The sequence below is a fragment of the Mycobacterium sp. G7A2 genome, from assembly GCF_041902445.1.
GTDB lineage: Bacteria > Actinomycetota > Actinomycetes > Mycobacteriales > Mycobacteriaceae > Mycobacterium.
Genome location: NZ_CP169251.1, coordinates 1,874,117 through 1,931,787, shown reverse-complemented (window position 1 = coordinate 1,931,787; position 57,671 = coordinate 1,874,117). Strand labels below are relative to the sequence as shown.

Below are 57,671 nucleotides of genomic sequence, written 5' to 3'. Positions count from 1 at the left end.
CGAGTTCCGCCACCTCGTCGACACATTGCACCAGGCCGGGATCGGCGTGCTCGTCGACTGGGTGCCGGCGCACTTCCCCAAGGACGCGTGGGCGCTGGGCCGCTTCGACGGCACGCCGCTCTACGAGCACGCCGACCCGCGCCGCGGCGAGCAACTCGACTGGGGTACCTATGTGTTCGACTTCGGCCGCACCGAGGTCCGCAACTTCCTGGTCGCCAACGCGCTGTACTGGCTACAGGAGTTCCACGTCGACGGCCTGCGTGTGGACGCGGTGGCGTCGATGCTCTACCTGGACTACTCGCGTCCGGAAGGCGGCTGGACACCGAACCAGTACGGGGGGCGGGAGAACCTCGAGGCGGTCCAGTTCCTGCAGGAGATGAATGCGACCGTGCACAAGGTCAGCCCCGGCATCGTCACGATCGCCGAGGAGTCCACGTCCTGGCCGGGCGTGACCCGCCCGACGAACCTCGGCGGGCTGGGCTTCTCGATGAAGTGGAACATGGGCTGGATGAACGACACGCTGGAGTTCATCAAGCGTGACCCGATCTACCGGACCTACCACCATCACGAGATGACGTTCTCGATGCTCTATGCGTTCAGCGAGAACTATGTCCTGCCGATCAGCCACGACGAGGTGGTGCACGGAAAGGGCACGTTGTGGGGCCGCATGCCCGGCAACGACCACATGAAGGCGGCCGGGATCCGTGGTTTCCTGGCCTACCAGTGGGCGCATCCGGGCAAGCAGCTGCTGTTCATGGGGCAGGAATTCGGACAGCGCGCCGAATGGTCCGAGGAGCGTGGCGTGGACTGGTTCCAGCTCGACGAGCACGGGTTCTCCGACGGCATCCTGCGGCTGCTGACCGACGCCAACGAGATCTACCGCACCCGCCGGGCGCTGTGGTCCCGGGACACGCAGCCCGAGGGCTACTCCTGGATCGACGCGAACGACTCGGCCAACAACGTGCTGAGCTTCCTGCGCTTCGGCGACGACGGTTCGTCGATGGCGTGCGTGTTCAACTTCTCCGGCTCTGAGCACGCCCGCTACCGGCTGGGGCTGCCGCACGCCGGGAGGTGGCGCGAGGTGCTCAACACCGACTCGGACACCTATCACGGCTCCGGAATCGGGAACTACGGTGCCGTCGAGGCCAGCGACGAACCGTGGCACGGCCGGCCGGCTTCGGCGGTGATGACGCTGCCGCCGCTGTCGGCGTTGTGGTTCGAACCCGAGTCAGCCCCGTAGGAGACGCGCAGACTGGTCCGGCAGGTCGCGCTTTCTGCAGTTCAGTACAGCGCGCTGGCCAGGTTGCGCCTCCCGGCGATCACCGCGGGGTCCGCGGGATCGAACAGATCGAACAGTTCGATCAGCCGGGTGCGCACCGCGGTTCGGTCGTCTCCCGTCGTGCGCTTGACCAGACCGGTCAGCCGGGCGAACGCTGCCTCGACGTGCTGTTCGAGGATCTCGACGTCGGCGGCGGCGAACGCCGCGTCGATGTCCTCGGGGGCCGCGTCGGCCACGGCGACGGCGTCGCGCCGATGGGCGGTGGCGCGCTGCAGGAAGGCGATCTGGCGGACCGCGCCCTTGGCTTCGGCATGGTTCGGGTTGACGTCCAGGATCTGCTGATACGCGCTTCGGGCGGCATCGAAGTCACCGCTGTCGAGGAACGTCCGCGCCTGTTCGACCTCGGGGTCGACCTGTTCGGGGGCCTCGGCGTCACCGGTGCCGCTGAGCTTGCCCGCGGTGGCCTCGAGCAGTGAATCGACCCAGCGGCGCAGCTGCTCGGGCGGTTGCATCCCCTGGAAGCTGGACAGCGGCTGTCCGGCGGCCAGCGCCACGACGGTCGGGATCGCCTGCACGCCGAACATCTGGGCGACCCGGGGCACCGTGTCGACATTGACGGTCGTCAACGCCCACTTCGGCCCGTCCTGAGCGGACAGGCCGGCCAGCACGTCGCCGAGCTGGACACTGGCGTCGCTGCGCGGGGACCACAGCACCACGACGACCGGGACCTCGTTGGAGCGGACCAGCACCTCGGCTTCCAGGTTGGCCTCGGTGATCTCCACTCCGCCGGGGCCCGCGGGCGGACCGGATGAGGCGCCCTCGGTCGTCGCCGCCCGCTGTTTGAGTGCCGACAGATCCACTGCGCCCGCCATGGCAGGCGAGATTCGGGGTCCAGGACGAGTCACGGGTTCAAGTGTGTCACGTCGTTTCGGGGACCGTCCGACCCGGCTGCGCGACACCCGCCGCCGCCGTCGGAGCTCCGATCCGACCGGTCCGATCAGCCCATATGAGGAAGATCACACTGCCCAATGGCACGATGCTGCCCAGCAACGCCAGCAACCATGTCACCGCGGTCCAGCGGTGCGAGATCCCGACGACCGCGGCGGCCACCAGGAACGCCACGAAGACACCCCCGTGGACGGGCCCGAACACCTTCACCCCGATCTCCGTCTGCGGTGAGCCGAGGTATTTGAAGTACATCCCGATCAGCAGGCCGATCCAGCTGGCCGCCTCCGCCAACGCGATCAACCGGAACCACCCCGCCGCACTGCGGATGTCGTAAGCGCTTGATTGGTTCGCCATGGCCGCCATTGTGCCCGACGCCGCCGCCAGCTACTACATTGCGTCGTTGGCCATGCGCCCTGTTCAGGGCCTGCGGAGCACCAGCGCGTCGCCCTGGCCGCCGGCGCCGCACAGCGCGGCGACGGCATAGCCGGAGCCCTTCCGCGCCAGCTCCAGCGCGGCGTGCAGCGTGATCCGTGCTCCCGACATCCCGATCGGATGCCCGATCGCGATGGCTCCACCGTCGGTGTTGACCTTCGCCTCGACCGTGGCCTCGTCGAGGCCCAATTCCTTGGTCGAGGCCAGCGCGACCGCGGCGAACGCCTCGTTGATCTCGATGACGTCGAGATCGTCGACCGAGATGCCTTCCTTGGCGATCGCCTTCTTGATCGCGTTGGCGGGCTGGCTCTGCAGCGTGGAATCCGGACCAGCGACGACCCCGTGGGCGCCGATCTCGCACAGCCACTGCAGGCCCATCTCCTCGGCCTTGGCCTTGTTCATCACCACGACCGCACAGGCGCCGTCGGAGATCTGGGATGCCGAGCCCGCGGTGATGGTGCCGTCCTTGCGGAACGCCGGGCGCAGGCCGGACAGCGATTCCGCGGTGGTGTCGGCGCGAACCCCCTCGTCCTCGGTGAACTCCACCGGGTCGCCCTTGCGCTGCGGGATCTTCACCGGCACCACCTCATCGGCGAACACCCCGTCCTTCCGCGCGCGGGCGGCCTTCTGGTGCGACGAGGCGGCGAACTCGTCCTGCTGGGCACGGGTGAACCGGTCGGTGTCGTTGCGTTGTTCGGTCAGCGCGCCCATCGGCTGATCGGTGAAGACGTCGTGCAGACCGTCGTAGGCCATGTGGTCCAGCGCGGTCACATCGCCGTACTTGTAGCCGGAGCGGCTGTTCATCAACAGGTGTGGGGCCTGGGTCATGGACTCCTGACCGCCGGCGACCACGACGTCGAACTCACCCGCGCGGATCAGCTGATCGGCCAGTGCGATCGCGTCGATGCCCGACAGACACATCTTGTTGATCGTCAGCGAGGCCACATCCCAGCCGATGCCGGCGGCCACCGCGGCCTGGCGCGCGGGCATCTGCCCGGCACCGGCGGTCAACACCTGGCCCATGATCACGTACTCCACCGCCGAGGCGGGAACCTGCGCCTTGTCCAACGCCCCGGCGATGGCCACCGCACCCAGGTCGCTGCCGGAGAAGTCCTTCAGTGACCCCATCAGCTTGCCTACCGGCGTCCGGGCTCCAGCAACGATCACCGACGTCGTCATGACTACCTCCAACTGCGTTTCACGGACCGCCTGACAGGCTATCCACTGCACCCGAGCTATTCGAAACCGATCTGATTAGGTTACCTTTGCGTTATGACCGCCGAGCAGACTGACGCCCGTCCTGTGCTGGCCACCGCGCTGGTCACCGCCATCGATCACGTCGGCATCGCCGTGCCTGACCTGGACGTGGCCATCAAGTGGTATCACGATCATCTGGGCATGATCGTGCTGCACGAAGAGATCAACGAGGAGCAGGGCGTCCGCGAGGCGATGCTGTCCGTACGCGGCGCTCCGATGGGCAGCGCGCAGGTGCAGCTGATGTCGCCGATCGACGAGTCCTCGACGATCGCGAAGTTCATCGACAAGCGCGGGCCGGGTCTGCAGCAGCTGGCTTACCGGGTCAGCGACATCGATGCGCTCACCGAGAGATTGCGCGAGCAGGGTGTGCGGCTGCTGTACGACGCACCGCGTCGCGGCACCGCGAATTCCCGCATCAACTTCGTCCATCCCAAGGATGCCGGCGGGGTGCTGATCGAACTGGTCGAACCCGCCGCCGACGATCACTGAGTCCACCGAGGACTCGCGCCCCGACCTGTCAACACCGAGGTCTCACGACCACTTCCTGGTCGGACCGCGGGTGGCGCGGTTGGCCCAACACGACGTGTGCCAGTGCCGACGGTCCTCGACGCCGGCCGCGTCCGTCGCCGGCCACACCACGACGTGCGCGGTGGCCGGCCTGATCTCGTGGTCACAGCCCGGACACCGGTAGACCTTCGCCGCACGCGCCGCAGCGACCGAGCGCACCTCGTAGTCGTGGCCGTCGGCGCCCTGTTCGACACGACGCGACGACGGGAACCGAACCTGCCCGGGTGTTGGCTGTCCGCCACCGCGCCTCGTACCGCCCGCCCGCCGTCGCCGGGCCATCAGAACAACCGGTACTCGTCGCTGTCCATGCCGCGCATCTGGTCGTAGTCCAGCGTCAGGCAACGAATTCCGCGGTCCGTGGCCAGCGTGCGTGCCTGCGGCTTGATCTGCTGGGCCGCGAACACCCCGGCCACCGGCGCCAACACGGTGTCGCGGTTGAGCAGCTCGAGATAGCGGGTCAGTTGTTCGACGCCGTCGATCTCACCGCGGCGCTTGATCTCCACCGCCACCGACCGGCCCTGCTCGTCGCGGCACAGCAGGTCCACCGGTCCGATCGGGGTCATGTACTCGCGGCGCACCAGCGTGTACCCGGCGCCGAGAAGTTCGACGTGTTCGGCCAGCAGCGCCTGCAGATGCGCCTCCACCCCGTCCTTGACCAGCCCCGGATCGACCCCGAGCTCGTGGCTGGAATCGTGCTCGATCTCCTCGACGGTGATGCGCAACTGTTCGCCGGCCTTGTTCTCCACGACCCAGACCGGCGATTCACCGTCAGGATCCTCGACCACCCAGCAGGGTGGGCTCATCCAGTTCAAGGGCTTGTAGGCGCGGTCGTCGGCATGCACGCTCACCGACCCGTCGGCTTTGAACAGCAGCAGGCGCCGCGCCGAGGGCAGGTGCGCGGTGAGCCGGCCGACGTAGTCCACGGTGCACTGGGCGATCACGAGACGCACCGATCCACCTTAAACGCCACGGGTGGTGGTTAGGCTGACGCCACCATGACGGGCAACAAGACAGCGGCGCAGCGTCTCGGCCGCGTGTTGGAACGTGTGACCAACCAGAGCCCGCGAGTGGGGTCGACCCCCGAGTACGGGTCGTGGATTCTGGGCCGGGTCTCGGAGAGCCAGCGCCGGCGACGGGTGCGGATCCAGATCATCCTGACCACCTTCGTGGTCGTGGCGAATCTGATCGGGATGGGTGTCGCCACGCTGGTGATCACCGTGGCGTTCCCGATCCCCAACGTGTTCGCCCCTGATGTCGCCTGGATCTCGTTCATCGTCGTGCCGGTGTACCTGGCGACCGCGTTGGTGGTCGGGGTGTTCTGGGCCACCCGCCGGGTGATGAACAACGTGCGCTGGGCGGTCGAGGAACGCACCCCCACCGCCGAGGACCAGTACAACACCTTCCTGGCCCCGTGGCGGCTGACCCGTGTGCTGCTGGTCCTGTGGGGCCTCGGCACCGTGGTGCTCACCGCGCTGTACGGCTGGCACGACACCGACTACATCCCCAAATGGCTTCTGGGAGTCAGCTTTCCGGGCATCGTCGTCTCGGCCAGCTGTTACCTTTTCACCGAGTTCGCGTTGCGTCCCGTGGCCGCCCAGGCGCTCGAGGCGGGCCGCCCTCCCCGGCGGTTCGCCGAAGGGCTGATGGGCCGCACGATGCTGGTCTGGGCGCTGGGCTCCGGCGTGCCGGTGCTCGGCATCTTCCTGGCAGCGCTGATCACGCTCATCCAACGCAATCTGACGCCGACGCAGTTCACCGTCGCGGTGATGATCCTCGCCGCGTTCGCGCTCGTGTTCGGCGCGATCCTGATGTGGATCCTGGCCTGGTTGACGGTCACACCCGTCCGAGTGGTCCGATCGGGGATGAACCAGGTCGAGCGTGGTGATCTGGAGACCAACGTCGTCGTCTTCGACGGCACCGAACTCGGCCAGCTGCAGCGGGGTTTCAACTCGATGGCGGCCGGCCTACGAGAGCGCGAACGGGTTCGCGACCTGTTCGGTCGACACGTCGGCCGCGAGGTCGCCGCACTGGCGGAGAAGGAGCGACCCGAACTGGGCGGTGAGGACCGCTACGCGGCAGTCGTTTTCGTCGACATCATCGGCTCGACGAAGCTGGTGACCAGTCGGCCCGCCGGCGAGGTCGTCGAATTGCTGAACAGGTTCTTCGCCGTGATCGTCGAGGAAGTGGATCGCCACCACGGGCTGGTCAACAAGTTCGAGGGCGACGCGGTGCTCGCCGTGTTCGGCGCTCCGGTGTCGCTGGAGCACCCCGAGGACGAATCACTGGCCGCGGCCAGACAGATCAGCCGCAGATTGCGTGAGGAAGTCCCGGAATGCGAGGCCGGGATCGGCGTCGCGGCCGGCACGGTGCTGGCCGGCAACGTCGGCGCCCAGGAACGTTTCGAGTACACCGTGATCGGCGAGCCGGTCAACGAAGCGGCCCGGCTGTGCGAACTGGCCAAGGACTACCCGCAGCGGCTGGTCGCCTCCGCCGAGACAGTCGCCAACGCGACCGAAGCAGAACGCTCGCGCTGGTGTGAGGGCGAGACGGTGACGCTGCGTGGCTACCGCGAGCCGACCGAGCTGGCCGTCCCGGCCGAACCGTGACAGGCGCGCCGGCCCGACACTTCTCATGTCGCAGCGGGAAACCCGCCGATGTCGGGATCGGTGATGGACACCTGCAGCGCGACCACCGAGCATAGGAGGCCGGGCCAGAGAGGCGGTTTGACACATGACGATCACTGCGGCCGAGCGGGCGGACCTGCGTGCGGCGGTCAATGAGCTGCTGGCCCAACGGTGCACCGAAGACGACGTGCGGCGGGTCATCGCCACCGGCGACGGATTCGACCGCGACCTCTGGGCCCAGTTGGCGGACCAGGGCGTGCCGGGCATGCTCGTGGCCGATCGGTACGGGGGAATGGGGTTCGGCGCGCTCGAACTGGAGGCGGTCGCCGAGGAAACCGGGAAGGCGCTACTGCCTGCCCCGTTCATCTCCAGCGCCGTGCTCACCGTGACGCTGCTCGCCGCGGCCGGCTCCGAGGACGACCGTCAGCGGCTGCTGCCCGCGCTCGCCGACGGCACCGCCATCGGGACGGTCGCCGTGACCGGAGAATCCGGTTCCTGGGTCCCCGCCGGAATCGGGGTGCGTGCCGACGCCGACGGCACGCTCACCGGCAGCGCGCACTACGTGACCTGGGGGCAGATCGCCGACGTGATACTCGTCGTCGCGCGCACCGCCGAGGGCATCGGGGTGTTCGAGGTGGCCCCGGAGGCCGCTGGGTTCCACCGCACCGCGGCAACAGTTTTCGACCCCACCACACCTGTGTCGACCTTCACGTTCTCCGCGACACCTGCGCGCCGGATCGGCACCGCCGGATGGGAGGCCGTGCAGACAGCGCTGGACCACGCCGTCCTCGCCGCCGCTGCCGAGCAGGTCGGCGGTGCTCGGCGGATCTTCGACATGACCGTCGAGTACCTGAAGACCCGAATCCAGTTCGGCCGCCCGATCGGCAGTTTCCAGGCGCTCAAACACATGGCCGCCGATCTGCTCCTGGAGGTCGAGTCGGCGACCTCGGCCGCACAGCATGCGGCCCGCGCCGTGTCCACGGACATCCGGACAGCCGAGGGCCCCATAGCGCTGGCCGGGTTCGTCTGCGCGGAGGCGTACGACAACGTCGCGATGCAGGCCATCCAGATGCACGGCGGGATCGGCTTCACCTGGGAGCACCCCGCCCATCTGTTCCTGCGCCGGGCGAGGACCGGACTGCAGCTGTTCGGCGGTCCCCGCCTGCACCGCGAGCGCTACCTCATCTCGAAAGGTGCCTGACGTGTCCGACGCTTCCCTGCCCGCGTTACCCACCGCCGACCAGTTGCGCTCTGAAGTCCGGAACTGGTTACGCGACAACTGGACTTCGCTGCCCCGCAGCGTCGACCCGTGGACGTCCTCCCCCGAACGGATCGCCTGGCTGGAAAAGGTGCTCGACGCCGGATTCGCCGTACCGACCTACCCTTCCGACTGGTTCGGCCGCGGCTACCCCGCCGACCTGGCCAACGTCATCGCGCAGGAGTTCGCCGCCGCCAAGGCGCCGGGTTCGCGCCAGGACAAGTACAACATCGCCGCCAACACGACGTTCGCTCTCGGCACCGCCGCGCTCAAGGACGACCTGCTGCGCGACTTCCTCGTCGAGCGGTCGCGCACCTGTCTGCTCTACTCCGAGCCCGGCGCGGGTTCGGACCTGGCCGCTGTGCGAACAACCGCGGTGCGGCACGCCGACCACTGGGTCGTCAACGGCCAGAAGGTGTGGACATCGGGCGCGCAGACCGCCGACTACGCGCTGCTGCTGGCCCGCACCGACTGGGATGTGCCCAAACACAAGGGCTTGAGCCTGTTCATCCTGCCGATGAAACAGGCCGGCATCGAGGTGCGGCCGCTGGTGCAGATCACCGGTGAAGCACATTTCAACGAAGTGTTCCTCAGCGACGCCATCGTGCCCGACGCCTATCTGCTCGGCGGGGAGGGCAACGGCTGGCGTGCGCTGCAGACCGCGCTGGCATACGAGCGCTCCATCATGGGCGACACCGGGCGGGGATCCCGAAACAGCCAGGCCGACAGTCTGCTCGAACTCGCCCGCGAACAGGGCAAGCTCGACGACCCGGTGATGCGCCATCAGCTCGCCTCGGTCCTGGCCATGCGCGAACTGAACAAGCTCACCAACGCCCGCGCCAAAGCCGCTGCCACCCAGGGCACGTCGAGTTCGCTGATGTCACTGGGCAAGCTCGCCATGTCGAAGATCCTGCACACCGAAGCCGCGGTGAAGACTCAGCTGATCGGCGCCCGGGCACTGCTGGCCGGTCCGGAGAACCCGGTGGCCGACGACGTCAACTTCCTGACCCTCAACGCGTTCTTCACCTCCATCGGCGGGGGTACCGACCAGATCCAGCGAAACATCATCGGTGAGCGTGTGCTCGGGCTGCCCAGGGAACCGGAGGTCGACCGCGACATCCCGTTCCGTCAGGCACGCCGGAGTTGAGTGTGATGCAAGCGGCCGCCGCACGCGGCGCCTACGACCCGCCCCTGGCGGGTGTCCGGATCCTCGATGCCTGTTCGGGTCCGATGACGGCCGTCGGTCGTCTGCTCGCCGATCTGGGCGCCGAGGTCACTGTCGTGCGGTTGCGCGGTGTCACCGCCGACGAACCGGTCGGGCCGCACGTCGATTCGGTGCCCGTGGCCACGGCGATCAACCGGCACGGCATGGCCGGCGTCGAGATCGACCCCTCGACCTCGACCGGCGCGGTGCAGTTCACCGATCTGCTGGCCGGCGCCGACATCTTCATCGAGAACACCCGGCCCGGGTCCCCGGCCGAGGCGATGCTGTCGGTTCGCGACATCCGGTCCCGGTATCCCGGTCTGGTGATCCTGTCGATCAGCGATTTCGGCCGGGACACCGACCAGCGAGCCTGGCAGGCCACCGGACCCGTGCTGCACGCCCTGACCAGCGAGCTGTCCCGCTCGGGCATCCCCGGCCGAGAGCCCTTGATTCCGCCCGCCGACCTGCCCTACCAGGTGGCCGCCGCGCAAGCCGCGGTCACGACGCTCAGCGTGTTCGCAGACCGGCTGCGCAGCGGGGAGGGGGATCTCATCGACTTCTCGGTGCTCGACGGCGCGATGCAGGCCCTCGACCCGCCGTTCGGCACCGCGGGAAGTGCGTCGGCGGGCGTGGCGATCACCAGCCAGCTCCGTGACTGGAACGCCGAACGACAGCGCTACCCCATCGTCGCCTGCCAGGACGGCCACGTCCGCATCTGCATCCTGTCGAAACGGCAGTGGCGCGGCATGTTCTCGCTGATGGGCAGCCCCGAGGAGTTCGCCGATCCCTCGTTCGACAAGTTGGGCAAGCGATTCCACTCGCCGCAGCTGCTCGAGGCCATCGAGCGGTTCTGCGCCGACAAGACCCGCGCCGAGCTGGAAGCGCGCGGGCAGGCCCACGGCGTCCCCACCGCCGCGGTGCTGACGCTGTCCGAAGCGCTCAACGCCGAGCATTTCCGCGCCCGCGGCTTCTTCGTCCACGCCGAGCTCGCGCCCGGTGTGAGGGCACCCGTTCCGGCGGGGGTCGGCGAGATCGACGGGCACCGCGCGAGTGCCGTGAACGTCGGGCCGTCGCGCCACGGTGTGACTGAACGCCTCACCGCAGCGCCGATACTGGCGGGTCGGCCACGGCGCGGCGAGGGACGCCCGCTGGAGGGGGTCCGCGTCCTCGACCTGGGGGTCATCGTGGTCGGCGCCGACACCGGCCGGTTGTTCGGGGACCTGGGTGCCGACGTGGTCAAGATCGAGCACTCCTCGCACCCCGACGGTCTGCGCGTCGGCCGGCTGAACTCGATGACCCAGCCGTACGCCGCAGGCCACCGCAACAAACGGTCGATCGGCATCGACCTGTCCGATCCCGAGGGCCGGGAGCTGGCCCACCGGCTCGCACGCACCTGCGACGTGGTCCTGACCAACTTCAAGCCCGGGGTTGCCGAAGCGCTCGGCATGGACCACGCGACACTGCACGCGATCAACCCGGGGCTGGTGGTGGTCGACAGCTCGGCGTTCGGCCCCACAGGTCCGTGGGCCAAGCGCCTGGGCTACGGACCGTTGGTGCGTGCCGCGGCGGGATTCACCAACCTCTGGGTGTATCCCGGTGAGCCGGAGACGTTCTGTGACACCGTGACGGTCTACCCCGACCACGTCTCGGCGCGCATCGGGGCACTGTCCGCAATCGCGCTGCTGCTGCGTCGGGAACGCACCTGCACCGGTGGCGCCGCGAGCATCTCGCAGGCCGAGGTCATGCTCAGCCATCTGGCTGCCGACATCGCCGCCGACGCGTTGCACCGTGCCGGCCACACCCGCACCGAGCCGGGCCGCCGTGGCCCGTGGGGTCTGTTTCCCGCGCAGGGCGACGACCAGTGGATCGCCGTCACCGTGCGCGACGACTCGGATCTGTGCGCGCTGCGCGAGGTGATCGGGTTCACCGGGGACGACGACTCGATCGAGGAGGCGCTGCGCGCCTGGACCGCGCAGCGCTGCCGGATGGCGGCCATGGACCGGCTGCAGGCCGCCGGCGTGCCGGCAGGGGCCGTTCTGCGCCCACCGGAAGTGCCCGAGTGGGATCACTACGTCCAGCGACGCGCGTTCCGCGAGGAACTGCACCCGCACGCCGAAGCACCGTTCACGCTGGAGAACGTGCAGATCCACTCCGACCACGTGGCCGATCCGCCGCTGGGACAGGCCCCGCTGCTCGGTGAGCACACCGCCGAGATCGCCGCCGAGCTCCTCGGTCTCGACGACAGGCGCATCGCCGAGCTGCACGCCCGGGGCGTGCTGGAGACGGCGCAACCGCCCGCCCCGACGTGACGCCGGCCGCTGGGCAGCGGTGATCTCGTAGCATTTCCGTACAGGCGCCGGTGGCCCCGGCCACCGGCGTTCGAGATGCGGCAGGAATGGACATCGACTTCACCAGGCTCAGATATTTCGTCGCTGTCGCCGAGGAACTCCACTTCAAGCGGGCTGCCGAGAAGTTGATGATCACGCCGCCCCCGCTGAGCAAGCAGATCAAACTCCTCGAAAAGGAGCTCGGCGGCCCGCTGTTCGAACGCGGCTACCACGAGGTCCGTCTCACCCCGCTGGGCCAACGACTGCTGGGACCGGCGCGCGACGTGCTGGCGCAGGTCGAGGAGTTCAAGGCGGTCGCGGCGCAGGGCCGCCGGGGGCCGGCGCCGGTCCGGGTCAGCGCCACTGCCTACGCACCGTCGGATCTGCTCGCCGAGCTCGAGGCGGCCGTCACCGACTTGGCGCCGGTGGAGTTCACGGTGCCCGGATCGGCGGCCGAGGTCACCGCGAAGCTCATCGCCGGGCACGCCGAGTTGGGTCTGATCCATCTCCCCGCCCCCGACCCGCGGCTGCGCCACCGGGTGGTCGCCCGGTACCAGGGCGCGATCGCGGTGCGCTTCGACGACCCGCTGGCGCAACGAGAGGCGGTCTCGATCGAGGAGCTGCGCGAACGTGAGGTGGCGATCGACTTCGCCCGGCCCAACCCGGTGGTGCTGGCGGGGTTGACCCGCGGGCTCAACCGCAGGGGGGTGCACCGCATCGTGCGCACCACCAACCAGCGTGGCGGCGAGGTCGAGATGGCGAGCCAGGTGTTCAACCGGCATCTGGTGGCGGTGGTCAGCTACGCGCCGGATTCGTTCATCGGCAAGATCTTCTCTCCGCCGGAGTTCAGACTGATCCCGGTGGATGAAAGCACCTGGGCGCCTGCCGAAATCGCGCTGGCGTGGGCGCCGGAACGGGTAGCGGCACGGCTGGCCGAACTCGAATCGATGGTCGATCAGATCGCCCGCCGGTTGCAACCGGTGCGTCGAGGAACCTGAATTCATCAGCCGCGTCGTGCAGTGTCCAACCACAGACGCGCGGCGTCGACAGCGTCGGCCACGGACGCGAAGCGACTGGCGTCGAGTTCGGAGTCGGCGCGGATCACCGATCGGTCGGGGTCGACGACGAACCCGGCCTTGCCGTCTGAGCGCAGCTCTTCGGCCATCCCGGAGAGCAGCGCGCGGGCGGCGTCGTCGATGTCGTCGATCCGGGTGACGTCGAGGATGACGACCTCAAACGCGTCGCGTTCGCGGTCGGCGACTCGTATGACCTGTTCTGCGCCGCTGAACAGCAGATCGCCGTGTGCCTCGTAGACCCGGATACCGGGCTCTGGGTCGTACACCGCGCGCAGCGTGGCCCGCGAATCCCTCGCCACCGTCAGGAAATGCAGCCCGAGCTGTTCGGACAGGCTGCGACACACCCGCACGCCGCGCACGCTGTTGCCTTTGGCGTCCAGGCGCGGCGAGTACACGCCGATACCGAGTTGTCCGGGCAATACTGCGACGATTCCCCCGCCGACGCCGCTCTTGGCCGGCATACCGACGGCACTGACCCAGTCACCGGCCCCGTCATACATCCCGCAGGTGACCATGACGGCCAGGGTGCGTTTGACCACCGCCGCATCGCTGACCCGGCGGCCGGTCTGCGGATTGACCCCGCCGCGCGCCAGGGTGGCGCCCATCTTGGCCAGATCGGTGGCGGTGACGCGCAGCGAGCACTGGCGGTAGTACACGTCGAGCACCGCGTCGGGGTCGTCGTCGAGCACTCCGAAGCTCTGCAGCATGTAGCCGATGGCCCGGTTGCGGCTGCCGGTGGCCTTTTCCGAGGCGTAGACCTGCTCGTCCAGCTCGAGCTGCCGGCCGGCGAATGCCGAATACCAGTCGCGCAGCAGCGCGAAGCGCTCTTCGGGTGAGGATGCCGGGATCAGCGAGACGGCGGCGATCGCGCCGGCGTTGATCATCGGGTTCTTCGGCGTCTTGGACTCAGGGTCGACGCTGATCTCGTTGAATGGCTCCCCGGACGGCTCGACGCCGATCGAGGCGTCGACGACCTCGGGGCCGACCATCTCGAGCGCGAGTGCATAGGTGAACGGCTTGGAGATCGACTGGATGGTGAACTGCACCGCTGCATCGCCGGTTTCGTAGATGAACCCGTCCGACGACGACAGCGCCAGGCCGAATCCGTCCGGATCGACATCGGCCAGTTCGGGGATGTAGTCGGCCAGCTGTCCGTCGTCACAGCCCGCGTGCTCGCGCCAGATGCGGTCGAGGTAGCGCTGCACCAGTCCCGCCACAGCTTGCAGTGTAGGTCGCCGCGTTGGACACCCGAGGCGGAGCCGAGCAGACATCACCCAGGCGGAGCCGAGCAGACATCACCCAGGCGGAGCCGAGCAGACAGCACCCGAGGCGGAGCCGAGCAGTCCTGTCCAGGGCTTTCGACACAGAAAATTGAGGAACTCTTGACTCGTCCGTACCGGAAATCATGCCCCCGGGCGTATTAGACTCGGCGTCGTTCCAGGGAGTTTCAGACCAGGAGGTTCCCCATGCGCGTTGCCGCTCGCTGGTGGGCTCGCCTCGCCGCGATTGCCGCCATCGCCGCGCTGACCGGCGGTTGCGCTCAAGACGTCGCCTCTCCGTCCGAGGATGCCCTGGGTCCGGATGCGGTGCGGATCGGCGCGTTCCGGACGACCATGCCGGCCTGGAACACCACGTTGGACGACTTCGCCGGCCAGCCAGGCTGGCCCGGAGCGCAGGGTGTCTACGGCGCCTTCGGCACCATCGAGGACGTCCTGCAGCATGGCGAAGACGTCGACGTCCTCCATATCTCCGACGCCTGGAACATGACGGATCTCGTCCGGGACGAGTTCGTGCCCGCCGATTGGAACAACGGCCGAACCGGAGGCGTACCGGTCGTGTCGATCGTGACGATGGTGGTGCGCGCCGGCAACCCCCGCAACATCCACGACTGGGCGGACCTGATGCAGCCCGGATTGGAGGTCGTGACGCCCAACCCGGCCACCGAGGGGTCCGGACGGCTGGCTCTGCTGGCAGCGTATGCAGCCGGGAGCAACGGTGGCGCCGACCCCGAAGCGGGGCGAAACTACGTGCGGCGGCTGATCCTGGAGCACATCGCCCTGGGACCGACCTCGGTGTGGGAGGCCCGCGAGAACTTCCTCGAAGGGCGCGGCGATGTCCTGCTCCTGTCCGAAGCCGCCGCGAGGACACTCCAGCGGGACGGATACCCCGTGCAGACCGTGGTGCCTCGTCAGACATTGCGCATGGACTTCCCGGTCGCGCTGACCTACGCCGGACTCGAGAAGCCGACCGCACGAGCACTCGTGGCGTACATGTATTCGGCTCGCGGACAGCAGGTCTGGGCCGACAACGGCTTCCGCCCCACCACCAAGGTCGCCGGTGTGGCCGACCCGCGCTTTCCCGAACCGGACCGGGTGTGGACCGTCGAGGATCTGGGCGGATGGGATGTTGTGGGTCCGAGATTCTTCCACCCGGAGAACGGCGTCTACTCCAAATTGTTTCGCACCGCCACCGGCACCTGACGCCGCTGCCCCGCCACGGTGGGCCAACCGACACGGTTTCGCCGGCGGTGTCGCGGGTAGCCGCCCGGAATGGCTGAAACCAAGAAACTCGCGCTTGTGACCGGCGCGTCCAGCGGCATCGGATTCGAGCTGGCCAAGCGCTTCGCCGACGACGGCTACGACCTGGTCATCGCCGCCGAGGACGACGGGATCACCACGGCGGCGGGCAAGCTTTCGCACAACGGTGCCCACGTGCGGCCGGTGAAGGTCGATCTGCGCAGCCCCGAGGGCGTCACGGAACTCTATGAGCGGGCGACCGAGGGGCGCCACGCCCTCGATGCGGCGGCGATCAACGCCGGCGTCGGCACCAGCGGAAAGTTTGTCGACAGCGATCTCGAGCACGATCTGTCGGTGATCGACCTGAATGTGCGTTCGACCACCCACCTGACCAAACTGGTGCTTCGCGACATGGTCGAGCGGGGCAGCGGAAAGGTCCTGCTCACGTCGTCGGTCGCGTCGATGATGCCGGGCTCCTATCAGAACGTGTACAACGCCACGAAGTCCTACGTGCAGTCCCTGGCCGAGGCGATCCACGACGAACTGCACGGCAGCGATGTCACGGTGACCGCGCTGATGCCCGGTCCCACCGGGACGAACTTCTTCCACCGCGCCGGCCTGGACAACACCCCGGTGGGGAAAGCACCCAAGGACGACCCGGCGCGGGTCGCCGACGAGGGTTATCGGGCGATGCGGCGCGGCGATCAGAAGGTGATGGCCGGCTCGCTGGTGAGTAAGGCGATGGGTACGCTGAACCGGGTCCTACCCGACCGCGTGAAGGCGCTCGGAAGCCGGGTGATCTCGGTGCCGCTGAACCGGTCCTGACGCCGGGCCGAGGCTACCCAGAGCCCTGACATCGCAGGACAGCTCCATGTCGTTTTTCCGCTAGTGCTTGCGGCGCCGTCGTGCCATTGTCGGTGACATGCACACCGACTTCGACCGCTGCTACCGGGCCGTGCAGGCCAAGGACGCGCGGTTCGACGGGTGGTTCGTCATCGCGGTGCTCTCTACCGGTATCTACTGCCGCCCCAGCTGTCCGGTGCGGCCGCCGCTGGCCCGCAACATGCGCTTCTACCCCACGGCGGCGGCTGCGCAGCGGGGCGGCTTCCGCGCGTGCAAGAGGTGCCGACCCGACGCCTCGCCCGGATCTCCGGAGTGGAATGTGCGTGGCGATGTCGTCGCGCGGACCATGCGGTTGATCGCCGACGGCGTCGTCGACCGCGAAGGTGTCGCCGGACTGGCCGCCCGGCTCGGATACACCGCACGCCAGCTCGAGCGCCTCACGCAGGCCGAGCTGGGAGCCACTCCGCTCGCGCTGGCCCGAGCGCAACGCACGCAGATCGCACGGGTTCTCATCGAGACGACCGAGATGCCCATCAGCGATGTGGCATTCGCGGCCGGCTTCTCCAGCATCCGCCAATTCAATGACACGGTGCGCACGGTGTGCGACATGTCCCCGACCATGCTGCGTCGGCGCGCCCGCGCCCGCGACGGTGGCGACGCCCTCGCAGGCGCCGGAGCAATGTCGCTGCGGCTGCCGGTGCGGACACCGTTCGCCTACGAAGGGTTGTTCGGGCATCTGGCCGCCACCGCGGTGCCCGGGGTCGAAGAGGTCCGGGACGGCACCTATCGCCGGACGATGCGGCTTCCGCACGGAAGCGCTGTCGTTGGCTTCACCCCTCACCTGGATCACGTGCGGTGCCGGCTGGTCGTCGACGAGTTTCGCGACGTGTCGGCCGCCATCGCCCGCTGCCGGCGGCTGCTCGACCTCGACGCCGATCCGGAGGCGGTCGTCGAAGCCCTCGGCGCCGACGATCACCTGGCGCCTCTTGTGACCAAGGCACCCGGGCAGCGCATCCCGCGCACTGTCGACGAGCACGAACTCGCCGTGCGGGTGGTGCTCGGCCAGCAAGTGTCCACCGCCGCCGCACGCACCCACGCCGCGAGACTCGTCACCGCGTATGGCGACTCGATCAGCGACCCGGGCGGCGGACTGACGCACCTGTTCCCCTCAGTGGCCCAGCTTTCCGACATCGACACTCGCCACCTGGCGTTCCCGGCCTCGCGGCAGCGCACTCTGACAGGGTTGATCGCCGCGTTGAGCACCGCAGAGGTGGTGCTCGACTCGGGATGCGACTGGCAGGCCGCGCGGCAGCAGCTGTTGGCCCTGCCCGGCGTCGGCCCGTGGACCTCAGAGATGATCGCCATGCGGGGACTGGGCGACCCGGACGCTTTCCCGGCCACCGATCTGGGCGTGGCCGCCGCCGCTGGGCACATTGGCCTACCGTCGGCGCCCAAACCGCTGAGCGAACACGCCAGGGCCTGGCGCCCCTGGCGATCCTATGCGACACAACATCTTTGGACAGCCCTCGATCATTCGGTCAATCAGTGGCCGCCGAAGGAGAAACGATGAGCGACGACGTGCGGTATCGGACCATGGACAGCCCGGTCGGGACGCTGACGCTGGCAGGACGCGACGGCCGTCTGCGTCACTTGCGGATGACCGATCAGACCTACGAACCGGACCGGTCGAACTGGCTGCGCGACGACGAGGCCTTCGGCGACGCGGTGGCACAACTCGAGGAGTACTTCCGCGGCGAACGACAGGACTTCGACCTCGGCCTGGACCTGGTCGGTACGGCATTTCAACGCCGGGTCTGGGAGGCGCTGTTGACCATTCCCTACGGTGAAACCCGTTCCTACGGAGAGATCGCCCGGCAGATCGAGGCGCCCGGGGCGTTCCGTGCGGTCGGCTTGGCCAACGGGCACAACCCGATCGGCATCATCGTGCCCTGCCACCGGGTCATCGGGGCCAACGGCAGCCTCACCGGGTACGGCGGGGGCATGGAGCGGAAGAAGACGTTGCTCGGCCTGGAGCGCAGTCACGCCTCGGCGCTGCCTACGTTGTTCGACTGAACACCGGCCCGTACCGCGTCGTTCGACCAACGCCGGCTCTCAGGTTCGGTACTCGGACTGGGCGACCACAAGCCCCATCATCCGTTCACATGAGCGATGCAAACGACGGGTCACTCGGCAACGGGAACGGCTGTGGCGGTGGCGCTTTGGCCCGTGGGCGTCGGCGTGTGGGGATGCAGAAATGCCGGTGCCCCCCAACTGTGTTGGGGGGCACCGGTTTTAAGGTGTGTTCGGCGGTGTCCTACTTTTCCACCCGGGTGGGTAGTATCATCGGCGCTGGCAGGCTTAGCTTCCGGGTTCGGGATGGGTCCGGGCGTTTCCCTGCCGCTATGGACCGCCGTAACTGTATTCACTCGTTTTTGAGTGCCCCCCTTTTTTTGGTGGGGGGAGGTGTGTGGGCCCCGTGTTTTGGTGGTGGGGTGTGGTCGTTGTTGTTTGACCGTGTGGTGTGGTTGCGAGGTTTTGTTGTTGTTGTAAGTTTTCGGCCGGTTAGTGCCAGTTCCCTGCGCCTATTGCTAGGTGTGTAGGTCTGGTCTATCGATCCCGTGGTCTGCGGGGGGCCTTATCCCTCTAAAAGGGTGAGAAGCCTGGTCTTGGAGGGGGTTTCCCGCTTAGATGCTTTCAGCGGTTATCCTGTCCGAACGTGGCTATCCAGCGGTGCCCCTGGTGGGACAACTGGTGTACCAGAGGTTCGTCCGTCCCGGTCCTCTCGTACTAGGGACAGGTTTCCTCAAGCTTCTGACGCGCGCGGCGGATAGAGACCGAACTGTCTCACGACGTTCTAAACCCAGCTCGCGTGCCGCTTTAATGGGCGAACAGCCCAACCCTTGGGACCTGCTCCAGCCCCAGGATGCGACGAGCCGACATCGAGGTGCCAAACCATCCCGTCGATATGGACTCTTGGGGAAGATCAGCCTGTTATCCCCGGGGTACCTTTTATCCGTTGAGCGACACCCCTTCCACTCGGGGGTGCCGGATCACTAGTCCCGACTTTCGTCCCTGCTTGACATGTCCGTCTCGCAGTCAAGCTCCCTTGTGCACTTACACTCAACACCTGATTGCCGTCCAGGTTGAGGGAACCTTTGGGCGCCTCCGTTACATTTTAGGAGGCAACCGCCCCAGTTAAACTACCCACCAGGCACTGTCCCTGAACCGGTTTCACGGTCCGAGGTTAGAGGCCCAATACGACCAGAGTGGTATTTCAACAACGACTCCACAACCACTGGCGTGGCTGCTTCACAGTCTCCCACCTATCCTACACAAACCGTATCGAGCACCAATACCAAGTTGTAGTGAAGGTCCCGGGGTCTTTTCGTCCTGCCGCGCGTAACGAGCATCTTTACTCGTAATGCAATTTCGCCGAGTCTATGGTTGAGACAGCTGAGAAGTCGTTACGCCATTCGTGCAGGTCGGAACTTACCCGACAAGGAATTTCGCTACCTTAGGATGGTTATAGTTACCACCGCCGTTTACTGGGGCTTAAATTCTCCGCTTCACCCCGAAGGGTTAACGGGTCCTCTTAACCTTCCAGCACCGGGCAGGCGTCAGTCCGTATACCTCGTCTTGCGACTTCGCACGGACCTGTGTTTTTAGTAAACAGTCGCTTCTCACTGGTTTGTGCCACCCACTTGTGCTTGGGCCGCAAGGGCTTACACACCATGTGGGTCCCCCTTCTCCCGAAGTTACGGGGGCATTTTGCCGAGTTCCTTAACCATAGTTCACTCGTACGCCTTGGTATTCTCTACCTGACCACCTGTGTTGGTTTGGGGTACGGGCCGTGTGTGCGCTCGCTAGAGGCTTTTCTCGACAGCATAGGATCACCGAATTCGCCTCACTCGGCTATGCATCACCTCTCAGGATATATGAGACACGGATTTGCCTATGTCTCTCCCTACCGGCTTGCCCCAGTATTACCACTGACTGGTACGGCTACCTTCCTGCGTCACCCCATCGCTTGACTACTACCCGTCCGGGTCCCGCGCAGCCGGCACATCCCATTGACCCGAAGGTGGTGACATGCCATTTGGGCGGTTAGCAGAACGGATTCATCAGGGACGCTCACACACGGGTACGGGAATATCAACCCGTTGTCCATCGACTACGCCTGTCGGCCTCGCCTTAGGTCCCGACTCACCCTGGGCGGACTGGCCTGGCCCAGGAACCCTTGGTCTTTCGGCGGGCAAGGTTCTCACTTGCCTCATCGCTACTCATGCCTGCATTCTCACTCCCACACCCTCCACAACTAGCTCACGCTGCTGCTTCACCGGATGCAGGACGCTCCCCTACCCAGCGTATGAATACGCTGCCGCGGCTTCGGCGGTGTGCTTGAGCCCCGCTACATTATCGGCGCACAATCACTTGACCAGTGAGCTATTACGCACTCTTTCAAGGGTGGCTGCTTCTAAGCCAACCTCCTGGTTGTCTTCGCGACTGCACATCCTTTTCCACTTAGCACACGCTTAGGGGCCTTAGCCGGCGATCTGGGCTGTTTCCCTCTCGACGCACGGAGCTTATCCCCCGCCGTCTCACTGCCGCATTACACCGTGTCGGCATTCGGAGTTTGGCTGACGTCAGTAACCTTGTGAGGCCCATCGGCCATCCAGTAGCTCTACCTCCAACACGAACACTGCGACGCTGCACCTAAATGCATTTCGGGGAGAACCAGCTATCACGGAGTTTGATTGGCCTTTCACCCCTACCCACAGCTCATCCCCTCAGTCTTCAACCTAAGTGGGTTCGGGCCTCCACGCGGTCTTACCCGCGCTTCACCCTGGCCATGGGTAGATCACTCCGCTTCGGGTCCAGAACACACCACTACACCACACACTGTTGTGTGGATACGCCCTATTCAGACTCGCTTTCGCTACGGCTACCCCACCCGGGTTAACCTCGCGACATGTCCCTGACTCGCAGGCTCATTCTTCAAAAGGCACGCCATCACCCCACGCAAAGCGAGGGCTCTGACGGATTGTAAGCGCACGGTTTCAGGTACTCTTTCACTCCCCTCCCGGGGTACTTTTCACCATTCCCTCACGGTACTAATCCGCTATCGGTCACTGAGAAGTATTCAGGCTTACCGGGTGGTCCCGGCAGATTCACAGCAGATTCCACGGGCCCGCTGCTACTCGGGGAACATTCCACAGGAGCTGACAGATTTTCGCTTACGGGGCTCTCACCCACTACGGCAGACCATCCCAGGCCACTTCAACTAACCCATCAGTTTCTGACTCCTGCCCTCATCGGCGGATGAGAGAAGAAACGCCCCACAACACCGCACACACAACCCCCGCCGGGTATCACATGCACACGGTTTAGCCATCCTCCGCGTTCGCTCGCCACTACTAACGGAATCACTATTTGTTTTCTCTTCCTACGGGTACTGAGATGTTTCACTTCCCCGCGTTCCCCCCCGACACCTATGTATTCAGTGCCGGGTGACACGACATCACTCGTGCCGGGTTTCCCCATTCGGACATCCTCGGATCCACGCTCGGTTGACAGCTCCCCGAGGCATAACGCAGCCTCCCACGTCCTTCATCGGCTCCCAGTGCCAAGGCATCCACCATGCGCCCTTAAACACTTACAACACAAAACCAAAAAATGAGTCACCCACACACACCCCCACCAAAAGCAGGACTGCATGCGGATATCAGAAAAATTTGCATTACATGAGACGACAACCCACACAAAGACACCCACCCCCACAAAAGAAGGCAGGCCCTTCACACAAGCCATCATCTCGATGCTCGCAACCACTATCCACAAATCAAACACCACACCCCACCACCAAAGCGGGGCAACAACAAGAACCCCCAACCCCCACAAACTCGAGGAGGCCAAGAGCCGGCATCTGCCACCAACGCAGCAGACCCGCGGGCTTGTTGTCTCAAAGCCCAATAGTGTGTCTGGCAAGTCTTTTCGCGCGCCGGCTTTCCCCACCGACACGACATGTTCGTTGTGCACCAAACCCCGCCCACTACAGGCAAAGGGTTCCTCACGGCATCAGGTATGGCCCACTGCCACACCTATTCTCGTGGTGCTCCTTAGAAAGGAGGTGATCCAGCCGCACCTTCCGGTACGGCTACCTTGTTACGACTTCGTCCCAATCGCCGATCCCACCTTCGACGGCTCCCTCCACAAGGGTTAGGCCACCGGCTTCGGGTGTTACCGACTTTCATGACGTGACGGGCGGTGTGTACAAGGCCCGGGAACGTATTCACCGCAGCGTTGCTGATCTGCGATTACTAGCGACTCCGACTTCACGGGGTCGAGTTGCAGACCCCGATCCGAACTGAGACCGGCTTTGAAAGGATTCGCTCCACCTCACGGCATCGCAGCCCTTTGTACCGGCCATTGTAGCATGTGTGAAGCCCTGGACATAAGGGGCATGATGACTTGACGTCATCCCCACCTTCCTCCGAGTTGACCCCGGCAGTCTCTCACGAGTCCCCACCATAACGTGCTGGCAACATGAGACAAGGGTTGCGCTCGTTGCGGGACTTAACCCAACATCTCACGACACGAGCTGACGACAGCCATGCACCACCTGCACACAGGCCACAAGGGAACCGACATCTCTGCCGGCGTCCTGTGCATGTCAAACCCAGGTAAGGTTCTTCGCGTTGCATCGAATTAATCCACATGCTCCGCCGCTTGTGCGGGCCCCCGTCAATTCCTTTGAGTTTTAGCCTTGCGGCCGTACTCCCCAGGCGGGGTACTTAATGCGTTAGCTACGGCACGGATCCCAAGGAAGGAAACCCACACCTAGTACCCACCGTTTACGGCGTGGACTACCAGGGTATCTAATCCTGTTCGCTCCCCACGCTTTCGCTCCTCAGCGTCAGTTACTGCCCAGAGACCCGCCTTCGCCACCGGTGTTCCTCCTGATATCTGCGCATTCCACCGCTACACCAGGAATTCCAGTCTCCCCTGCAGTACTCCAGTCTGCCCGTATCGCCCGCACGCCCACAGTTAAGCTGTGAGTTTTCACGAACAACGCGACAAACCACCTACGAGCTCTTTACGCCCAGTAATTCCGGACAACGCTCGCACCCTACGTATTACCGCGGCTGCTGGCACGTAGTTGGCCGGTGCTTCTTCTCCAGGTACCGTCACTTGCGCTTCGTCCCTGGCGAAAGAGGTTTACAACCCGAAGGCCGTCATCCCTCACGCGGCGTCGCTGCATCAGGCTTGCGCCCATTGTGCAATATTCCCCACTGCTGCCTCCCGTAGGAGTCTGGGCCGTATCTCAGTCCCAGTGTGGCCGGACACCCTCTCAGGCCGGCTACCCGTCGTCGCCTTGGTAGGCCATTACCCCACCAACAAGCTGATAGGCCGCGGGCCCATCCCACACCGCAAAAGCTTTCCACCACCGACCATGAAGCCGATGATCATATTCGGTATTAGACCCAGTTTCCCAGGCTTATCCCAAAGTGCAGGGCAGATCACCCACGTGTTACTCACCCGTTCGCCACTCGAGTACCCCCGAAAGGGCCTTTCCGTTCGACTTGCATGTGTTAAGCACGCCGCCAGCGTTCGTCCTGAGCCAGGATCAAACTCTCCAAACAAAAACCCCCGGACAAACCGGGCAGAATCCGAATCAGAAAAATCTGACCAAGCAACCAGAAAAATCTGGCATCAAAAAAACATCCACCCCTAAACGGGAAAAAGAGGTGAACAAAAACAACAAACAAAAACCACCAAACACACTATTGAGTTCTCAAACAACATGTCCCTGTTTCGGGCAACCCTGCCAGCTTAGATCACTCTGGCTAGGAAGGTCAAGCCCCGTCCTGTTTGTCCGCTCGTTTCCGTTCGGACCCGGCCGGTTGGCTTCTGGCGGAAATACTACGCGCTGTCGCGCAAACGCCCAAATGGCCAGCGTACAGACTGTTTCGGTGCCGCGCAGCGTTATACGACGCGTTCGATCTCGGCACCGAGACTCACCAGGTTCTCGACGAACCGGGGGTAACCGCGATCGATGTGGAAGACGTCGTGAACCTCCGTGTCGCCGTCGGCGACCAACCCCGCCAGCACCAGCCCGGCGCCGGCCCGGATGTCCGACGACCACACCGGAGCACTCGACAGCTGCGGAATCCCCCGCACCACCGCGTGATGACCGTCGGTGCGCGCATCGGCGCCGAGTCGGATCATCTCCTCGACGAACCGGAACCGGGCCTCGAACACGTTCTCCGTGATCATCGACGTCCCGTCGGCGATCGCGGCCAGGCCGATCGCCATCGGTTGCAGGTCGGTCGGGAAGCCGGGGAACGGGAGCGTCGCGACGTTGACCGCTTTCGGGCGGTCGTACTGAACCACCCGGAATCCGTTGTCGTTCTGGGTGACGGTGGCACCGGCGTCGTGCAGTTTGTGCAGAACCAGCTGAAGGTGAGCCGGGTCGACGCCGGTGACAGAGATGTCGCCCCGGGTCATCGCGGCCGCGATACCCCACGTCGCCGCCACGATGCGGTCACCGATGACCCGGTGTTCGGTTGGATAGAGCCGGTCGACGCCGGTGATCGTCAACGTCGACGAACCAGCGCCCGCGATCTGCGCCCCCATCTGATTGAGCATCGTGCACAGATCGACCACGTCCGGTTCTCGTGCCGCGTTGTGAATCGTCGTCACCCCGTCGGCCAGCACCGCGGCCATCAGGATGTTCTCGGTCGCACCCACCGACGGGAACTCCAACTGGATCTCCGCGCCATGCAGGTGGTCGGCCTCGGCGACGACGCAGCCGTGTTCGATGTTGCACCGCGCCCCGAGCTGCCGCAGACCCGACTGGTGCATGTCCAACGGTCGGGAGCCGATCGCGTCGCCGCCGGGCAAGGCGACCTTGGCCCGCTTACACCGGCCCACCAGTGGTCCGAGCACACACACCGACGCCCGGAACTGACGCACCGCGGCGAAGTCCGCGTCGTATTTGGGCTCGTCGGGCGAGGTGATGCGCACGACGTCGCCGTCGAGTTCGACGTTGGCGCCCAACCCCCGCAGGACCTCGGCCATCAGAGGAACGTCGAGAATGTCGGGGCAATTAGTGATCGTGCTGGTGCCGTCGGCGAGCAGCGCAGCCGCCATCAGCTTCAGGACGCTGTTCTTGGCGCCCCCGACGGCGACTTCGCCCGATAACCGGCTGCCACCGGTCACCACGAAATGCTCGCTCACGCCGGTTAGTGTAAACAGCCCGCCGGGCCATGTCAGGCAGCCGAGCCGCAGGCCGTCACGCCGGTCGGCAGGGCGTGCCGTAGCGTTTCAGTATGGCTGTGCACCTCACCCGGATCTACACCCGTACCGGCGACGATGGGACCACCGGCCTCAGCGATTTCAGCCGGGTGTCGAAAAGCGATCTGCGCCTCTCGGCGTACGCGGACTGTGACGAGGTCAACGCGGCAATCGGGGTCGCGATCGCGCTCGGCTCTCCTGACGGGCGCGTGCGCGAGGTGCTTCTGCAGATCCAGAACGACCTGTTCGACGCCGGCGCGGATCTGTCGACACCCGTCGTGGCGGAACCCGAATATCCGCCGCTGCGCATCGAACAGCGCTACATCGACCGCTTGGAGTCGTGGTGCGACGAGTTCAACGAGGATCTGCCCGCGCTGAACTCGTTCATCCTGCCCGGCGGCACACCGTTGTCCGCGCTGCTGCAGGTCGCGCGCACCGTGGCGCGTCGTGCCGAGCGGTCGGCGTGGCAGGCGGTCGACGCCCACGGCGAATCGGTCAGCGTGTTGCCCGCGAAGTACCTGAACAGGCTCTCGGACCTGCTGTTCATCTTGTCCCGCGCGGCCAACCCGGACGGAGATGTGCTCTGGCAGCCAGGCGGACAGCGCGACGTCGACGACGCCGAGGGCTGACCGGCAGGGTCAGAAGCTCCGCCGCCGGGTCCGCGGCGACGGTCGGGACTCCAACCACGACGTGAACGCGGTCAATGCCCCGCGATCGAGTGCGATCTCATAACACCGCCCGCGTTCGGGCCCGGTGTCGCACAACTCCAGGATGATGATCTCGTTGGTCATGATGTCGAATTCGTCCCCGCGCGGCGAGCGGCGGGAGACGACTTCCAGCCCTCGCCGGGTCAATGTCCGATCCGGCCACCAACGGATGCTGGACAATCGGTAGAAACCGGCCTCGCCTCCCCGGTAGCGCATGACGCCGTGCCGCCAACCGTGTCCACCGATGGCCGGAACGTCCCGAAGGATCGCCGCCGTTCCTCCGACCTGCCTCAACTTCCAGAGGCGGTAGAACAACGCCGCGACGAGCAGCGCGAGCACACACACCAGCGCGACCATGAACAGCATGGACGCGCTCACCGGGCCGCTTCCTAGTCGATCTGCCCCAGGGCGCGCAGACGTGCGCGCCCCCAGGCGGCCGTCCTGGGATCGTCGGACTCCGAATCCTGTTTGGCCTCGTCGGCGTTGATCTCGGATTCGAACTGCGCGTTCTCGACCAGGATCCGGACCGCCTCTTCGGTGACGGACAGGAATCCGCCATCGACGGCGATCCTCAGGTCGTCCTCGCCCTCCCGCTCGACCCGGACCATCGCGTCGTCGACGAGCTGCGCGACGAGCGGGATGTGGTTGGGCAGGATGCCGATCTCACCGGCGGTGGTGCGGGTGAACAGGAACGTCGCCTCCCCGGCCCACAACTCGCGTTCCACGGCAACGATCTCGAGATTGAGAACCGCCACGTCACACCACCTTTCGGAGCTCGATGCTCGCCGAGCTCATCACACTCGTCCGTTCTTCGCGCGAGCGCTCATCACAACTTGGCGCCGAGGCTCTCGGCCTTCTTGGCCAGGTCGTCGAGGCCGCCGATGAGGAAGAACGCCTGCTCGGGCAGGTGGTCGAAGTCGCCCTTGGCCAGCTTGTCGAACGCCTCGATGGTCTCCTTCAGAGGCACCGTCGAGCCCGGCTGGCCGGTGAACTGCTCGGCCGCCATCATGTTCTGGCTCAGGAAGCGCTCGATGCGGCGCGCACGCTGGACCAGCTGCTTGTCCTCCTCGGCCAGCTCGTCGATACCGAGGATCGCGATGATGTCCTGCAAATCCTTGTAGCGCTGCAGGATTCGGATGACTTCCTGGGCGACGCGATAGTGCTCGTCGCCGACCACCGCCGGGTCCAGGATTGTCGAGGACGACGCCAGCGGGTCCACCGCCGGGAAGATGCCCTTCGAGAACACTGTGCGGGAGAGCTCGGTGGTGGCGTCGAGGTGCGCGAACGTGGTCGCCGGCGCCGGGTCGGTGTAGTCGTCGGCGGGCACGTACACGGCCTGCATCGAGGTGATCGACTTTCCACGGGTCGAGGTGATGCGCTCCTGGAGCTCGCCCATCTCGTCGGCCAGCGTGGGCTGGTAACCCACCGCGGACGGCATACGGCCGAGCAGCGTCGACACCTCGGATCCGGCCTGGGTGAACCGGAAGATGTTGTCGATGAACAGCAGCACGTCCTGGCCCTGCTCGTCACGGAAGAACTCGGCCATCGTCAGCGCCGACAGCGCCACGCGCATACGCGTGCCCGGCGGCTCGTCCATCTGACCGAACACCAGCGCGGTGTCCTTGAGCACGTTCGCGTCTTCGAGCTCGACCCAGAGGTCGTTGCCCTCGCGGGTGCGCTCACCCACGCCGGCGAACACCGAAGTACCACCGAAGTTGCGGGCGATGCGGTTGATCATCTCCTGGATGAGCACCGTCTTGCCCACGCCGGCACCGCCGAACAGCGCGATCTTGCCACCGCGCACGTACGGGGTCAGCAGGTCGACGACCTTCAGACCGGTCTCCAGCATCTCGGTGCGGGGTTCCAGCTCGGAGAAGGCGGGCGGCTTGCGGTGGATCGACCAGTGATCGAAGTCCTTGCCGTAGCCCGGCTCGTCGAGGCAGTCGCCGAGAGCGTTGAACACGTGGCCCTTGACGCCGTCACCGACGGGCACCGAGATGGAGGCCCCCGTGTCGGTCACCTCGACCCCACGGACCAGTCCGTCGGTCGGCTGCATCGAGATGGTGCGCACCAGGTTGTCGCCCAGGTGCTGGGCGACCTCCAGGGTCAGCGTCTTGGACAGCTCCTTGTAGGAGATGTCGGCGTGCAGCGCGTTGAACAGCTCGGGTACGGCGCCGCGCGGGAACTCGACGTCGACGACCGGGCCGGTGATGCGAACCACGCGACCCGTGGTCTCTTTGGCTTCTGCGGTTGCAGTCATTTTCTCTTCGCTTCCTTACGGGCCGTACTACTGAAGGTCATTTGGCGTCGGCCAGCGCGTTGGCGCCGCCGACGATCTCGCTGATTTCCTGGGTGATCTGAGCCTGACGTTCGCGGTTGGCGGCCAGCGTCAGGGCCTTGATCAGATCGTCGGCGTTGTCGGTCGCCGACTTCATCGCGCGGCGTCGCGACGCCGACTCCGAGGCCGCCGCCTCCAGCAGGGCCGCATAGACCCGGGTGGCCACGTATCGCGGCAGCAGCGCGTCGAACAGCGTCTCCGGATCGGGCTCGAACGAGAACAGCGTGCGGGGCCCTTCTTCGGGCTGCTCGTCCTCGATGTACTCGACCACCATCGGCGCGATCCGCCGGGCCACCGCGCTCTGCGACAACATCGACTTGAACTCGGTGAACACGATGTGCAGCTCGTCCACGCCGAGGATGCCGTCGTCGCCCGGCTCGTCACCGTCGTCGTCGGCCCCGGACATGAACGCGGTCACGAGCGTGTCGGCGATGTCGCGGGCGTGCTCGTAGTCGGGCCGCTCGGAAAACCCGGTCCAGGAATCGGTCACGGTGCGCTGACGGAAATTGAAGTATCCCAACGCTTTGCGACCCACGACGTACAGCACCGGGTTCTTGCCCTCTTCCCGCAGCAGCGAGAAGAGCTCTTCGGCCTGGCGCAGCACGTTGGCGTTGTAGGCACCGCAGAGCCCGCGGTCCGAGGACACCACCAGCACACCGGCCCGCTTGGCCTCTTCACGAGGAACCAGCAGCGGATGATCCAGCGCGCTCGCGCTGGCCAGCTCGGTGAGCATGTTGGTGATCTCGGTGCTGTACGGCCGAGCCGCCTCGACTCGGGCTTGCGCCTTGCCGATCCGCGAGGTGGCGATCAGTTCCTGTGCCTTGGTGATCTTCTTGATCGACCCGGCGGAACGGATACGCCCGCGGAGCTCACGCAGTGTTGCAGCCATCTAGCTCTCCAGACCCTTCAGCGCTCGGTCCTACTTCCCGGCCTGCTTACGGACCTTGACCGACTCCTTCTGGACATCTTCTTCGTCCATGGCCTCGGTCTCGGCCTCGTTGACCACCGAGCTTCCGTCCGAGGCGGAGAAGCCCTTCTTGAACTCGTTGATCACGTCGGACAGCTTCTCCTGAGCTTCCTCGGAGAGCTTCTTGGTCTCCCGGATCTCGTCGATGATGCCTTCGTGGGAGGCCTTGACGTGCTCGAGCAGCTCGGTTTCGAAGCGCGCGACGTCTTCCACCGGAACGGAGTCGAGGTGCCCACCGGTACCCAGGAAGATCGACACGACCTGATCCTCGACGGCGTACGGCGTGTACTGGGGCTGCTTGAGCAGCTCCACCAGCCGCGCACCGCGGTCCAGCTGGGCCTTTGACGCGGCGTCCAGGTCGGAGGCGAAGGCGGCGAACGACTCCAGCTCACGGAACTGTGACAGCTCCAGACGCAGCGACCCGGCCACCTCCTTCATCGCCTTGATCTGCGCGGCGCCGCCGACGCGCGACACCGACACACCGACGTTGATGGCCGGTCGCACGCCCTGGTTGAACAGGTCGCTCTCCAGGAAGCACTGGCCGTCGGTGATCGAGATGACGTTGGTCGGGATGAAGGCCGAGATGTCGTTGGCCTTGGTCTCGATGATCGGCAGGCCGGTCAGCGAGCCACCGCCCAGCTCGTCGGACAGCTTGGCGCAGCGCTCGAGCAGCCGGGAGTGGAGGTAGAACACGTCGCCGGGGAACGCCTCGCGGCCCGGCGGGCGGCGCAGCAGCAGCGAGATCGCGCGGTAGGCGTCGGCCTGCTTGGTCAGGTCGTCGAACACGATCAGCACGTGCTTGCCGTCGTACATCCAGTGCTGACCGATGGTCGAGCCGGTGTAGGGGGCAAGCCATTTGAAGCCGGCGGAGTCCGACGCGGGTGCGGCGACGATGGTCGTGTACTCCATCGCGCCACCCTCTTCGAGGGCCCGCTTCACCGAGGCGATCGTGGTGCCCTTCTGGCCGATCGCGACGTAGACGCAGCGCACCTGCTGCTTGGGATCGCCGGTCTCCCAGTTCTTGCGCTGGTTGAGGATGGTGTCGACGCAGACGGCAGTCTTGCCGGTCTTGCGGTCACCGATGATCAGCTGGCGCTGACCGCGGCCGATCGGGGTCATCGAGTCGATGGCCTTGATACCGGTCTGCAGCGGCTCGCTGACGCTCTGTCGCTGCACCACGGAGGGGGCCTGCAGCTCCAGCGCGCGGCGCTCGCTGGACTCGATGTCACCCTGCCCGTCGATCGGCTCACCGAGGGGGTTGATGACGCGGCCGAGGAATGCGTCGCCGACAGGCACCGACAGCACCTCCCCGGTGCGCTTGACCTGCTGGCCCTCCTCGATCTTGCCGAACTCACCGAGGATCACGGCGCCGACGCTGTGCTCGTCGAGGTTCAACGCGACGCCGAGGACGCCGCCGGGGAACTCGAGCAGCTCCTGGGTCATCACCGAGGGCAGACCCTCGACGTGGGCGATGCCGTCACCGGCGTCGATGACGGTGCCGACCTCTTCGCGATCGGAATCCGCGGAGAAGGAGGAGACGTAGTCCTCGATCGCTCCTTGGATGTCAGCAGCCGAGATAGTCAACTCTGCCATGGCTTTTCGCTTCCTGCCTTTTGGTGTTCTAGAGGGTCTGTGAGTTCGGGTCAGTCGGGCAGCCGGGTCTCGGCCGACGCCAGCCGCGAGGACAGCGAGCCGTCGATGACCTCGTCGCCGACGGTCACGGTGAGACCGCCGAGCAGGGAGGGGTCGACGTGCAGCTGCACCGACACCGGATGGCTGTAGATGCGGGTGAGCACCTCGGTGAGGCGGGTGCGCTGGGCGTCGCTGAGCTCGGCGGCGGCGGTGATGTGTGCGACCACCTCGCCGCGGCGTGAGACCGCCAGCTCGGCAAGGTCTCGCACCGCCTCGTCGGCCCGCTCGCCGTGCAGCAGCTCGACGGTCTGGGCCAGCAATGCCTTCGTGGTGCCGTTGGCCTTGTTCCCGAGAAGCTTGTCCAGCAACCCGATTCGGCCTTCGGCGGGCGTGGTGTAGTCGCTCAACAGGGCGCTCAGCTGGGACTCACCGTCGAGAATCCGGCTGAATCGGAAGAGCTGCTCTTCGACCTCACCGGCCTCGTCGTTGCGCTCGGCGCGCACCAGCAGTGCCAGGCGGGCGAGGTAGCGGATCGAGTAGGCCAGGTCATCCTCGGTGGACCAGCGCTGTGCCACCGCGGTTTTGACTAACTCGAGCGCGGTGTCGGACACCTTGCCCGACAACAGTGCCTCAGCCAGTCCGCTCTTGGCTTCGCCGCTGTCCGTGGGCTCGGCCAGATGCTTGCCGAGCACCGGCTGGGACCGCAGCAGCTCGGCCACCGAAACCAGATCGTCGGCCAGCGACGTGAGGCCGTCGGCGGGCACGTCGGTGGTCTGCTCATCGAACCGCGAGACCACGACCTCCATCGCCTCGCGGCTGGTGGCCCGCATCTTGGCTCCGGCACTGTCTGCGACGTTGGCCTCCGAGGGGGCCATCGCGTCGAGTTCGTCGAGGAACCGGTCCACCGTCGCAGCACGATTCGAGTCGTCGGAGACGTGCTGCTGCACGAGATCCCGCGCCCGGTTCACCGATTCGGTGCCCAGTTCCTGGCGGAGCTCGCGGATCAGCTGCTGACGCAACAGTTCCATCTGCGCGGCACCCTGGACCTTGATGCGCTCGACGTCGGCGTCGGCCTGCTCCCGAAGCTGAGCGGAGATCTTCTCGGCGTCTGCGCGAGCCTCCTCGACCACCCGCTTCGCCTCGGCCTCAGCTTCGGCGACCGCTTCGGCGTGCTTCTCGTCGGCGCGTGCCACCTTCTCCGCCGCAGCGGAACTGTCCTCCAGCTGCTGGCGGACGTTGTCCTGCTGCGTGCGCATCATGTTCCGCACCGGTGGCACCACATAGCGCACCACCAGGAACACGATGACCACGAACCCGATGAACTGACCGATGAATGTCGACATGCCTACCGTCCCTGGCTCGTCGTCTCGGCAGGGCCGGAGCGTGTGACGTCGACCCCGAGCACCCGGCTGGCCAACGTCTCGGACAGCGTCTCGATCGACGACCGCAGCTCGTCGGCGGTCTGCCGACCCTGCCGGGACAGTTCCTCGTTGGTTTTCTGCACCGCGGCGGTGGCCTCCTCGTTGGCACGCGCTCGCATGTCTTCGAGGATCTGCCGGCCTTCACCGCGCGCCTCGTCGCGGATGGACGAGGCTTCTCGACGCGCCTCGCCCATCACCTTCGCCGAGTCGCCGTGCGCGGCGGCGAGCAGTTCGGCCGACTTGCGGTTGTCCTGCTCCGTCTTGGCGACCATCGCTTCACGCTCGTGCAACACCGCGCTGATCGGAGGCACCACGAACTTGGCGATGACACCCAGCACGATCAGGAAGATCAGCAGCACGAAGATGAATGTGCCGTTGGGCAGCAGGAAGTTGTTCTGCCCGCCTTCCTCCGCGGCGAGGACAGTGATGCTCAGGTCACCCATGACTCTCCAGTCCGACTACGCGACCGGGGTGGCGAAGACGAACAGCGCCATGAACGCCAGGTTGATGAAGTACATGGCCTCCACCAGACCGACGGTGATGAAGAACGGCACGAACAGCCGGCCCTGGGCCTCAGGCTGGCGGGCCACGCCTTCGACCAGCGCGCTACCGACGACACCGTCGCCGATGGCTGCGCCGATGGCGCCGCCGCCCAGCAGAAGTCCACCGCCGATGAGTGCGCCGGCAGCGATCGTGGGATCCATTTCTTTCCTCCTTGCTAACTGGCAGGGCGTCCCTACCAGGTCTGGGTTGAGTCGATCAGGTTGGTTGGAGCTGGTTGGTCACAATGTCTGGTGAAGCTGTCTCGTGAAACCTCAGTGATGTTCGTCTTCGAGCTCCATCGACTGCCCGAAGTACAGGATCGTCAGCAGCGCGAAGATGAAGGCCTGGATGGCGCCGATGAACAGCTCGAACGACTTCCACAGCGCGTTGGGTGCCCACATGATGTAGGCCGGGAACAGCGCGATGATCGTCACCATGATGCCGCCGGCGAAGACGTTGCCGAAAAGTCGGAGGGACAACGAGATCGGCTTGGCGAGCTCCTCGACGATGTTGATCGGCGCGAGGAAAGCGACGTGTCCCTTGACGAGCTTAATCGGGTGGCCGACCGCGCCGCGGCGCCAGAAGCCCGCAGCGTGGTAGCAGATGAACACGAACAGGCCCAGCGCCAGCACGAAGTTGATGTCGGCGGCTGCCGGTTTGAGGAACTCGTGGATTCCGGTCTCGTCGCGGTACTGCCACGGGAACACCGACAGCCAGTTCGCCACCAGGATGAACACGAACAGCGTGACCGCCAGCGGCAGGACGAACGGCGCGATCTTCATCCCGATCGCGCTCTCGATCTGGTTGCGGGTCTGCACGGTGATGGCTTCCCAGAACAACTGCACACCGCTGGGCACGCCGGAGGCGGTCACCTTGGAGCGGAGGTAGAAGGCCAGAGCCAGGACGATGACCGCGGCGATCGACGTCGACAACAGCGTGTCGGTGTTGACGGTCAGACCGAACCAGTTGGCCTCGGTGTGCACGCCGACGTGGATCCCGGACTCGGCGGCCAGGATCGTCACCGGCTGTGCCGGGTCAACGACATTGATGTCCGTCATTGCTAGCTCGCATCTCCTTCAGCACCGTCACGGCCTTGGGTTGCTGCCCCGGACCGCAGTTTGCGGGCGACGGGCAGGGTGGTGGAGAACACCAAAAGCATCTGGAACAGCGCCATCCCGAACACCACCCCGAGCCCCTGCGGCCGGAAGACGAACGCGATGGCCAGGCCGATCACCGACAGCACCATGAGTCGGGCGGCCGAGTTCAGCGCCATGGCGCTCTTGAGTGGATGTTCCTTGGCGGTGATCTTGGTGACCGAGCGGCGCACCAGCACCGCGTTGATCAGGCCGAGCCCCAGGCCGATGCCGAAGAAGACCCCCACCATGACGTGACCGAGAAGAGCCGCGCCCAGGGTGCCCAGTCCGGCCAACACCACGCAGATCACGAAGAGTCGCAACGGCCTGAAAGCTATGGATGGCAACACCAACGGCGCGTCCTGCGCTGGCGTCGTCACTGACTCACCTCAATCCCGCGGTCAAGCATCATTCACCGAAGCCGTCCTGGATGGTTCCTGTGCGTGGCGCCCGTAGCGTATCGGAGGGCGGCAGACGCGCCGGAATCACCCAAGGGGTAGCTCCTGTGATCGGTCAAACTGTCGGTCGTTGGTCCATTCCGTCCGCCGCTGAAACGGTGGCGCCGAACGGGCCGGAGGGCCGGCAACCCGCGAGGTTCTTCGGGTTCTGAGAGCACCCTAACATATGGTCGAGGCCACAAAAGAGGGCCTACTACTACCTGTCGTATACGCTTTGCGAAGTGGCCTCGCCGGCAGCATTCCTGCGCCGCAGGAGCGGGATCAGCGTCACCACGACGGCGACCAGGATGGCGGCACCCATCACCGCGGCGGTGTCCCGCGGATCGAAGAAAATGGTGCTGGCGGCCCCCAGCGCAACGATGCCCACCCACAGGTAGATCAGTAGCACCACGCGGCGGTGGGAGTGCCCGATCTCGAGCAATCGGTGGTGCAGATGCATCTTGTCCGGGCTGAACGGGCTCAGGCCGGCGCGGGTGCGGCGGATGATGGCCAGCAGCATGTCCAGCGCCGGGACGAACATCACGGCCACGACGAGCAGGAACGGCGACAACAGTGCGAAGACGTCGCGCACCCCGTACGCGGTCTGCGAGATGGGCCCCGCGGCGGTGGTGGACGCGGCGGCCAGCATCAGCCCGATCAGCATCGAGCCCGAGTCCCCCATGAAGATCCGGGCTTTGTGGAAGTTGTGGGGCAGGAAGCCGAGGCAGGCGCCGGCCAGCACCACCGAGATCACCGCGGGCGGGTAGAACAGCACGTCTCCGCCGTGGTCGCGCAGCAGACCGACCGAGAACAGGCAGATCGCCGATGCGGTGATCAGCCCCAGCCCCGCGGCCAGGCCGTCGAGCCCGTCGACGAAGTTCATCGCGTTGACGATGGCCACGGTCAGCGCGAGGGTGAGCAGGATCGACGCGACCTGGTCGAGCACGATGGTGCCCACCCCGCCGATCGGGATGTAGAGCACACTCCAGGCCACACCCATGGTGACCAGCACACTGGCGGCGGTGATCTGGCCCGCGAATTTCGTCAGTGCGTCCAGCCCCCACCGGTCGTCGATCAGGCCGACGAGCATGATCAGCCCTCCGGCGACCACGACCGCGGGCATGCCCGAGGAGTAGACGAACCCGCGAGTGAGCGCGGGCAGTTGCGAGGCCAGCAGTACCGCGGCCACCACGCCGAGGTACATCGCCAGCCCGCCCATCCGCGGGGTCGGCTGCAGGTGCACGTCGCGTTCCCGCGGGTAGGCCACCGCGCCCCACTTCGTCGCCAGCACGCGCACGAAGCCGGTGGCCAGATAGGTGATGACGGCCGCGGTGAGGCCGACCAGCGCCAACTCGCGCAGTGGGACACCGGCGCCGCGATCGGACAGTGCCAGCAGGGTTTCGTGCCCAGAGAAGGCGAGCGGGCTGGGGCGCTCGGCCAGCACGAGAAGGTTCTCGGCCTGCTGGGCCGCCGCGATCACCGCTGCACCGTGTGCCACCAGAGTCAGGCCTGGTCTGCCGGCTGCTCGGGGTCGTCTGTCAGGCTCTCGGCGTCGACGCCCAGCACCGACGCGATCGCCTCGACTGTCACCGGGCCCTGTCGCAGCACCCGCGGGTGCGCGCCGGTGAGGTCGACGATCGTGGAGGCGGACTGCTGCTCGGCGGGTCCGCCGTCGAGGTAGACGTCGACCAGGTCGCCGAGTTGGTCGCGGGCCTGGTCGGCGGTGACCGCCGCCGGCCGCCCGGAGATGTTGGCGCTCGAGACCGCCATCGGGCCGACCGCGCGCAGCAGTTCGATGGCCACCGGGTGCAGTGGCATCCGCAGCATCACCGTGCCATTGGCGTCGCCGAGGTCCCACGCCAGGGACGGGGCCTGCCGGACAACCAGGCTCAGTGCCCCCGGCCAGAACGCGCGGATGAGTTCTTTGGCGCTGTTGGGCACGGTGTAGACCAGGCCTTGGATCGTGTGCCACGACCCGACCAGGACCGGCACCGGCATGTCCCGGCCCCTGCCCTTGGCCGCCAGTAGCGCGGCCACGGCGCTGCCGTCGAACGCGTCGGCGCCGATGCCGTAGACGGTGTCGGTGGGCATCACCACCAACCGGCCACCCTTCAGGGCGCTGATCGCTGCGGCGATACCGGTTTCGCGCTCCCCCGGGTCGGTGCAGTCGAACAAATCGGTCACGAAAGCCAGCCTCTCACCCGCCGCGTACCGCGGTCACGAATCGGGGTCGTCCGGACAGGTCGTGTCGGGCGTTGACCTCGACGAACCGCCGGGTGGACAGCAACGCGTCGGCGGTGCGTGCCGACGTGGTGTCGTCGTGTTCGATGGCGCACCGGCCGCCCGGACGCACCAGCCGGGCCGCCAGACCGGCCAGCGGATCGATCACGGCCATGCCGTCGCGGCCGCCGTACAGGGCGTGGGCCGGATCGTGTTCGGCCACCTCGGGAGACAGCTCTGCACCGAGCGGAATGTAGGGCGGGTTGGCGACCAGCAGGTCGACGGTGCCGTCGAGGTCGCTCAGCACACCCGGGCGGGTGACATCGGCGCACCGCAGCTGCACCGACGTCCCGGCCGCGTTGCGCCGGGCGTACGTCAGCGCCTCCTCGTCATCGTCGACCGCGATGACCTGCGCTGACGGCCGCTCGCTCGCCAAGGCGATGGCCAGCGCCCCCGACCCCGTGCACAGGTCGACGATCACCGGCCGGTCGGGCAAGGGCTGGGCCAGCGCCCATTCCAGCATCGACTCGGTTTCCGGCCGCGGGATGAACACGCCCGGGCCGACCGAGACGGTGACGGGGCCGAACGGAGCGTTTCCGGTCAGGTGTTGCAGCGGTCTCCGCGCGGCGCGGGAAGCGATCAGCTCGTGATAGCGATCGGCGAACCCCGGCCAGGGGTCGGTGAACGCCAACCGACTGCGGTCGGTGCCGGCGACGTGGGCGGCCAGCAGTTCGGCGTCGACCCGTGGCGAGGCGACGCCGGCGGCGGCCAAGGTCTCCGTCGCGGCGTCGATCAGCCGGCGCATCGTCACCGGCCGCTCGGCCACGCTCACGTGCTCTGCAACCGAGCCTGTTTGTCGGCGGCGGCCAACGCGTCGAACAGCGGGTCCAGGTCACCGTCGAGCACCTGGTCGAGGTTGTGCGACTTGTAGTTGATGCGGTGATCGGCGATCCGGTTCTCCGGGAAGTTGTAGGTCCGGATGCGCTCGCTGCGGTCCACGGTGCGAATCTGGCTGGCCCGGTCGGCCGACGCGTCGGCCTGCGCCTGCTCCTCGGCCATCGCCTGGAGCCGCGCGGCGAGCACCTGCAGGGCGCGGGCCTTGTTCTGCAGCTGCGAGCGTTCGTTCTGGCAGGTGACGACGATCCCGGTGGGCAGATGCGTGATCCGGACCGCGGAGTCGGTGGTGTTCACGCCCTGGCCGCCCTTACCCGAGCTGCGATAGACGTCGATGCGCAGGTCGGATTCGTCGATCTGGACCTGCTCGACCTCCTCGGGCTCCGGATAGACCAGCACGCCGGCCGCCGACGTGTGCACGCGGCCCTGAGATTCGGTGACCGGTACGCGTTGCACCCGGTGCACGCCGCCCTCGAACTTGAGCCGCGACCACACCCCGTCGGCGGAGTCGCCCTTGCTGGTGATCGACAGCGTGGCGTCCTTGTAGCCGCCCAGGTCCGAGGTCGTCTCGTCGAGAACCGTCACGGTCCAGCCGTGCCGTTCGGCGTAGCGGATGTACATCCGGGCCAGGTCCGCGGCGAACAGCGCCGATTCCTCGCCGCCCTCGCCGGACTTGACCTCGAGCACGATGTCGTCGGCGTCGTGCGGATCGCGCGGTGCCAGCAGATCGGTCAGGCGCGCGTCGAGCGCTGCGACGGTCTCGGACAACTCGTCGACCTCGGCGGCGAAGGAGTCGTCGTCGGCGGCGAGTTCGCGGGCCGCGTCGAGATCGCCGCGGGCGGTCTCGAGCTTGCGGTAGGTGGTGACGATGGGGGTCAGCTGCGAAAACCGGCGGCCGGCCTTGCGAGCGGCGACCGGATCGGCGTGTAGCTCGGGATCGGACAGTTGGCGCTCGAGATCAGCGTGCTCGGCGAGGATGGCCTCGATCGCGGGTGCGATATCGGTCATCTCGCCTCCTTCGGCCGTTCTCGGGTTCTGCGATCAGCTCCGATCCACGAAACGGCGCCCGCCTGCGCAGTGCAGCAGACGGGCGCCGATCGGAGGGCTACTTGTCGGCAGCCTTGGCGCGCTTGCCGTAGCGCTTCTCGAAGCGGGCCACGCGGCCGCCGCTGTCGAGGATCTTCTGCTTGCCGGTGTAGAACGGGTGGCACTGCGAGCACACCTCAACGGTGATCTGCCCGCTCTTCTTGGTGCTGCGGGTGGTGAAGCTGGCACCACAGCCGCACAGCACGGTCGTGTCTACGTAGTCAGGGTGGATACCCGATTGCATGGCTTCCTCTTCCATCGGGGGCCCCGGGTCGCCCTCCCCCGGCCGAATGGACCGGAAAGGAGTGTGCGGCGTGAACCGGGACCGAGGTCGTGACGTTCCGGCCCTGGGGCCGGATGCCTGGTGCGATTATGCCAGGTCAGCCGCCAGTAGCCTAAACGCGCACGCGGCGGAGGCTATTCCTGGCGATCGGACTGGACGTAGGCCTGCCCTCCGCGCCGCCACAGCAGCCGACCGGCGGGGTCGGTGCCCATCGACACGAGTTCTCGTTTGAGCACCTTGTTCGTCGCGGTACTGGGTAGCTGTTCGGCGATCCAGACGTATCGCGGCCACGCCTTCGGGGACAGGTCCGGTTGCGCGGCGAGGAAGTCCGTGAACTGTTCGGGACTCAACGTGGCGTCGTCCTGCAGGACGATCGCCGCCATCACCTGATCGCCGACGAGCTCATCGGGAACGGGATAGACGGCGACCTGGCTGATGGCGGGTAGCCGGATCAGGATGCGCTCGATGGGCGCCGCAGTCATGTTCTCGCCGTCCACCCGCATCCAGTCCGCCGTGCGGCCGGCCAGGTAGATCCAGCCGGCGGCGTCGCGGTAGGCGAGATCGCCGGACCAGAACATGCCGTTGCGCATCCGCTCGCCGGTGGCACCGGGATCGTTGTAGTACCCGGCGAACATGCCGGACCCCTCGGTGTTGACCAGTTCTCCGATGGCCTCGTCGGGGTTGATCAGTTGGCCGTGCGCATCGAACCGGGCGACTGCACATTCGGACACGGTGTCGGGGTCGTAGATCGCCACCCCGGGGAAGCCCTTGCCGATGGAACCGGGCGGGCACCCCTCCTCGCGCGTGACGGTGACCGCGTTCTCGGTCGAGCCGAAGCCGTCCCAGACCGTGCAGCCGAAGCGTCTGCCGAATTCGGCGATGTCACGGTCGCTGGCCTCGTTGCCGAACGCGACGCGAAGCGGGTTGTCGTGGTCGTCGGGCCGCTCGGGGCTGGCGAGGATGTAGGCCAGCGGCTTGCCCACGTAGTTCATGTATGTGACGCCGTAGGCGCGCACGTCGTCGATGAACCGCGACGCGGTGAACTGGGCGGGAGCCATCGACGCGGCGGCGTTCAAGGCCACCGACCAGCCGGCCAGCACTCCGTTGGAATGGAACAGCGGCATCGACAGGTAGCAGACGTCCTCGCCGGACAGTTCGAAGCGGGCAACCAGCGCCGCGCCGGCGAGCAGCACCATCGCATGCATGACCTTGACGGCTTTCGGGTCGCCGCTGGTCCCGGAGGTGAAGATCAGCATGAACGTGTCGGTGGCCGCGACCTCGCGATGCGGTCTCAATTCGCCCTTCGCGGGAGCGGTCAGGTCCTCCCAGTCGGGGCCGCCCACGAGCAGCACCCGCACCCCGGGCAACTCCAGCCCGTCGAGCAGGCCGACGTGCTCAGGGTCGGTGAGCAGAATCTGGCAGTCGGCGCGCACGATGTCGCGGGCCAGCGCGGCGCCGCGGCGGGTGTTGTTGATGCCGCAGACGACGTACCCGCCGAGCCCGGCCGCGGCCATCGCGGTGAGCATGTCCGGGGTGTTGCCGAGGAGAACGCCGACGTGCAACGGGCGGTCGGGATCGGCGATGCCGATCAGGGCGGCTGCCTGACGGGCGGCCTCGTCGAGGTGCTCGCGCCACGTCCAGGTCTGTGCGCCGCACTTCACCGCGACCCTGTCGGCGATCTCGTCGTTGTCGCGCAGTTCTCGCAGCAGCTGTTGAACGGTTTCCGCCACTTCATCACCCTTCCCGCAGGTGAACAAATTCTTGCATGTGTCAACTGTCGACCCGCCCGCACCCGGCATCGCCCCACCGAACCCCGGCCGTCTGCGAAGATAAATCGGTGAGCGTCGACACCGTGGCCACATCGGAGGCGAAGCCCGAGACGAGATCCGTCCGCGACCGGCTGATCGATGCGGCCGAACAATGCCTGACCGCCAAGGGCATCCGCGCCACGACGGTCTCCGAGGTCGCCGAGGTCGCCGGCGTCAGCCGCGGCTGGCTGTACCGCCACTTTCCCGACAAATCCGAACTGCTCGGTGCCGCGATCGTCCGGCTCAACGACGCGTTCTGGACCGAATCCCGGACCAGGCTCGACGCGGTGAGCAGTCTCGATCAGCAGATCGCCGTCGGGGTGGTGCTCGCCCGCCAGGAGTCGGAGACGCCCGGCGCCCTGGTGCTCAAGCTGCGCCAGGAGGAGCCCGAGGCGTTCGCGGCCTGCGTGGGACTCGGCATGCGCGGGCTGATCCCCGAGATCGCGGCGTTCTGGACGCCCTACCTGCAGGCCGCCGTGGACCGCGGCGAGATCCATCCTGACACCGACTGCGCCGAAGCCGCCGAATGGATCGCTCGCATCACGATGAGCCTGGCCACCGTGCCGGGCGAGCGCTGTGACATCGACGATCACGAATCGCTGTTGCGCCATGCCCGGCGCTACATCGTCGCGGGGCTTCGCTGCGACCCCGGGGTCAGCTGAGCCGTTCGGCCGCCTCGACCGGGCGACCGGTGAGCAGCAGGAGCAGCTCGCGGATCGGCATCTCGAGCACACGCCCCTGCCCGACGGCGAAGTCGGCATCGGAAGCGACCAGCCGCACTCCGGCGAACCGGCGTCGCGCGTGGAACGGAAAGCCGCGCTGCCACACCCGGTGCGCGGCGACGACAGCCGCCGCGGTCGGCATCGGCCGGTCGATGCCCAGCGGAATGCAGATGTCCTGGGTATGCACCAGCACATCGGTCAACGGGTCCTGCGCGGTGGTGCCCGGTGGATGACGGCGCGAGCCGACGACACCGCGCAGGTTGGCGGCGATCTCGGACGCCGGCCGGCGGTCCGCGACGGCCATCCGGTTGACCAGGGCGTCGAACCGGAAGCCGCTGCGCGCGGCTTCAACGAGCATGCGCGGCATCGGCAGCGCGGCATGGGTCAGATGGGCCGCGACGTGACGCACCGTCCATCCGGTGCACAGCGACGGGGTCTGCCAGCAGTCGGGGTCGGCGGCGTCGAGGTCCTCGAGGAGATCGGCGAGTTCCCCGCGCTGGATGTCGATGTGCCGCCACACGGTGCCGGTGTCCATAGCGCCTCCACTGGTACGAAGAACTGACTAAATATAGTCAGGTATTCGTACTACATTCAAGGGATGGAGGACCAACCGAGCACACCGGTGCTGATGTTCGTCGCCCATCGCGATGTGGAGAGCCGGGTGATGGCGGCGCTGGCCGAGGCGGGCCTCGACGACATCACCAGCGCCCAGTCGCGCCTGATGCAGCGCCTCGATCCCGCCGGCATGCGGCTGACCGACCTGGCCGAGCAGGCGAGGGTGACGAAACAGACCGCGGGCGCGCTGGTCGACCAACTGGAACGCGCGGGCTACGTCATGCGCCGGCCGGACCCGTCTGACGCCCGCGCCCGACTGGTGACACTGAGCGAGCGGGGCCTCACCGCGTGCTCGGCCGCAGCGGCAGAGGTCGCCGAAGTCGAACAGGAATGGCGGCGCCACCTCGGTGACACCGCGTACCGCGGCCTGCGGGACGCGCTGATCGCGCTGCGCACGGTCACCGACCCCTACCGGTGATGTCGATCCCGGCGACTGCACGCAGCGCCGACAACGACCCCGGGATCGCTCAGTCGGTGTCGCCGCCGGGGGTGTTCTTGGACACCTGGACCAGGAACTCATAGTTGTTCTTGGTCTTGCGCAGCTGGCTCATCAGCAGGTCGATGGCCTGGTGCGGGTCCAGACCCGACATCACCCGGCGCAGCTTGTGCACGATGGCGAACTCGTCGGGCGAGAGCAGCAGCTCGTCCTTGCGGGTGCCCGACGGGTTGACGTCGACGGCCGGGAACACCCGGCGCTCGGCGATCTTGCGGTCGAGCTTGAGCTCGGCGTTGCCGGTGCCCTTGAACTCCTCGAAGATGACCGTGTCACCGGTGGAGCCGGTCTCGACCATCGCGGTCGCGATGATCGTCAGCGAACCGCCCTCTTCGATGTTGCGTGCCGCGCCCAGGAACCGCTTGGGCGGGTAGAGCGCGGTGGAATCGACACCACCGGACAGGATGCGGCCCGACGCCGGGGAGGCGTTGTTGTAGGCGCGGCCCAGCCGGGTGATCGAGTCCAGCAGCACCACGACGTCCTTGCCCTGCTCGACCAGGCGCTTGGCGCGCTCGATCGCCAGCTCGGCGGCCTGGGTGTGGTCGGACGGCGGCCGGTCGAAGGTGGAGGCGATGACCTCACCCTTGACCGAACGCTGCATGTCGGTGACCTCTTCGGGTCGTTCGTCGACCAGCACCACCATCAGGTGGCATTCCGGGTTGTTGCGGGTGATCGCGTTGGCGATGTCCTGCATGATCGTCGTCTTACCGGCCTTCGGCGGCGACACGATCAGGGCGCGCTGACCCTTGCCGATCGGCATGATCAGGTCGATGACACGGGTGGTCAGCCGGTCGGAGCTGGTCTCCAGCCGCAGCCGCTGATTCGGGTACAGCGGGGTGAGCTTGCTGAACTCGGGACGCTGCTTGGCGTCCTCGACCGACCCGCCGTTGACGCTGTCGATGCGCACCAGCGGGTTGAACTTCTGCCGCTGGTTGTTCTGCTCACCCTCTTTGGGAACCCGGACCGCGCCGGTGATGGCGTCGCCGCGGCGCAAGCCGTTCTTGCGCACCATGTTCATCGACACGTAGACGTCGTTCGGGCCGGCGAGGTAGCCGGACGTACGCACGAACGCGTAGTTGTCCAGCACGTCGAGGATCCCGGCGACGGGCTGCACGACGTCGTCGTCGCGCAACTCGGTGTCGCGTTCACCGCCGCCGCCCCCGTCGCCGCCGCGCTCGCGGCGTCGACGGTCACGGAACCGACGCCCACGCCGGCCGCCGCGGCCGTCGCCGTCGTCGTCATTGTTGTTGTTGCTGTTGTTGTTATTGCTGTTGTTGCCGCGGTTCTGGCCGCCGCCCTGCTGGTCGTTGCCCTGCTGGTCGTTGCCGCCGCCGCCCTTGTCGGACCGGTCGGACCGGTCGGGCTTAGCGCCCTGGTTGTCGCGCCTGTTTCGGTCCCGGTCGGGCGCGTCGGACTTGTCCGACGGCTCGGACTTCTCGGTGCGAGCCGGCTTGTCGCCACCCTTGGCCTGCTGCCCGTTGTCCTGCTGCTTGTCGCCGCGCTGGTTGTCGTCCTCGGAGCGGTCGGCAGGCTTGTCACCGGTCGGCTGGGCCTGGCCCTGCTCGCGGGAGGCCGAGCGACGCTCACGCCGCTGCGGCGCGCGCTGCGTCTCTGTGCTCTGCTCCGGCGTCTCACCGCCCGCTTCCGGGGCGGGAGCGCTCTGCTCGGCGCTGGGCGCCTTCTTGCTCTGGGCGGTCCCGTTGGCGTCACCGCGGCGCTCGCGGATGGCGGCGACGAGTTCGCTCTTGCGCATCCCGGACGCGCCCTCGACGCCGATCTCCTTGGCCAGGGCGCGCAGTTCCGGCAACACCATGCCGGACAGCGAGCCGCGGCGGGCAGGCGCAGCGGCTTCCGCGCTCGACGCCGAGGATTGCGACGACGGGGCCGCATCGGCGGGGGCGGAGACGTCTGCGGTCACGGGGTTCGACAGCTCGCCGCTCTGGGTGCTGCCACCAGCCGTGAAGAGGTCCGTATCAGTCACGGATTTCCTTTCTTCCCTCGCTGACCTGGTCACGCGGGGGTTCGGTGCGTTCAGCCGAGGGGCTCAACGCCACGGTCACACCATTGCCAGCGCAACGGTGATGTCCGGGATTCGCCGAATACGGCGAACCGTCTGTCCACAAATTGAAGACCTGGAAGAAGAGTGGTCGTCCTAATGTCGGCGCAGGTAATACACGCTGCGATGGCTGGACGAGAGCGAGAATAACCCGCATCGAGGCCGGAAGCAAGAAACTGCGTGCTTCGCATGTTGCGTGTGTTACTCCCCGCCGTGGTGGGTGGGTTACCGGTGAACCGTCACGCCGGTGGTCCACCTGACGCCGTCACCGACCGACATCCGGTCGACCGCGAAGCCGTTGATCCGGCCGAACTCGAGAGCTTCGGCCGGCAACTCGGCGTCCGTACTCATCGCCAGAACCGCAGGTCCAGCACCTGACAGCACTGCTGCCACGCCACAACGCCGCAACACCGTCAGGTATTCCGCGGAGGCGGGCATCGCCGAGGCGCGCTGCGGTTGATGCAGCACATCCTCGGTGGCGGCCATCAACAGGTCGGGGCGTTGGGTCAGCGCGACCACCAGCAGCGCCGAGCGGCTCAGGTTGAACCGCGCATCGGTGTGGCTGACCTGGTCGGGCAGCACCGCCCGGGTCTCGGCGGTCGAGGAACGCACCTGAGGAACGGCGGCGAACAGGTTGATGTCCGGGTGCAGACGGATGGGCGCTGCCGCGTAGCGCCGGGACGACCCGCACACCTCGGTCCAGGACACCACCGCACCGCCGAGCACCGCGGCCGCCGCGTTGTCGGGATGCCCCTCGAACTCCGAGGAGATCTGCACCATCTCGTCTTCGGTCATCATCGGGCAATCAGCTTGCGCGGCAAGCCCGTTGGCCGCAGCAAGTCCGCCGACGACGGCCGCGGCCGACGATCCCAACCCGCGGGAGTGCGGGATGTCGTTGCGGCACCGCACCCGTAGCCCGCCGGCGACGGTTCCCGTCGCGACCAGGCCGCGTTCGATGGCGCGGACCACCAGATGTGAACCGTCCAGCGGCACCTGGCCGGCGCCCTGCCCCTCGACCTCGACGACGAGCCCGGATTCGGTTGTCTCGACGATGATCTCGTCGTACAGGCTCAACGCGACGCCCATGCTGTCGAAACCGGGCCCGAGGTTGGCGCTCGACGCCGCCACCACGGCGGTGGCGGTCAACCCGGGGGGCAGTTTGTGGTTCACAGGGCTTCCAACCGCCTCAGACCAGACCCAGTTTGGCGACCACGGCCACCGGGTCGACGGGGACGGGGATGACCGCCGGCATGCCCTTGAGCGCGGTGTCGGGATCCTTGAGGCCGTTGCCGGTCACCGTGCACACCACGGTCGACCCGCGGGACACCAGGCCGTCCTCGATCGCCTTGAGCAGCCCGGCGATGCTGGCCGCCGACGCGGGTTCGACGAACACGCCTTCGGCGCGCGCGACCAGGTGGTAGGCGGCCAGGATCTCCTCGTCGGTGGCGGCCAGGAAGCGCCCATCGGACTGCTGCTGGGCCTCGACCGCAGAACTCCAGGACGCCGGTGAGCCGATGCGGATCGCGGTGGCGATGGTCTCGGGATCGCTGACCGGTTCACCGAGCACCAGCGGCGCCGCGCCGGCGGCCTGAGTGCCGATCATGCGCGGCAGTCGGGTGGCCAGACCGTCGCGGTGGTATTCGGTGTAGCCCTTCCAGTAGGCGGTGATGTTGCCGGCGTTGCCCACGGGAAGTGCGTGCACGTCCGGGGCGTCACCGAGCGCGTCGACGATCTCGAACGCCGCGGTCTTCTGACCTTCGATGCGGAACGGGTTGACCGAGTTGACAAGTGACACCGTCGGGAAGTCCGAGGTCAGCTTGCGGGCCAGTTCCAGGCAGTCGTCGAAGTTGCCGTCGATCTGGATGATCTTCGCGCCGTGCATGACGGCCTGGGCGAGCTTGCCCATCGCGATCTTGCCCTGGGGCACCAGCACCGCGCACGTGATGCCGGCGCGCGCGGCATAGGCGGCCGCCGAGGCCGAGGTGTTGCCCGTCGAGGCGCACAGCACGGCTTGCTGACCGCGGGCGACCGCCTCGGTCACCGCCATGGTCATGCCGCGGTCTTTGAACGAGCCGGTCGGGTTGAGTCCCTCGACCTTGAGGTGCACGGTGCAGCCGGTGTAGTCCGACAGCCGCGGCGCGGGCAGCAGCGGGGTGCCGCCCTCGCGCAGCGTGATCGCCGTCCAGTCGTCCTCGACGGGTAACCGGTCCCGGTAGGCGGCGATCAGGCCGGGCCAGGGCTGGTGCACAGCCTGTGGCGCAGTGGTGCTCACTCGGTGGTCCCTTCCATCCGCAGCACGCTGTTGATGCTCTGCACGACCTCCAGATCGGACAGTGCGGCAACGGTTTCCGACAGCGCGGCGTCCGTCGCCTGGTGGGTGACGACGACGATGCGCGCTCCGCAGCGCTGTCCGCCTTCGTCGACCATGCCCTCCTGGCGCACCTCGGCGATGCTGACCTCGTGCTGGCTGAACTCGGCGGCGACCGCCGCGAGCACACCCGGACGGTCGGCGACGTTCATGTTCACGTAGTAGCGCGTGGGTATCACGCCGATGGGCGCGATCGGCAGCTTAGCGTAGTTGGAGTCCCGCGGTCCGCGCCCGCCGGAGACCCGGTTGCGGGCCGCCATGACCAGATCGCCCAACACCGCCGAGGCGGTCGGCGATCCCCCGGCGCCCTGGCCGTAGAACATCAGCCGCCCGGCCGCCTCGGCTTCGACGACGACGGCGTTGAACGCGCCGTTGACCGAGGCCAGCGGATGATCCAGCGGAACCAGCGCGGGATACACGCGCGCCGAGACGCTCTGCTGGCCGGCCTTGTCGGTGAGCCGCTCACAGATGGCCAGCAGCTTGATCGTGCATCCCAGCGCCCGCGCGGAGGCGAAGTCGGCCGCGGAGACCTTCGTCATGCCCTCGCGGTAGACGTCGTCGGCGGTGACGCGGGTGTGGAACGCGATCGAGGCCAGGATCGCGGCCTTGGCGGCGGCGTCATAACCCTCGACATCGGCCGTGGGGTCGGCCTCGGCATAGCCCAGAGCGCTGGCGTCGGCCAGCGCGCCGGCGTAGTCGGCGCCCGTGCTGCCCATCTCGGAGAGGATGTAGTTGGTCGTGCCGTTGACGATGCCCGCCACCCGCAGCACGGAGTCGCCGGCCAGCGACTGGGTCAGCGGCCTGATGACCGGGATTGCCCCGGCTACGGCGGCCTCGAAGTACAGGTCGACGTTGGCGCTCTCGGCGGCCGAGGCGATCTCCCCCGCCGCCACCGCCATCAGCGCCTTGTTGGCCGTGACCACCGACTTGCCCTGTTCGAGCGCGGACAGGATGGCCTTGCGGGCCGGCTCGACCGGGCCCATCACCTCGACGACGATGTCGACGTCCTCGCGGGAGACCAGACCTTCGATGTTGTCGGTCAGCAGCTCGGTGGGAACTCCGCGGTCGTCGGCGATGCGGCGCACGCCGATGCCGCGCACCACCAGGGGCGCCCCGACCCGCGCGCACAGATCGGCGGCGCTGTCGTCGATGATGCGTACGACCTCGCTGCCGACGTTCCCCAGACCGAGGACGGCCACGCCAATTTCTTTGTCGGTCTTCGTGCCGACGGGTGCGCTCACGGTGTCACCTCACTTCCAAACTCAACAGATCGTCGACCGTCTCCCGGCGCAGCACCAGGCGGGCCTGCCCGTCGCGCACGGCCACCACGGCCGGCCGGCCGATCAGGTTGTATCGGCTCGACATCGAGTAGCAGTATGCGCCCGTGGCGGCGACGCCGAGCAGGTCACCCGGCGCGACGTCGTCGGGCAGCCACGCGTCACGCACCACGATGTCACCGCTTTCGCAGTGCTTGCCCACCACCCGCGACAGCGTCGGGGCGGCCTCGGTGGTCCGTGACAACAGCCGCACATCGTATTCCGCGCCGTACAGGGAGGTGCGGATGTTGTCGCTCATCCCGCCGTCGACGCTGACGTAGCGGCGGTGCGCGCTGGAGCTGACCGCGACGTCCTTGGTGGTGCCGACCTCGTAGAGCGTGATGGTGCCCGGCCCGGCGATGGCGCGGCCCGGCTCGACGACCAGGTTCGGGGCCGGCAGGCCGACGGCGGCCGACTCGTCGCGAACGATGGCCAGCAGCTTGTCCGCCAGTTCGCCCATCGGCGGCGGATTGTCCTGCGGCAGATAGGAGATGCCCAGGCCACCGCCCAGGTCGACGATGGACATCTGCGAGGTCTTGTCGATCCCGAATTCAGCGACCACGTCGCGCAGCAGACCGATGACCCGGTGGGCGGCGAGTTCGAACCCGGCCACGTCGAAGATCTGCGAGCCGATGTGGCTGTGCAGGCCGACCAGGCGCAGGTGATCGGTCGCGAACACCCGGCGCACGGCATCCATGGCCGCGCCGGTGGCCAGGGACAGCCCGAACTTCTGGTCCTCGTGGGCGGTGGAGATGAATTCGTGGGTGTGGGCTTCCACACCGACGGTCACCCGCACCAACACGTCCTGCACGACGCCCGCCTCACCGGCGATCTGGTCGAGGCGCTCGATCTCGATCATGGAGTCCGCGACGACGTGACCGACGCCGTTCTTGACGGCCGCCGTCAGTTCGGCGACGGATTTGTTGTTGCCGTGCAGGGCGATTCGCTCCGGCGGAAAGCCGGCGTGCAGCGCCACGGCCAATTCGCCGCCGCTGGCGACGTCGAGGGACAGGCCCTCCTCGGCGACCCAGCGGGCGATCTCGGTGCACAGGAACGACTTCGCGGCGTAGTGCACGTGCTCCCCGCCGCCGAACGCCCGGGCGATCTCCCGGCAGCGGCTGCGGAAGTCGTCCTCGTCGATGACGAACACCGGGGTGCCGAACTCGGCGGCGATGTCGGTGACCGGCACCCCGGCGATCGAGACGACACCGTCGTCGCCGCGAACGGTGTTGTGCGGCCACACGTTCGGGGCCAGCGTCAGCACCTCGGCCGCGGTGCGCGGGCGGTCGGGGGCGCCGCCGTGGTGAACCTCCTCGGCGTGGCGGGGGCCTGCGGGGTGGGCGATCACATCCGCTCCGGAGCGCTGACGCCGAGGATGGCCAGGCCGTTGGCGATGACCTGGCGGGTGGCCCGGCACAGCGCCAGCCGGGCGGAGTGCAGCTCACCGGGCTCTTCGTCGCCCTGGGGCAGCACCCGGCAGGAGTCGTAGAACCGGTGGTAGTCCCCGGCCAGATCCTCGAGGTAGCGCGAAACCCGGTGCGGCTCGCGAAGTCCCGCCGCGGTTTCGAGCACTCTCGGGAATTCCCCGAGGTTGCGGATCAGCGTGCCTTCCTTGTCGTGGGTCAGCAGATCCAGATGCGCGGTGTCCGGCGCGACACCCAGGTCGGCGGCGTTGCGCGCCAGCGCCGAGAGGCGAGCATGCGCGTACTGCACGTAATAGACCGGGTTCTCGTTGCTCGCCGAGGACCACAACTCCAGGTCGATGTCGATCGGGGTGTCCACCGAGCTGCGGATCAGCGCGTACCGGGCGGCGTCGACTCCGATGGCCTCGACCAGATCGTCGAGGGTGATGACGGTGCCGGCCCGCTTGCTCATCCGCACCGGCTGGCCGTCACGCACCAGGTTGACCATCTGCCCGATCAGCACCTCGACGGTGTCGGGATCGTCACCGAGCGCTGCGGCGGCGGCCTTGAGCCGGGCGATGTAGCCGTGGTGGTCGGCGCCGAGCATGTAGATGCACAGGTCGAAGCCGCGCTGACGCTTGTCCAGGAAGTAGGCGAGGTCACCGGCGATGTAGGCGGGCTGGCCGTCGCTCTTGATGACGACGCGGTCCTTGTCGTCGCCGAAGTCGGTGGTGCGCAGCCACACCGCCCCGTCTTTTTCGTAGATGCTGCCGGTGTCGCGCAGCTTCGCGATCGCCTGATCCACCCGACCGGAGGTGTGCATCGAGTCTTCGTGGGTGTAGACGTCGAAGTCGGTGCCGAACTCGTGCAGCGATTCCTTGATGTGGTCGAACATGAGGTTGACCCCGATGGCGCGGAACGTCTCGCGCATCTCGGCGTCGGGCAGGCTCAGCGCGTCCGGGTCCTTGGCCAGCACCTGGGCGGCGATGTCACCGATGTAGGTGCCGGCGTAGCCGTCCTCGGGGGTGGGCTCGCCCTTGGCGGCGGCGATCAGCGAGTTGGTGAACCGGTCGATCTGCGCGCCGTGATCGTTGAAGTAGTACTCGCGTACCACCTCGGCGCCCTGGGTGCTCAGCAGCCGGCCCAGCGCGTCGCCGACGGCGGCCCAGCGCGTACCGCCGATGTGGATGGGGCCGGTGGGGTTGGCGGAGACGAACTCGAGGTTGACCTTGCGCCCGTCCAGCGCCTGTGACGTGCCGTACCGCCCGGCGGCGGCGATGACGTCGCCGACCAAAACGTTCTGCGCCGACGCCTCGATCCGCAGGTTCACGAACCCCGGGCCGGCGACCTCGGCGGCGGCGATGCCGTCCTGGTCGGCCAGCGCGGCGGCCAGCCAGCCGGCCAACTCCCGCGGGTTCGCGCCGGCCTTCTTGCCGAGCTGAAGCGCCAGGTTGGTGGCGTAATCCCCGTGTTCGGGGTTGCGCGGACGCTCGACGGTCACGGTCGCGGGCAGCACAGCGGTGTCGAGGCCGTGCTCGGTCAGCACCGCGGCAGCGGTCGACTTGAGCAGCTCGGCCAGATCGGCGGGGGTCACGGGGGTCCATCCTATGGTCTGGGCCCTTCTGGCCCCGAATCCGTTTCCCGTTGTGCGGATGCGCTACGCTAGGCCACGCCCAACGGCGCAATCAGTACCGCGTGCGCCCCCGTAGCTCAGGGGATAGAGCGTCTGCCTCCGGAGCAGAAGGCCGCAGGTTCGAATCCTGCCGGGGGCACTTTCCCACACTGCAGTTCAGCGCAGTTCAGTGCGCCTCATCTCGCTCCCGCCGCCGTCGTCTCTGTGGACTTGTCGGACCCCTGGTTCATGCTTCTGGTCATGGCAGATCGCGCCGAACCCTTCGGGCAGCCGGTGACTACCTCGACCCACCTTCTCCTCGGTGCCATGCGGGGCGGCTGGCGTGCGCTGGCCGACCGATTCACCGACGAGCAGGTGGAGCGGCTCACCACGATGGAGCGGCACCCGGCCTATTTGGGTCGGCCGGAGTTCCTGCTCCTCGAGGCGCTCGAGTATGTCCAGCCCGGCTTCCTCGGCGAGTACCTGGCCGAGATCGCCGCTCAACCGGAACCGTGACCGCGTCAGCCCCGGGCTGCGTCGTGCACTGACGGCAGCATCAACACCACCCCACTGCCCAGCGACACCGCGGCGGTGATCACCAGCACCGTCCCCAGCCCCAGCCCGGGGATCACCGCGCCGGCCACGGCCGGCGCAGCCACCGAGCTGACGGCCCCGACGACCAGACAGGCGGTGAACGCCGCGCCGGCGCGCTCGGGCACCAGCTCGGCCGTCCACACCGCCAGCACCGCCGAACCGGTCATGTACCCGACGCCGAAGATGCACGCCGAGATCGCCACCGCGGCCAGCGACTCGCTGGCCAGCCCGAGCAGTACCAACGCGCCAGCCACTATCACCAGGCACAACGCCGCAACCCTGGCGCTGCCCAACCGCTGGGCGGCGGTTCCGGTCGCCACGCCCACCACCCCGGTGAGACCGATCGCGATGTACAACGCCGGGACGGCCCACTCCGGCAACGAGCCGCGATCCAGCACGTCGGCGGCGTAGGTGAAATAGATGACGACCGCGGCGAAGTAGACCACCGAATACGCGGCCGGTACCCGCAACGCCACGGCCAGCGAGGGTCCGTCGGCCGACCGTTTCGCGGCGGGGACCGGCGCTGTGCGCGGCACCAGCCGCAGATTCACCAGCGCAGCCAGCACCGCAGCGACGGCGATCGCGACCCAGACCAGCCGCCACGAACCCACGATGGCCAGGATCGCCAGACCACCCAAGACGACGAGCCCGCCGCTGGTGCCGGTGGTGATGATGGCCAGCGCCCGGGGCTGCTGCCGCAGCGCCACGGTGCGCGTCACGATGTCGGAGTACGGAGCCCACACCCAGCCGCCGGCGCCGCCGGCGAGCACCGCGCCGAGCGCCAGCAGCCACGGTGACGGGGCGAGCGCCACGATCACCGCACCCACCGCCCCGCAGACACCGCCCACGGTCGTCGACGCGCGGGACCCGCGGCGGGCGGCCAAAGGGCCGGCGAGCAGCAGGCCGGCCAGATATCCGACGAAGGTGGCGCCGGCGATGAGGCCGAGCACCAGCTCCGACAGGCCGAGGTCGGCGCGGATGTCGGGCAGGGTCACGCCATAGGCGTACCGGGCCATGCCGAACGCGACGCCGACCACCGCTGCTCCGGCCAGGCCGATCCGCCCACCCGCGGACAGCGTCATGGCTGGGTCCTCACCGTCTGGGGTTCATCGGTCCCCCGAGAAACTACGGGACCGCCCCGCCCTGCGCCGGAGGGGTTTCTCGGGAGTCCAGCAGCGAGCGCACCGCATGGTCGAGGAACGCCAGGAGCGGCACCGCCAGCAGCACCCCGATGATGCCGGCGACGACACCGCCGGCGGTCAGCGCGACCAGCACCGCCAGCGGATGCAACCGCACCGCCCGACCCATGATCAACGGCTGCAGCACGTTGCCCTCGAGCTGCTGCACCGCCAGCACCAAGCCCAGCGTGAACAGGCCGTAGAGCCAGCCCTTGGCCAGAATCGCGATCACGACGGCCAGGAACCCGGTGACCATCGCGCCGACGAACGGCACGAAGGCACCCAGAAACACCAGCGACGCCAACGGCAGCGCCAACGGGATGCCCAGGACGAGCAACCCGATCCCGATGCCGATGCCGTCGACCAACGCCACGACGAACGTCCCCTGCACGTAACCGGTGAGTGTGGTGAAACCGGACCGGCCGGCGTCGCGGACCCGTTCCCGAACCTGTACGGGGACGATCCGGGTCACGAATTCGTAGATGGAACGTCCCCCGTGCAGGAACACGATGAGCGTGAAGACGGTGATGAAGAAGCCGGTGAGGAACTTCGCGAGGGCCGACGCCGTCGACACGACACCGCTGGTGATCTCGGCCTGACGTTGCTGCAGCGTGCCGATCGCGGAGTCGACGGCGTTGTTGATCTGCTGCTGGCCCAGCTCCAGCGGACCGTTGGCGGCCCAGTCGCGCAGCGCGTCGATGCTGACCGTGATCTGGTCGATCAGGTGCGGCAGACCCTCGATGAAGCGGGTGACTACGAAGGTGAGCAATCCGCCGAGCGCGCCGAGGCCGAGCAGGAACACCAGGATCACCGCCAGCCAGCGCGGCACCCGATGACGGTGCAGCCAGTCGACCGCGGGCAGGAACAGCGCGGTCAGGATCAGCGCCAGCGCCAGCGGCACCACGATGACCACGAAGCGCTGGATCAACCAGAACAGCACCGCTGCCGCCCCGGCCAGCACCAGCAGCCGCCACGCCCACGCGGCGGCTTTGCGGACCTGCGGTGTGACCGCCTCGTCGGCGAAGTCAGGCATCAGCGTCAACCTCCTGCGCGGCTCATACCCACACCCGCGGAGCTGACACAGCCCGCCTGCTGGGTCACCCGGGCAGCGAGGTCCCGGTCTCCTTCTCGGCGAACTCCCACAGCCGGCGCGCGTCGTCGTAGTCACACGCGTTCGGCGTGCGGCCACTCAGTGTCGGGCCTCCCTTGAAACCGAAGCGGCCGTTGATACCCACGTAGCTGCCCGGCGGGATCGGTTCGGTCAAGCAGTACAGCGTCGGCGCCGCGCCGGCCTCGATGTCGTTGCCGATGCGGTTGGCCGCCGCGGTGGCCACTTTGTTCACCACGGCCATCAGCGGAGCCTCGGAGATGTTCGTCAGGTTCGACGACACCCAGCCGGGGTGGGTCAGATAGCTGCTCACCGGCGAGCTGGCTTCGCGCAACCGCCGGTCGAGCTCCAGGCCCCACAACATCACCGCCAGCTTCGAGCGCGCGTACGCCGGGAACGACGACCATTTGTGCACCCGCAGATGGGGATCGTCGAACGCGATGGACGCCTGCTTGTGGGCGTCGGAGCCGACGTTGACGATTTTCGAGCGCACCCGCTCGAACAGCAGGTTGGTCAGCGCGAACGGACCCAGGAAGTTCGTCCCCAGCGTCATCTCGAAACCGTCGACGGTGTCGCTGCGATGTTGGGCGACCAGGCCGGCGTTGTTGATGAGGATGTCGACGTCGCCGTCGAACAGACCGGGGAACGCGCGCACCGAGGCCTGGTCGGCGAGGTCGAGTTTGACCACCTCCGTGTCACCGCCCATCTCGGCGGCGCGCTGCGCCCCCAGCTCCAGGTTGCGCACCGCCAGAATCACCTGGGCGCCGGCGCGCGCAAGCGCGGTCGCCGTCGCCAGGCCGACGCCGTTGGTGGCGCCGGTGACGATGATGCGGGTGCCGGTCATGTCGCCGAGTCGGTTCACCGACCAAGAGGTAGTCACGCTGGGAGATTAACCGCGCCGGTTGTCCGGCAAAACGTTGACATGACAGATTCCGGCTGGTTGTCTACCGCTCGTGAGCGACGCCGCCCGCGACATCGAGAATCTCGTGTACACCTACGCCGAGCGGATCGACGCGGGTGACCTGGACGGGGTAGCCGCCTTGTTCGCCCACGGACGCATCTGCGGTGTCGAGGACGGGCCGCCGGAGACCGTGTTCGAAGGCACCGCCCGGGTGCGGCAGATGTATGAGATGGCCACCCGCCTCTACGACGACGGGACCCCCAAGACCAAGCACTTCACCACCAACGTGCGTATCGACGTCGACGAGGAGGCCGGCACGGCGCGGGCCAGTGCGTACTACTGCGTCACCCAGGCCACGCCGGAGTTGCCGCTGCAGGTGATCGTGACCGGCCACTACCGTGACACCTTCCACCGCGTGGACGGCGCGTGGTGGTTCAACAGCCGGACGATGTACGTCGACCAGATCGGCGACACCAGCCGGCACCTGAAGTTCTGACGCGGTGGGGCACCCCTTCGACGCTGCGAAGCTGATGACCGCTGCGCAGCAGAAGGAGGACCTCGACGCCTGGGGGCCGCTGCCGTTCGCCGAGCCGCTGCAGGTGTTGACCGACAGTTACGCGAGCGCGCCGCTCAACGACATCGGCGTGCACATCCTGCGATCGGGTCTGATCCACAGCCTGCGGATGAGGCTGCGCGCGCAGGAGTGGATCCGCAGACACCCCGAGATCACCGAGGAGGTCATCGCCGCGCCCGTGGTCGTCACCGGGATGATGCGCAGCGGAACGACCCTGCTGCAGCGACTTCTGGCCGCGGACAGACGGTTTCACTGCGCCTACGGCTGGGAGGTCGTCGAGGTCGCGCCCCGACTCGACTACCCGTGGGCGGGCGGTCCGGATCCGCGCATCGCGATCAGCGAGAAGCGCGAAGCGGTCTCCCGCGAGCTGGCGCCGGAGCTGTTTGCCATCCACCCGATGTACGCCCGCGAGGCCGAGGAAGAGATCTTGTTCCTGTCCGACGCGTTCCTGTCGCACGTCCCGGAATCCGGCGCCGATGTGCCCGGCTACCGGTCCTGGCTCGACGGCCAGGATTTCGCGCCCGCGTATGCCTATCTGCACCGGATGTTGCAGTTCCTGCAGTGGCAGAAACGCCGAGCCGGCGGCGCTGCTGCCCAGCGTTGGGTGCTGAAATCCCCAGCGCACCTCGGCTATCTGGACGCCTTGCGCACCCAGTTCCCCGATCTGCATCTGGTGCACATGCACCGCGACCCGCGGCAGACCATCCCGTCCGGGGCCGGCCTGAACGCCACGCTGCACGCCATGCACAGCGATCAGGTGGACACGACCCGCGTCGGGGAGCAGTGGCTGCAGCGCATGGGCTGGACCAACGACCGGGCGATGACGGTCCGGCAGAGCTGGCCCGATGAGGCCGCCCGCTGCACCGACATCGAATTCGCCGACGCGGTCGCCGACCCCATTGATCACGTGGCCCGGGTATACGAGGCGATCGGCATGCCGCTGACGGCGACGGCGGAGTCGGCGATGCGACGCTGGCTGGCCGAGCGGCCGCGCGAGCCGGCACGCGCACCCTACCGGGCCGCCGACTTCGGCCTGTCCGACGAGCAGATCACCGAGCGGTTCACGGCCTACCAGAAGCGGTTTCGCGCGGCGGCCCCACCACCAGGAGGACATGAATGACCGAATTCACCGGCGATCCCGTCGCGACCGCGTCGCAGCACGACCAGGAGATCGCCGCACTGGATCTGACCCGCCACCCCACCGTGCGAGCCGCATACCGCGACGTGGCCGAGAAGTGGCTGAGCCGGGCCCGCGCCTCACAGGCCATGCGGGAACGCTTCGACGACGCCTTCACCGAGGTGATGTTCTCCGCAGCCATCTGGTCGTCCAACCAGGACAAGCTCCGACCCAAGGTCAGCTGCATCACCCGGCTGAGCCATCCGGTCGCCGGCCATCAGATACCCGGGTCTCGTTGGGGCATCGACAATCCCGACAGCGTCTACCGGGTGATCCCGATCTCCGGCGACGAGCGCTACGAGATCCACGGCCGCGTCGGGACCCACCGGATGACCGAGAACTACTTCACACTCTGGAACGCCGACATGGGCACCGTCGCCGTGCTCAACGGCCGCACCATGAACGTCGACGCCGACGGCTCCTTCACCATCACCGTCGACTCCGACCCTGCCAACGGGCG

The 57,671-nt window shown here is 67.2% G+C and carries 51 protein-coding genes, 1 tRNA gene and 3 rRNA genes (2 of these 55 running past the window's edge); 19 read left to right on the top strand and 36 right to left on the bottom strand.

Features of this window, described 5'->3' with window-relative positions; genetic code table 11:
• Nucleotides 1-1,240: the 3' portion of a 1,4-alpha-glucan branching protein GlgB gene (glgB, locus tag ACEWX3_RS09425; protein ID WP_207068383.1), read on the top strand. 983 nt of this gene lie to the left of the window's left edge; only the last 1,240 of its 2,223 coding nucleotides appear in the window; its start codon lies beyond the left edge, outside the window; the stop codon is at nt 1,238-1,240.
• Between the two features lie 41 nt (nt 1,241-1,281).
• On the opposite strand, the gene ACEWX3_RS09420 is transcribed toward glgB, so the two are convergent.
• The 3 genes from ACEWX3_RS09420 to ACEWX3_RS09410 form a co-directional block, all read right to left on the bottom strand.
• Nucleotides 1,282-2,184 (bottom strand): tetratricopeptide repeat protein, encoded by a 903-nt coding sequence (locus ACEWX3_RS09420; RefSeq protein ID WP_374159262.1) that lies wholly within the window; start codon nt 2,182-2,184, stop codon nt 1,282-1,284.
• A gap of 13 nt (nt 2,185-2,197) precedes the next feature.
• Nucleotides 2,198-2,581, bottom strand: coding sequence for a DUF3817 domain-containing protein (locus ACEWX3_RS09415; RefSeq protein WP_207068381.1), 384 nt, complete (start codon nt 2,579-2,581; stop codon nt 2,198-2,200).
• A gap of 63 nt (nt 2,582-2,644) precedes the next feature.
• Complete coding sequence (locus ACEWX3_RS09410) at nt 2,645-3,838, bottom strand: acetyl-CoA C-acetyltransferase (protein ID WP_374159261.1); 1,194 nt, start codon at nt 3,836-3,838, stop codon at nt 2,645-2,647.
• Between the two features lie 93 nt (nt 3,839-3,931).
• Between ACEWX3_RS09410 and mce the strand changes: the two genes are divergently transcribed.
• Nucleotides 3,932-4,405 (top strand): methylmalonyl-CoA epimerase, encoded by a 474-nt coding sequence (gene mce, locus ACEWX3_RS09405; protein WP_207068379.1) that lies wholly within the window; start codon nt 3,932-3,934, stop codon nt 4,403-4,405.
• A gap of 42 nt (nt 4,406-4,447) precedes the next feature.
• Here the strand turns inward: mce and ACEWX3_RS09400 are convergent, their stop codons facing one another.
• A complete protein-coding gene (locus ACEWX3_RS09400) occupies nt 4,448-4,762 on the bottom strand; it encodes a hypothetical protein (protein ID WP_374159260.1) in 315 nt (104 codons plus the stop codon).
• Nucleotides 4,762-5,433 (bottom strand): endonuclease NucS, encoded by a 672-nt coding sequence (gene nucS / locus ACEWX3_RS09395; protein WP_152518063.1) that lies wholly within the window; start codon nt 5,431-5,433, stop codon nt 4,762-4,764. Before nucS ends, ACEWX3_RS09400 begins: the two co-directional genes overlap by 1 nt.
• 45 nt (nt 5,434-5,478) lie before the next feature.
• Between nucS and ACEWX3_RS09390 the strand changes: the two genes are divergently transcribed.
• The 5 genes from ACEWX3_RS09390 to ACEWX3_RS09370 all read left to right on the top strand — a co-directional run bounded on the left by ACEWX3_RS09390 (nt 5,479) and on the right by ACEWX3_RS09370 (nt 12,894).
• Nucleotides 5,479-7,089 carry an adenylate/guanylate cyclase domain-containing protein gene (locus ACEWX3_RS09390; RefSeq protein WP_207068377.1) on the top strand — a complete coding sequence of 537 codons (1,611 nt, stop codon included), beginning with the start codon at nt 5,479-5,481 and terminating at the stop codon, nt 7,087-7,089.
• A 124-nt stretch (nt 7,090-7,213) separates the two neighbouring features.
• Nucleotides 7,214-8,308, top strand: a complete 1,095-nt coding sequence (locus ACEWX3_RS09385; protein ID WP_374159259.1) for an acyl-CoA dehydrogenase family protein — start codon at nt 7,214-7,216, stop codon at nt 8,306-8,308.
• A gap of 1 nt (nt 8,309) precedes the next feature.
• The gene (locus ACEWX3_RS09380; protein ID WP_374159258.1) at nt 8,310-9,512 is read left to right on the top strand and encodes an acyl-CoA dehydrogenase family protein; all 1,203 of its coding nucleotides are present in this window, start codon (nt 8,310-8,312) and stop codon (nt 9,510-9,512) included.
• A 5-nt stretch (nt 9,513-9,517) separates the two neighbouring features.
• Nucleotides 9,518-11,878 carry a CoA transferase gene (locus ACEWX3_RS09375; RefSeq protein WP_374159257.1) on the top strand — a complete coding sequence of 787 codons (2,361 nt, stop codon included), beginning with the start codon at nt 9,518-9,520 and terminating at the stop codon, nt 11,876-11,878.
• 86 nt (nt 11,879-11,964) lie between these two features.
• Nucleotides 11,965-12,894: a LysR family transcriptional regulator gene (locus ACEWX3_RS09370; RefSeq protein ID WP_374159256.1), complete on the top strand. Its 930-nt coding sequence runs from the start codon at nt 11,965-11,967 to the stop codon at nt 12,892-12,894.
• Between the two features lie 5 nt (nt 12,895-12,899).
• Here ACEWX3_RS09370 and glsA read toward each other — a convergent pair whose 3' ends face one another.
• A complete protein-coding gene (gene glsA, locus ACEWX3_RS09365; RefSeq protein ID WP_374159255.1) occupies nt 12,900-14,189 on the bottom strand; it encodes a glutaminase A in 1,290 nt (429 codons plus the stop codon).
• Between the two features lie 249 nt (nt 14,190-14,438).
• Between glsA and ACEWX3_RS09360 the strand changes: the two genes are divergently transcribed.
• From ACEWX3_RS09360 to ACEWX3_RS09345, 4 genes are all read left to right on the top strand, one after another.
• Nucleotides 14,439-15,452, top strand: a complete 1,014-nt coding sequence (locus tag ACEWX3_RS09360; protein WP_374159254.1) for an extracellular solute-binding protein — start codon at nt 14,439-14,441, stop codon at nt 15,450-15,452.
• 69 nt (nt 15,453-15,521) lie between these two features.
• Nucleotides 15,522-16,313 carry an SDR family oxidoreductase gene (locus ACEWX3_RS09355; protein WP_207068370.1) on the top strand — a complete coding sequence of 264 codons (792 nt, stop codon included), beginning with the start codon at nt 15,522-15,524 and terminating at the stop codon, nt 16,311-16,313.
• Nucleotides 16,314-16,410: 97 nt separating this feature from the next.
• Complete coding sequence (locus ACEWX3_RS09350) at nt 16,411-17,901, top strand: DNA-3-methyladenine glycosylase 2 family protein (protein WP_374159253.1); 1,491 nt, start codon at nt 16,411-16,413, stop codon at nt 17,899-17,901.
• Nucleotides 17,898-18,404, top strand: coding sequence for a methylated-DNA--[protein]-cysteine S-methyltransferase (locus ACEWX3_RS09345; RefSeq protein ID WP_374159252.1), 507 nt, complete (start codon nt 17,898-17,900; stop codon nt 18,402-18,404). Before ACEWX3_RS09350 ends, ACEWX3_RS09345 begins: the two co-directional genes overlap by 4 nt.
• A gap of 228 nt (nt 18,405-18,632) precedes the next feature.
• On the opposite strand, the gene rrf is transcribed toward ACEWX3_RS09345, so the two are convergent.
• The 4 genes from rrf to murA form a co-directional block, all read right to left on the bottom strand.
• Nucleotides 18,633-18,746 (bottom strand): 5S ribosomal RNA (gene rrf / locus ACEWX3_RS09340).
• A gap of 127 nt (nt 18,747-18,873) precedes the next feature.
• Nucleotides 18,874-21,990, bottom strand: a 23S ribosomal RNA gene (locus ACEWX3_RS09335).
• 461 nt (nt 21,991-22,451) lie between these two features.
• Nucleotides 22,452-23,971: ribosomal RNA gene (locus ACEWX3_RS09330) — 16S ribosomal RNA — on the bottom strand.
• The 16S, 23S and 5S rRNA genes sit together here, the layout of an rRNA operon.
• 343 nt (nt 23,972-24,314) lie before the next feature.
• Nucleotides 24,315-25,568: a UDP-N-acetylglucosamine 1-carboxyvinyltransferase gene (gene murA, locus ACEWX3_RS09325; RefSeq protein WP_347222198.1), complete on the bottom strand. Its 1,254-nt coding sequence runs from the start codon at nt 25,566-25,568 to the stop codon at nt 24,315-24,317.
• A gap of 92 nt (nt 25,569-25,660) precedes the next feature.
• Between murA and ACEWX3_RS09320 the strand changes: the two genes are divergently transcribed.
• Entirely contained in the window at nt 25,661-26,254 is a 594-nt protein-coding gene (locus tag ACEWX3_RS09320) for a cob(I)yrinic acid a,c-diamide adenosyltransferase (protein WP_374159251.1), read from the top strand.
• A gap of 9 nt (nt 26,255-26,263) precedes the next feature.
• On the opposite strand, the gene ACEWX3_RS09315 is transcribed toward ACEWX3_RS09320, so the two are convergent.
• From ACEWX3_RS09315 to fadD1, 16 genes are all read right to left on the bottom strand, one after another.
• The gene (locus ACEWX3_RS09315; protein ID WP_374159250.1) at nt 26,264-26,710 is read right to left on the bottom strand and encodes a DUF2550 domain-containing protein; all 447 of its coding nucleotides are present in this window, start codon (nt 26,708-26,710) and stop codon (nt 26,264-26,266) included.
• Between the two features lie 11 nt (nt 26,711-26,721).
• Nucleotides 26,722-27,087, bottom strand: a complete 366-nt coding sequence (locus ACEWX3_RS09310; RefSeq protein WP_207066847.1) for a F0F1 ATP synthase subunit epsilon — start codon at nt 27,085-27,087, stop codon at nt 26,722-26,724.
• A 71-nt stretch (nt 27,088-27,158) separates the two neighbouring features.
• Entirely contained in the window at nt 27,159-28,592 is a 1,434-nt protein-coding gene (gene atpD / locus ACEWX3_RS09305) for a F0F1 ATP synthase subunit beta (RefSeq protein ID WP_152518077.1), read from the bottom strand.
• A gap of 37 nt (nt 28,593-28,629) precedes the next feature.
• On the bottom strand, nt 28,630-29,559 hold the full coding sequence (locus ACEWX3_RS09300; RefSeq protein ID WP_207066848.1) for a F0F1 ATP synthase subunit gamma: 930 nt from the start codon (nt 29,557-29,559) through the stop codon (nt 28,630-28,632).
• Nucleotides 29,560-29,589: 30 nt separating this feature from the next.
• Nucleotides 29,590-31,230, bottom strand: a complete 1,641-nt coding sequence (atpA, locus tag ACEWX3_RS09295) for a F0F1 ATP synthase subunit alpha (protein ID WP_163677584.1) — start codon at nt 31,228-31,230, stop codon at nt 29,590-29,592.
• A 50-nt stretch (nt 31,231-31,280) separates the two neighbouring features.
• A complete protein-coding gene (locus ACEWX3_RS09290) occupies nt 31,281-32,612 on the bottom strand; it encodes a F0F1 ATP synthase subunit B/delta (protein WP_221363136.1) in 1,332 nt (443 codons plus the stop codon).
• A 2-nt stretch (nt 32,613-32,614) separates the two neighbouring features.
• The gene (locus ACEWX3_RS09285) at nt 32,615-33,133 is read right to left on the bottom strand and encodes a F0F1 ATP synthase subunit B (RefSeq protein ID WP_152518081.1); all 519 of its coding nucleotides are present in this window, start codon (nt 33,131-33,133) and stop codon (nt 32,615-32,617) included.
• A 15-nt stretch (nt 33,134-33,148) separates the two neighbouring features.
• Nucleotides 33,149-33,394 carry a F0F1 ATP synthase subunit C gene (locus tag ACEWX3_RS09280; protein WP_098006198.1) on the bottom strand — a complete coding sequence of 82 codons (246 nt, stop codon included), beginning with the start codon at nt 33,392-33,394 and terminating at the stop codon, nt 33,149-33,151.
• A 111-nt stretch (nt 33,395-33,505) separates the two neighbouring features.
• A complete protein-coding gene (gene atpB, locus ACEWX3_RS09275) occupies nt 33,506-34,291 on the bottom strand; it encodes a F0F1 ATP synthase subunit A (protein ID WP_163677589.1) in 786 nt (261 codons plus the stop codon).
• Nucleotides 34,292-34,293: 2 nt separating this feature from the next.
• Nucleotides 34,294-34,746, bottom strand: coding sequence for an ATP synthase subunit I (locus ACEWX3_RS09270; protein WP_152518083.1), 453 nt, complete (start codon nt 34,744-34,746; stop codon nt 34,294-34,296).
• Nucleotides 34,747-35,020: 274 nt separating this feature from the next.
• The gene (locus ACEWX3_RS09265; RefSeq protein WP_207066940.1) at nt 35,021-36,247 is read right to left on the bottom strand and encodes a glycosyltransferase family 4 protein; all 1,227 of its coding nucleotides are present in this window, start codon (nt 36,245-36,247) and stop codon (nt 35,021-35,023) included.
• Nucleotides 36,248-36,306: 59 nt separating this feature from the next.
• Nucleotides 36,307-36,987, bottom strand: coding sequence for an L-threonylcarbamoyladenylate synthase (locus ACEWX3_RS09260; protein ID WP_374159249.1), 681 nt, complete (start codon nt 36,985-36,987; stop codon nt 36,307-36,309).
• A 13-nt stretch (nt 36,988-37,000) separates the two neighbouring features.
• Nucleotides 37,001-37,828 carry a peptide chain release factor N(5)-glutamine methyltransferase gene (gene prmC / locus ACEWX3_RS09255; RefSeq protein WP_374159817.1) on the bottom strand — a complete coding sequence of 276 codons (828 nt, stop codon included), beginning with the start codon at nt 37,826-37,828 and terminating at the stop codon, nt 37,001-37,003.
• 23 nt (nt 37,829-37,851) lie between these two features.
• Nucleotides 37,852-38,925: a peptide chain release factor 1 gene (gene prfA, locus ACEWX3_RS09250; protein WP_207066851.1), complete on the bottom strand. Its 1,074-nt coding sequence runs from the start codon at nt 38,923-38,925 to the stop codon at nt 37,852-37,854.
• A gap of 97 nt (nt 38,926-39,022) precedes the next feature.
• Nucleotides 39,023-39,247 carry a 50S ribosomal protein L31 gene (gene rpmE, locus ACEWX3_RS09245; RefSeq protein WP_152518086.1) on the bottom strand — a complete coding sequence of 75 codons (225 nt, stop codon included), beginning with the start codon at nt 39,245-39,247 and terminating at the stop codon, nt 39,023-39,025.
• Nucleotides 39,248-39,420: 173 nt separating this feature from the next.
• Nucleotides 39,421-41,016, bottom strand: coding sequence for a fatty-acid--CoA ligase FadD1 (fadD1, locus tag ACEWX3_RS09240; RefSeq protein WP_374159248.1), 1,596 nt, complete (start codon nt 41,014-41,016; stop codon nt 39,421-39,423).
• Nucleotides 41,017-41,123: 107 nt separating this feature from the next.
• Here fadD1 and ACEWX3_RS09235 point away from each other — a divergent pair, with 107 nt between their 5' ends.
• Nucleotides 41,124-41,756: a TetR/AcrR family transcriptional regulator gene (locus ACEWX3_RS09235; RefSeq protein ID WP_283612729.1), complete on the top strand. Its 633-nt coding sequence runs from the start codon at nt 41,124-41,126 to the stop codon at nt 41,754-41,756.
• Here the strand turns inward: ACEWX3_RS09235 and ACEWX3_RS09230 are convergent.
• A complete protein-coding gene (locus tag ACEWX3_RS09230; protein ID WP_374159247.1) occupies nt 41,749-42,351 on the bottom strand; it encodes a maleylpyruvate isomerase family mycothiol-dependent enzyme in 603 nt (200 codons plus the stop codon). The genes ACEWX3_RS09235 and ACEWX3_RS09230 overlap by 8 nt on opposite strands.
• 63 nt (nt 42,352-42,414) lie before the next feature.
• Here ACEWX3_RS09230 and ACEWX3_RS09225 point away from each other — a divergent pair, with 63 nt between their 5' ends.
• Nucleotides 42,415-42,849 (top strand): MarR family winged helix-turn-helix transcriptional regulator, encoded by a 435-nt coding sequence (locus tag ACEWX3_RS09225; RefSeq protein WP_207066855.1) that lies wholly within the window; start codon nt 42,415-42,417, stop codon nt 42,847-42,849.
• A 49-nt stretch (nt 42,850-42,898) separates the two neighbouring features.
• Here ACEWX3_RS09225 and rho read toward each other — a convergent pair whose 3' ends face one another.
• The 6 genes from rho to argS form a co-directional block, all read right to left on the bottom strand.
• Nucleotides 42,899-44,905, bottom strand: a complete 2,007-nt coding sequence (gene rho, locus ACEWX3_RS09220; protein ID WP_374159246.1) for a transcription termination factor Rho — start codon at nt 44,903-44,905, stop codon at nt 42,899-42,901.
• Between the two features lie 300 nt (nt 44,906-45,205).
• A complete protein-coding gene (gene thrB, locus ACEWX3_RS09215) occupies nt 45,206-46,150 on the bottom strand; it encodes a homoserine kinase (RefSeq protein ID WP_221363130.1) in 945 nt (314 codons plus the stop codon).
• Between the two features lie 16 nt (nt 46,151-46,166).
• The gene (gene thrC / locus ACEWX3_RS09210) at nt 46,167-47,252 is read right to left on the bottom strand and encodes a threonine synthase (protein WP_374159245.1); all 1,086 of its coding nucleotides are present in this window, start codon (nt 47,250-47,252) and stop codon (nt 46,167-46,169) included.
• Nucleotides 47,249-48,589 carry a homoserine dehydrogenase gene (locus tag ACEWX3_RS09205; protein WP_374159244.1) on the bottom strand — a complete coding sequence of 447 codons (1,341 nt, stop codon included), beginning with the start codon at nt 48,587-48,589 and terminating at the stop codon, nt 47,249-47,251. Before ACEWX3_RS09205 ends, thrC begins: the two co-directional genes overlap by 4 nt.
• A gap of 4 nt (nt 48,590-48,593) precedes the next feature.
• A complete protein-coding gene (lysA, locus tag ACEWX3_RS09200) occupies nt 48,594-49,928 on the bottom strand; it encodes a diaminopimelate decarboxylase (RefSeq protein WP_286182985.1) in 1,335 nt (444 codons plus the stop codon).
• A gap of 80 nt (nt 49,929-50,008) precedes the next feature.
• Nucleotides 50,009-51,661 carry an arginine--tRNA ligase gene (gene argS / locus ACEWX3_RS09195; protein ID WP_221363128.1) on the bottom strand — a complete coding sequence of 551 codons (1,653 nt, stop codon included), beginning with the start codon at nt 51,659-51,661 and terminating at the stop codon, nt 50,009-50,011.
• Nucleotides 51,662-51,766: 105 nt separating this feature from the next.
• On the opposite strand from argS, the gene ACEWX3_RS09190 reads away from it, so the two are divergent.
• A tRNA-Arg gene (locus ACEWX3_RS09190) sits at nt 51,767-51,839 on the top strand.
• Between the two features lie 101 nt (nt 51,840-51,940).
• Entirely contained in the window at nt 51,941-52,195 is a 255-nt protein-coding gene (locus tag ACEWX3_RS09185) for a hypothetical protein (protein WP_207066861.1), read from the top strand.
• Nucleotides 52,196-52,200: 5 nt separating this feature from the next.
• Here the strand turns inward: ACEWX3_RS09185 and ACEWX3_RS09180 are convergent, their stop codons facing one another.
• The 3 genes from ACEWX3_RS09180 to ACEWX3_RS09170 form a co-directional block, all read right to left on the bottom strand.
• Nucleotides 52,201-53,355, bottom strand: coding sequence for an MFS transporter (locus ACEWX3_RS09180; protein WP_374159243.1), 1,155 nt, complete (start codon nt 53,353-53,355; stop codon nt 52,201-52,203).
• A 43-nt stretch (nt 53,356-53,398) separates the two neighbouring features.
• Nucleotides 53,399-54,484, bottom strand: a complete 1,086-nt coding sequence (locus tag ACEWX3_RS09175) for an AI-2E family transporter (protein ID WP_207066863.1) — start codon at nt 54,482-54,484, stop codon at nt 53,399-53,401.
• A 64-nt stretch (nt 54,485-54,548) separates the two neighbouring features.
• Nucleotides 54,549-55,403 (bottom strand): SDR family NAD(P)-dependent oxidoreductase, encoded by an 855-nt coding sequence (locus tag ACEWX3_RS09170; protein WP_374159816.1) that lies wholly within the window; start codon nt 55,401-55,403, stop codon nt 54,549-54,551.
• Nucleotides 55,404-55,512: 109 nt separating this feature from the next.
• On the opposite strand from ACEWX3_RS09170, the gene ACEWX3_RS09165 reads away from it, so the two are divergent.
• The 3 genes in view from ACEWX3_RS09165 to ACEWX3_RS09155 are tightly spaced (at most 34 nt apart) and all read left to right on the top strand, a layout consistent with a single transcriptional unit that may run on beyond the window.
• Nucleotides 55,513-55,956 (top strand): nuclear transport factor 2 family protein, encoded by a 444-nt coding sequence (locus ACEWX3_RS09165; RefSeq protein ID WP_374159242.1) that lies wholly within the window; start codon nt 55,513-55,515, stop codon nt 55,954-55,956.
• Between the two features lie 34 nt (nt 55,957-55,990).
• Nucleotides 55,991-57,154: a sulfotransferase gene (locus tag ACEWX3_RS09160; RefSeq protein ID WP_374159241.1), complete on the top strand. Its 1,164-nt coding sequence runs from the start codon at nt 55,991-55,993 to the stop codon at nt 57,152-57,154.
• Nucleotides 57,151-57,671 carry the start of a DUF1214 domain-containing protein gene (locus ACEWX3_RS09155; RefSeq protein ID WP_207066867.1) on the top strand. The gene runs 730 nt beyond the window's last position, so the window shows 521 of its 1,251 coding nt (coding positions 1-521); the start codon lies at nt 57,151-57,153; its stop codon lies beyond the right edge, outside the window. The genes ACEWX3_RS09160 and ACEWX3_RS09155 overlap by 4 nt, the downstream gene beginning before the upstream one ends.

Coding starts and splice junctions, on each gene's coding strand:
- ACEWX3_RS09415 (WP_207068381.1), bottom strand. CDS start 2,581: ATGGCGAACCAATCAAGCGCTTACGACATCCGCAGTGCGGCGGGGTGG.
- ACEWX3_RS09410 (WP_374159261.1), bottom strand. CDS start 3,838: ATGACGACGTCGGTGATCGTTGCTGGAGCCCGGACGCCGGTAGGCAAG.
- mce (WP_207068379.1), top strand. CDS start 3,932: ATGACCGCCGAGCAGACTGACGCCCGTCCTGTGCTGGCCACCGCGCTG.
- ACEWX3_RS09400 (WP_374159260.1), bottom strand. CDS start 4,762: ATGGCCCGGCGACGGCGGGCGGGCGGTACGAGGCGCGGTGGCGGACAG.
- ACEWX3_RS09390 (WP_207068377.1), top strand. CDS start 5,479: ATGACGGGCAACAAGACAGCGGCGCAGCGTCTCGGCCGCGTGTTGGAA.
- ACEWX3_RS09385 (WP_374159259.1), top strand. CDS start 7,214: ATGACGATCACTGCGGCCGAGCGGGCGGACCTGCGTGCGGCGGTCAAT.
- ACEWX3_RS09375 (WP_374159257.1), top strand. CDS start 9,518: ATGCAAGCGGCCGCCGCACGCGGCGCCTACGACCCGCCCCTGGCGGGT.
- ACEWX3_RS09370 (WP_374159256.1), top strand. CDS start 11,965: ATGGACATCGACTTCACCAGGCTCAGATATTTCGTCGCTGTCGCCGAG.
- ACEWX3_RS09360 (WP_374159254.1), top strand. CDS start 14,439: ATGCGCGTTGCCGCTCGCTGGTGGGCTCGCCTCGCCGCGATTGCCGCC.
- ACEWX3_RS09355 (WP_207068370.1), top strand. CDS start 15,522: ATGGCTGAAACCAAGAAACTCGCGCTTGTGACCGGCGCGTCCAGCGGC.
- ACEWX3_RS09350 (WP_374159253.1), top strand. CDS start 16,411: ATGCACACCGACTTCGACCGCTGCTACCGGGCCGTGCAGGCCAAGGAC.
- ACEWX3_RS09345 (WP_374159252.1), top strand. CDS start 17,898: ATGAGCGACGACGTGCGGTATCGGACCATGGACAGCCCGGTCGGGACG.
- ACEWX3_RS09320 (WP_374159251.1), top strand. CDS start 25,661: ATGGCTGTGCACCTCACCCGGATCTACACCCGTACCGGCGACGATGGG.
- atpD (WP_152518077.1), bottom strand. CDS start 28,592: ATGACTGCAACCGCAGAAGCCAAAGAGACCACGGGTCGCGTGGTTCGC.
- ACEWX3_RS09300 (WP_207066848.1), bottom strand. CDS start 29,559: ATGGCTGCAACACTGCGTGAGCTCCGCGGGCGTATCCGTTCCGCCGGG.
- atpA (WP_163677584.1), bottom strand. CDS start 31,230: ATGGCAGAGTTGACTATCTCGGCTGCTGACATCCAAGGAGCGATCGAG.
- ACEWX3_RS09290 (WP_221363136.1), bottom strand. CDS start 32,612: ATGTCGACATTCATCGGTCAGTTCATCGGGTTCGTGGTCATCGTGTTC.
- ACEWX3_RS09285 (WP_152518081.1), bottom strand. CDS start 33,133: ATGGGTGACCTGAGCATCACTGTCCTCGCCGCGGAGGAAGGCGGGCAG.
- ACEWX3_RS09280 (WP_098006198.1), bottom strand. CDS start 33,394: ATGGATCCCACGATCGCTGCCGGCGCACTCATCGGCGGTGGACTTCTG.
- atpB (WP_163677589.1), bottom strand. CDS start 34,291: ATGACGGACATCAATGTCGTTGACCCGGCACAGCCGGTGACGATCCTG.
- prmC (WP_374159817.1), bottom strand. CDS start 37,828: ATGCGCCGGCTGATCGACGCCGCGACGGAGACCTTGGCCGCCGCCGGC.
- prfA (WP_207066851.1), bottom strand. CDS start 38,925: ATGACCGATATCGCACCCGCGATCGAGGCCATCCTCGCCGAGCACGCT.
- rpmE (WP_152518086.1), bottom strand. CDS start 39,247: ATGCAATCGGGTATCCACCCTGACTACGTAGACACGACCGTGCTGTGC.
- ACEWX3_RS09230 (WP_374159247.1), bottom strand. CDS start 42,351: ATGGACACCGGCACCGTGTGGCGGCACATCGACATCCAGCGCGGGGAA.
- ACEWX3_RS09225 (WP_207066855.1), top strand. CDS start 42,415: ATGGAGGACCAACCGAGCACACCGGTGCTGATGTTCGTCGCCCATCGC.
- ACEWX3_RS09185 (WP_207066861.1), top strand. CDS start 51,941: ATGGCAGATCGCGCCGAACCCTTCGGGCAGCCGGTGACTACCTCGACC.
- ACEWX3_RS09180 (WP_374159243.1), bottom strand. CDS start 53,355: ATGACGCTGTCCGCGGGTGGGCGGATCGGCCTGGCCGGAGCAGCGGTG.
- ACEWX3_RS09175 (WP_207066863.1), bottom strand. CDS start 54,484: ATGCCTGACTTCGCCGACGAGGCGGTCACACCGCAGGTCCGCAAAGCC.
- ACEWX3_RS09170 (WP_374159816.1), bottom strand. CDS start 55,403: ATGACCGGCACCCGCATCATCGTCACCGGCGCCACCAACGGCGTCGGC.
- ACEWX3_RS09160 (WP_374159241.1), top strand. CDS start 55,991: ATGACCGCTGCGCAGCAGAAGGAGGACCTCGACGCCTGGGGGCCGCTG.